General features: G+C 39.8%; 39 protein-coding genes, 5 tRNA genes and 1 pseudogene (1 of these 45 running past the window's edge). 39 read left to right on the top strand and 6 right to left on the bottom strand.

Annotated features, from left to right (window positions below):
• Nucleotides 1–306: the 3' end of a S8/S53 family peptidase gene (locus tag F3059_RS12155; RefSeq protein ID WP_151169652.1), read on the top strand. 2,469 nt of this gene lie to the left of the window's left edge; 306 of the gene's 2,775 nt are visible here — the last part of the coding sequence; its start codon lies off the left edge, out of view; the stop codon is at nt 304–306.
• A gap of 50 nt (nt 307–356) precedes the next feature.
• A complete protein-coding gene (locus tag F3059_RS12160) occupies nt 357–794 on the top strand; it encodes a DUF5606 family protein (RefSeq protein ID WP_151169654.1) in 438 nt (145 codons plus the stop codon).
• Between the two features lie 12 nt (nt 795–806).
• On the opposite strand, the gene F3059_RS12165 is transcribed toward F3059_RS12160, so the two are convergent.
• On the bottom strand, nt 807–1,229 hold the full coding sequence (locus F3059_RS12165; protein ID WP_151169656.1) for a thiol-disulfide oxidoreductase DCC family protein: 423 nt from the start codon (nt 1,227–1,229) through the stop codon (nt 807–809).
• 130 nt (nt 1,230–1,359) lie between these two features.
• Here F3059_RS12165 and secDF point away from each other — a divergent pair, with 130 nt between their 5' ends.
• The 33 genes from secDF (at nt 1,360) to F3059_RS12330 (ending at nt 35,889) form a co-directional block, all read left to right on the top strand.
• The gene (secDF, locus tag F3059_RS12170; RefSeq protein WP_151169658.1) at nt 1,360–4,491 is read left to right on the top strand and encodes a protein translocase subunit SecDF; all 3,132 of its coding nucleotides are present in this window, start codon (nt 1,360–1,362) and stop codon (nt 4,489–4,491) included.
• 92 nt (nt 4,492–4,583) lie between these two features.
• The gene (locus F3059_RS12175) at nt 4,584–4,928 is read left to right on the top strand and encodes a Sec-independent protein translocase subunit TatA/TatB (protein ID WP_151169660.1); all 345 of its coding nucleotides are present in this window, start codon (nt 4,584–4,586) and stop codon (nt 4,926–4,928) included.
• Entirely contained in the window at nt 4,928–5,884 is a 957-nt protein-coding gene (locus F3059_RS12180) for a calcium/sodium antiporter (protein ID WP_151169662.1), read from the top strand. The genes F3059_RS12175 and F3059_RS12180 overlap by 1 nt, the downstream gene beginning before the upstream one ends.
• 99 nt (nt 5,885–5,983) lie before the next feature.
• Complete coding sequence (locus F3059_RS12185; protein WP_151169664.1) at nt 5,984–8,170, top strand: glutamine synthetase III family protein; 2,187 nt, start codon at nt 5,984–5,986, stop codon at nt 8,168–8,170.
• Between the two features lie 125 nt (nt 8,171–8,295).
• Nucleotides 8,296–10,365 (top strand): OmpA family protein, encoded by a 2,070-nt coding sequence (locus tag F3059_RS12190; RefSeq protein ID WP_151169666.1) that lies wholly within the window; start codon nt 8,296–8,298, stop codon nt 10,363–10,365.
• Nucleotides 10,366–10,432: 67 nt separating this feature from the next.
• Entirely contained in the window at nt 10,433–11,593 is a 1,161-nt protein-coding gene (locus tag F3059_RS12195) for an AIR synthase related protein (protein WP_223274613.1), read from the top strand.
• Nucleotides 11,594–11,598: 5 nt separating this feature from the next.
• Nucleotides 11,599–12,678 carry a peptide chain release factor 1 gene (prfA, locus tag F3059_RS12200; RefSeq protein ID WP_151169670.1) on the top strand — a complete coding sequence of 360 codons (1,080 nt, stop codon included), beginning with the start codon at nt 11,599–11,601 and terminating at the stop codon, nt 12,676–12,678.
• 11 nt (nt 12,679–12,689) lie between these two features.
• Nucleotides 12,690–13,508 carry an orotidine-5'-phosphate decarboxylase gene (gene pyrF / locus F3059_RS12205; protein ID WP_151169672.1) on the top strand — a complete coding sequence of 273 codons (819 nt, stop codon included), beginning with the start codon at nt 12,690–12,692 and terminating at the stop codon, nt 13,506–13,508.
• Between the two features lie 28 nt (nt 13,509–13,536).
• Nucleotides 13,537–14,799 carry a DUF2851 family protein gene (locus tag F3059_RS12210; protein WP_151169675.1) on the top strand — a complete coding sequence of 421 codons (1,263 nt, stop codon included), beginning with the start codon at nt 13,537–13,539 and terminating at the stop codon, nt 14,797–14,799.
• A 7-nt stretch (nt 14,800–14,806) separates the two neighbouring features.
• Nucleotides 14,807–15,028, top strand: a complete 222-nt coding sequence (locus F3059_RS12215; RefSeq protein ID WP_223274614.1) for a PspC domain-containing protein — start codon at nt 14,807–14,809, stop codon at nt 15,026–15,028.
• A gap of 3 nt (nt 15,029–15,031) precedes the next feature.
• Nucleotides 15,032–16,045, top strand: a complete 1,014-nt coding sequence (locus F3059_RS12220) for a potassium channel family protein (RefSeq protein ID WP_223274615.1) — start codon at nt 15,032–15,034, stop codon at nt 16,043–16,045.
• Entirely contained in the window at nt 16,046–16,927 is an 882-nt protein-coding gene (locus F3059_RS12225) for an SDR family oxidoreductase (RefSeq protein WP_151169677.1), read from the top strand.
• Between the two features lie 47 nt (nt 16,928–16,974).
• Nucleotides 16,975–18,594 (top strand): alanine/glycine:cation symporter family protein, encoded by a 1,620-nt coding sequence (locus F3059_RS12230; protein ID WP_151169679.1) that lies wholly within the window; start codon nt 16,975–16,977, stop codon nt 18,592–18,594.
• A gap of 24 nt (nt 18,595–18,618) precedes the next feature.
• Entirely contained in the window at nt 18,619–19,638 is a 1,020-nt protein-coding gene (locus tag F3059_RS12235; RefSeq protein ID WP_151169681.1) for a helix-hairpin-helix domain-containing protein, read from the top strand.
• 26 nt (nt 19,639–19,664) lie between these two features.
• Nucleotides 19,665–20,804: an acyl-CoA dehydrogenase gene (locus F3059_RS12240; RefSeq protein WP_151169683.1), complete on the top strand. Its 1,140-nt coding sequence runs from the start codon at nt 19,665–19,667 to the stop codon at nt 20,802–20,804.
• 63 nt (nt 20,805–20,867) lie between these two features.
• Entirely contained in the window at nt 20,868–21,059 is a 192-nt protein-coding gene (gene rpsU, locus F3059_RS12245; RefSeq protein WP_151169685.1) for a 30S ribosomal protein S21, read from the top strand.
• An 87-nt stretch (nt 21,060–21,146) separates the two neighbouring features.
• Nucleotides 21,147–22,037, top strand: a complete 891-nt coding sequence (locus tag F3059_RS12250; RefSeq protein ID WP_151169687.1) for a tyrosine-type recombinase/integrase — start codon at nt 21,147–21,149, stop codon at nt 22,035–22,037.
• 11 nt (nt 22,038–22,048) lie between these two features.
• Nucleotides 22,049–22,348 carry a ribosome hibernation-promoting factor, HPF/YfiA family gene (gene hpf, locus F3059_RS12255; protein WP_151169690.1) on the top strand — a complete coding sequence of 100 codons (300 nt, stop codon included), beginning with the start codon at nt 22,049–22,051 and terminating at the stop codon, nt 22,346–22,348.
• Nucleotides 22,349–22,439: 91 nt separating this feature from the next.
• A tRNA-Thr gene (locus tag F3059_RS12260) sits at nt 22,440–22,513 on the top strand.
• Between the two features lie 22 nt (nt 22,514–22,535).
• Nucleotides 22,536–22,617 (top strand) — tRNA-Tyr (locus tag F3059_RS12265).
• Nucleotides 22,618–22,628: 11 nt separating this feature from the next.
• A tRNA-Gly gene (locus F3059_RS12270) sits at nt 22,629–22,702 on the top strand.
• A gap of 86 nt (nt 22,703–22,788) precedes the next feature.
• Nucleotides 22,789–22,860: transfer RNA gene (locus tag F3059_RS12275), tRNA-Thr, on the top strand.
• A gap of 68 nt (nt 22,861–22,928) precedes the next feature.
• On the top strand, nt 22,929–24,113 hold the full coding sequence (gene tuf, locus F3059_RS12280; RefSeq protein WP_151169692.1) for an elongation factor Tu: 1,185 nt from the start codon (nt 22,929–22,931) through the stop codon (nt 24,111–24,113).
• 77 nt (nt 24,114–24,190) lie between these two features.
• Nucleotides 24,191–24,263 (top strand) — tRNA-Trp (locus tag F3059_RS12285).
• A 15-nt stretch (nt 24,264–24,278) separates the two neighbouring features.
• The gene (secE, locus tag F3059_RS12290; protein ID WP_151169694.1) at nt 24,279–24,473 is read left to right on the top strand and encodes a preprotein translocase subunit SecE; all 195 of its coding nucleotides are present in this window, start codon (nt 24,279–24,281) and stop codon (nt 24,471–24,473) included.
• Nucleotides 24,474–24,488: 15 nt separating this feature from the next.
• Entirely contained in the window at nt 24,489–25,052 is a 564-nt protein-coding gene (nusG, locus tag F3059_RS12295; protein WP_394349552.1) for a transcription termination/antitermination protein NusG, read from the top strand.
• Between the two features lie 63 nt (nt 25,053–25,115).
• A complete protein-coding gene (rplK, locus tag F3059_RS12300) occupies nt 25,116–25,538 on the top strand; it encodes a 50S ribosomal protein L11 (RefSeq protein WP_151169696.1) in 423 nt (140 codons plus the stop codon).
• Between the two features lie 26 nt (nt 25,539–25,564).
• Nucleotides 25,565–26,269, top strand: a complete 705-nt coding sequence (rplA, locus tag F3059_RS12305) for a 50S ribosomal protein L1 (RefSeq protein WP_151169698.1) — start codon at nt 25,565–25,567, stop codon at nt 26,267–26,269.
• Nucleotides 26,270–26,301: 32 nt separating this feature from the next.
• Nucleotides 26,302–26,826: a 50S ribosomal protein L10 gene (gene rplJ, locus F3059_RS12310; protein ID WP_151169700.1), complete on the top strand. Its 525-nt coding sequence runs from the start codon at nt 26,302–26,304 to the stop codon at nt 26,824–26,826.
• Nucleotides 26,827–26,861: 35 nt separating this feature from the next.
• On the top strand, nt 26,862–27,239 hold the full coding sequence (gene rplL, locus F3059_RS12315) for a 50S ribosomal protein L7/L12 (RefSeq protein ID WP_151169702.1): 378 nt from the start codon (nt 26,862–26,864) through the stop codon (nt 27,237–27,239).
• A gap of 111 nt (nt 27,240–27,350) precedes the next feature.
• The gene (gene rpoB / locus F3059_RS12320) at nt 27,351–31,163 is read left to right on the top strand and encodes a DNA-directed RNA polymerase subunit beta (protein ID WP_151169704.1); all 3,813 of its coding nucleotides are present in this window, start codon (nt 27,351–27,353) and stop codon (nt 31,161–31,163) included.
• A gap of 34 nt (nt 31,164–31,197) precedes the next feature.
• Complete coding sequence (gene rpoC, locus F3059_RS12325; protein WP_151169706.1) at nt 31,198–35,508, top strand: DNA-directed RNA polymerase subunit beta'; 4,311 nt, start codon at nt 31,198–31,200, stop codon at nt 35,506–35,508.
• Between the two features lie 48 nt (nt 35,509–35,556).
• A complete protein-coding gene (locus F3059_RS12330; protein WP_151169708.1) occupies nt 35,557–35,889 on the top strand; it encodes a DUF3467 domain-containing protein in 333 nt (110 codons plus the stop codon).
• Here the strand turns inward: F3059_RS12330 and F3059_RS12335 are convergent.
• The 4 genes and pseudogenes from F3059_RS12335 to F3059_RS12350 all read right to left on the bottom strand — a co-directional run bounded on the left by F3059_RS12335 (nt 35,886) and on the right by F3059_RS12350 (nt 41,310).
• Nucleotides 35,886–38,201, bottom strand: a complete 2,316-nt coding sequence (locus F3059_RS12335; protein WP_151169710.1) for a patatin-like phospholipase family protein — start codon at nt 38,199–38,201, stop codon at nt 35,886–35,888. The genes F3059_RS12330 and F3059_RS12335 overlap by 4 nt on opposite strands.
• A gap of 10 nt (nt 38,202–38,211) precedes the next feature.
• Nucleotides 38,212–39,009, bottom strand: a complete 798-nt coding sequence (locus F3059_RS12340) for an ABC transporter substrate-binding protein (protein ID WP_151169712.1) — start codon at nt 39,007–39,009, stop codon at nt 38,212–38,214.
• A gap of 5 nt (nt 39,010–39,014) precedes the next feature.
• Nucleotides 39,015–40,001 (bottom strand): annotated as a pseudogene (locus F3059_RS12345) (PLP-dependent cysteine synthase family protein); the annotation flags it as partial.
• A gap of 85 nt (nt 40,002–40,086) precedes the next feature.
• Nucleotides 40,087–41,310 (bottom strand): ABC transporter permease, encoded by a 1,224-nt coding sequence (locus F3059_RS12350; protein ID WP_151169716.1) that lies wholly within the window; start codon nt 41,308–41,310, stop codon nt 40,087–40,089.
• 36 nt (nt 41,311–41,346) lie between these two features.
• Here F3059_RS12350 and F3059_RS12355 point away from each other — a divergent pair, with 36 nt between their 5' ends.
• From F3059_RS12355 to F3059_RS12370, 4 genes are all read left to right on the top strand, one after another.
• Entirely contained in the window at nt 41,347–42,579 is a 1,233-nt protein-coding gene (locus F3059_RS12355) for an exo-beta-N-acetylmuramidase NamZ family protein (RefSeq protein WP_151169718.1), read from the top strand.
• A gap of 49 nt (nt 42,580–42,628) precedes the next feature.
• The gene (gene bcp / locus F3059_RS12360) at nt 42,629–43,090 is read left to right on the top strand and encodes a thioredoxin-dependent thiol peroxidase (protein WP_151169720.1); all 462 of its coding nucleotides are present in this window, start codon (nt 42,629–42,631) and stop codon (nt 43,088–43,090) included.
• A gap of 66 nt (nt 43,091–43,156) precedes the next feature.
• Entirely contained in the window at nt 43,157–44,191 is a 1,035-nt protein-coding gene (gene recA, locus F3059_RS12365) for a recombinase RecA (RefSeq protein WP_151169722.1), read from the top strand.
• A 189-nt stretch (nt 44,192–44,380) separates the two neighbouring features.
• Entirely contained in the window at nt 44,381–45,415 is a 1,035-nt protein-coding gene (locus F3059_RS12370; protein ID WP_151169723.1) for a tetratricopeptide repeat protein, read from the top strand.
• A gap of 669 nt (nt 45,416–46,084) precedes the next feature.
• On the opposite strand, the gene F3059_RS12375 is transcribed toward F3059_RS12370, so the two are convergent.
• Nucleotides 46,085–46,951 (bottom strand): T9SS type A sorting domain-containing protein (locus F3059_RS12375; RefSeq protein ID WP_151169725.1); only part of this gene is annotated, 867 nt, incomplete at its 5' end.

Raw genomic sequence — 46,951 nt, forward strand, 5'->3', positions numbered from 1 at the left:
CGAATTGCTGACTCAGCTTATTTTCGATATAACGGTGTCTTTTTGAATGGAAGAGAAAAGATTTCTCAAAAAGATGAAATTCAGTTCTATCCAAATCCGGTTAAAAGCACAGTAAAGTTAGTTTGTGAAAGTTGCAAATCTGGCGGAACACTGAATGTGAAATCGATCACTGGTGAAACGGTTCTGACCAAAAAAGTAGTTGGAAATACACAGGAAATTGATTTGAGTGAATTGCCAACTGGAATCTACCTACTTGAAATTCAAAGTGGACAAAACCGATATGTAAAAAAATTACTCAAGCTTTAATTAGTGAATGAGTTGAACTTATATATTTGGCGACTTCGAAAAACAGAAATATGGAGTTAAAAGGAATTATCTCAATCTCGGGAAAATCGGGCCTTTTTAAAATGGTAGGCCAAACGAAAAGTGGAATTATTGTAGAATCACTTGAAGATGGCAAGCGTTTTCCTGCTTATGCTGCTCACAAAGTAAGCGCTTTGGAGGATATTAGCATTTACGGCTACAATGAAGATCGTCCACTTGCTGATATTTATGAAGCTATTTACAAACTTGAAGATGGCGGTAAATCAGTATCGGCAAATGCTTCAGCGCAGGACCAGCGCGATAAATTGCTCGAGGTATTTCCAGAGTACGATGAGGATCGTGTTTATTCATCTGACCTCAAAAAGTTATTCAAATGGTACAACGTGCTTGTTGACAATGGCTTTTTGAAAGAAGCAATTGAAAATGCTGATGATGATTCTAAAAAAGGTAAAAGTGACGAAGAAGAATAGATAACTTCTTCATCAAATATCGATAAACCTGTCTCGTGTTTCTTTTGAAGGCATTGGGCAGGTTTCTTTTTTACCAAAAATCTGATATCGATACCTGGCTATTAAATCGTAGCCTGCGTTTGTAACAGATTTTGGAAGAATGCTAAAGATGTTTACAAATGACCACGGTGCTTTCAGGTGTTGAGCAATCCTGAATGCAGCTTTTGATTTGACATCAACATTTTCATTATCGTAAAAAACGATGCTGTCAACAGATGAAGGGATTTTATTTTGCTTGATCAAATTCTTTGCAAATTCACTTTGAAGAGAAGCGAACTGCAAAACCGAACTTTTTTCATGCTTTAAAATAAACTGAACAGCTCCGTTACACAGGTTGCAAACGCCATCGTAGAACACAATTGGCTTATCAAATGAATTGCTTGAATGATTGCCCATTATTCGCAAAATAACAACAAGATTTGAAAATGATGAGCAGTATGTTAAAACTGCGTTGGGAATAAATCATTGAAATTCTATATTTGCGCACTTAATTGTAACGGAATACACCCTATAAGAATTTAATCACATGCAAAACAAAGGTGCACTTTGGACATTCACCATTTTACTGGTACTCGCCTGTATCTTTCAAATCTCATTCACATTTGTAACAAGTAGTGTTGAGTCTGATGCAAACGAGAGAGCAAAAGCAAAGGTAGACTCACTATTGGAGGTGAATCCAGAACTGTCGCTTTATCAGCAGGATTCGGCTCTTCAAAGTTATGAGTCAAAGATTTTGCTCGAAATGGGTAGTGAAGAAGTTTATCCGGTATTTGGATATACTTACAACTATTGCAAAAAGCGCGAAATTAATTTAGGTCTTGACCTCCAGGGCGGGATGCACGTAACACTCCAGGTATCAGTTCCTGATATGTTGAACTCGTTAGCTGGTGTTAATCGTCAGAACCCAACTTACCAGGAAGTATTGAGTAAAGCTCGCGATCTTCAAAAATCAAGTGATGCTGATTTTGTGACGTTGTTTAGAACAGCTCAACAAGATATTGCTCCTGATTTTAAACTCGCTTCTGTTTTTCACAACCTTGAAAACAAAGAGAAGATTCCGGCTGATGCTACAAACGAAGAAGTTTACACAATTATTCGTCAGGAATCTGAAGAAGCGATCAGGAGAACAGAGCAGGTTCTAAGAAAAAGGGTTGACAACCTCGGAGTTGTTCAACCAAACATTCAGCGTCTTTCAGGTACAGGGAGAATCATCGTTGAGCTTCCCGGTGTAAAGGATAAAGATCGCGTTCGTGATATTCTTCAGGGAACTGCGAAACTCGAGTTTTTCCATACTTACCAGAACTATGAAATCTATCCTTCTCTAGAGAGAGCTAATGCTATCTTGAAGGAGACTGAAAAGACATCATCTGATTCTGATAGCGAAGAGGCAACTGAAGCAACTCAATCTGATGACAGCGGTGAACAAATTGCTGATCTACTCGATGATTCAGGATCTGACCAGGAAGAAACTGCAGATGACTCTGCTGCTGTAGCGAATGATACAACTGCTGCTGATACCGGTTCTGAAGATATTGATGACTTACTCGCTGGTGAGGGAGATTCTGCTCTTGCAGATTCTACTCAAATGTCTGCTGAAGAATTTAGAAGAGAGAATCCATTCTTTGCTAAATTACAGCCGCTCCAGGAAGGTAGTCAGCCAACAGTTGGTTTAGCTGAAGCATCAGATACGGCTATCATCAATGACTGGTTGAACAGAAAGGATATTCGCAATCAAATGCCTCCAAGAGCTAAGTTCTTTTGGAGTGCAAAGCCATTGCAGGATAACGAAAACATTTACCGCCTCTATGCTGTAAAGGTTCCAAAAAGTGGTGAAGCTCCGCTTGAGGGAGATGATATTACAGATGCGAGAGTTGGAACTGACCCAATGGGTAACGCTACTGTTAACATGACAATGAACAGTACGGGTACTCAAACATGGAGAGAAATGACGCGTGAAGCATCATCAGATCCTAATGATCTCAAATCCATTGCTGTTGTACTCGATGGTCTTGTTTACAGTGCTCCACGTGTTCAGGGCGAAATTCCAAGTGGTCAAACAGAAATTACAGGTCGCTTCACTCAGCAAGAGGCAAGTGATTTAGCGGGTGTATTAAAAGCCGGTAAACTCCCTGCTCCGTCTGACATTATCGAAGAAGCAGTAGTTGGGCCAGAACTCGGTGAAGAATCAATCGAAAGTGGTTTGTCATCATTCCTAATCGCACTTGGTGTAGTGTTGATCTACATGATCTTCTATTATGCTCAGGCAGGAGTTGTTGCAAACGGAGCGCTTATTGCGAACCTCTTCTTTGTATTAGGTGTGCTCGCTTCATTGAGAGCGACATTGACACTACCTGGTATTGCCGGTATTGTATTGACTATCGGTATGTCAGTTGATGCTAACGTACTTATTTACGAACGAATCAGAGAAGAAATTAGAGCCGGAAAAGGACTCAAGCTCGCTGTAGCCGATGGTTACAAAAATGCTTACAGTTCAATCCTCGATGCCAACATTACAACTCTATTGACTGGTATTATCCTTGCTACATTCGGAACCGGACCAATTCAAGGTTTCGCAACAACATTGATTATTGGTATTTTGACTTCATTGTTCTCTGCAATCTTCATCACAAGATTGTTGTTTGAATGGAGACTTGGTCAAAAAGCGAAAATCTCATTTGGTACAAATGCTACCAATAACATCCTTCAAAATCCAAAATTTGAATTTGTTAAAGGGCGTAAGAAGTTCTACATCATTAGCGGTATTATCTTGCTTGTAGGTTTAGGATCTTTATTTACAAGAGGCCTTAACTCTGGTGTAGATTTCACCGGTGGTAGATCTTACATCGTTCGTTTTGACAAACCTGTTGAGGTTACTGAAATCTCTGAAGCGCTAGGTAAAAAGTTTGTTTCAGAAAATGGTACAGAACAACCACCTCAGGTTAAAACTTTTGGTTCTTCAAACCAGGTTAAGATTGTTACCAAGTACAAAATCGACAGTAAAGAAGATGGTGTTGATGGAAGAATAGAAGCAAAACTCTACGAAGGATTATTGCCTTTCTATCAAAATGAAATTTCTGAATCTGAGTTCATCACTGAGTTGACATCACAAAAAGTTGAGCCAACAATTGCTGATGATATCAAGCAGGCAGCTGTTTGGGCAATTTTGTTCTCGCTAGTTGTGATCTTCCTTTATATCCTCATCAGATTTAGAAAATGGCAGTACTCAGTTGGAGCATTGCTCGCCATGACACACGATGTGTTAATCGTACTTTCATTGTTCTCAATATTCTATGGGATATTGCCGTTCTCACTTGAAATCGATCAATCCTTTATAGCAGCTGTACTAACAGTTGTAGGTTACTCGATCAACGATACCGTGGTTGTATTTGACCGTATTCGTGAGTACATTGGTTTACACCCAAAACACGATCAGGAAAGAACAATCAATAGTGCATTGAATAGTACATTGAGTAGAACGATCAATACATCATTAACAACATTTGTTGTGTTGCTCGTGATATTCATCTTTGGTGGTGAAATGATTCGCGGATTCGTATTTGCGCTCATGGTTGGTGTTGTAGTAGGTACTTACTCTTCACTTGGAATTGCAACTCCACTTATGATGGATTTGAGCAAGAAGGTAAAAGGAAAAGTTTAATAAACGACTTTACTTCATTATAGAAGCCTCCTCATTTTTGAGGGGGCTTTTTCTTTATATTTGCGTCCTGAATTAAGAGGAGATCGGTTGATATGACATTGTTGTTTTTCGATTTAGGTGGAGGAGAAGTTTTCATGATCCTCTTTATCGTTTTACTCCTTTTTGGAGCTAAAAAAATTCCCGAGTTTGCTCGCGGTCTCGGGAAAGGAATCCGTTACATCAAAAACGCAACCGATGATATCCAGCGAGACATTCAAAACAACATGGGAGATGTCAAGAACGATTTGGATGTAAACCGAAAGCTCTACGCTGAAAAAAGAGACCAGGATCCACAAAATCAATCTCAAAGTCAGCCCCGTTCAAAGGAAAATGACGATTCTGCTGGATCTGACCGAAAGGAAGACGATCAAAAAACCGATCAAACGAAATCTGATTGATGGCTTACTTGTTCCTTATTTTGGGTATCGCCCTGTTGATTGCCGGAGGTGAAATCCTCGTAAAAGGTGCGGTCAATATAGCGATCAGAGCCAGAATTTCCACCCTCGTTGTAGGTATGACAATCGTGTCTTTTGGGACATCTGCTCCAGAACTTGTTGTGAGCCTTAAAGCTGCTTTGCAGGGGCATCCAGATATTTCAATTGGAAATGTTCTCGGTTCTAATGTGGCAAACCTCGCATTAGTGCTCGGGCTTACTGCACTTACTTCACCAATTAGAGTTGATCGAAACTCCATCAGGTTTGATTGGCCTATGATGCTTTTCGTAACTATTTTGCTCTATTTATTTATGCTCGATCTCGAGCTGGAACGCTGGGAGGGCATTGTAATGTTTGTAGCGCTTATTTTGTTTAGCTTATTCCTGGTTTTTGAATCGAGACGATACAATAGGAGATCAAGAGTAGAAGATGAAGTTGAGGATACAGCTACAAAAGGATCAGTTTGGCGCGATGTCTTATATATTGCACTTGGAGCCTTTGGCTTATCACTCGGTTCTGAATGGTTAGTCGATGGTGCTACTGAAGTGGCGAAAAATTTAGGAGTAAGTGATTTATTGATAAGCTCAACAATTGTAGCCTTTGGAACATCTACTCCAGAGTTGATAACTTCCATTACTGCAGCAGTTAGAAAGGAAACTGATATATCAATTGGGAATCTAATCGGTTCCAATATATTCAATATTGCTGCTATTCTTGGTATAACGGCTATTTCGATTCCAGTTTCAATTAATCAGGCTGTGCTTTCAATCGACTTTTGGTGGGTGGCAGCTATAACATTGCTGGTATTTCCATTTATGCTCAATAACCTTAAAATATCCAGGGTTGAAGGTGGAATTCTATTTATTTTCTATTTGGCTTATATTATTTCAGGGGTGTTGTTCGAAAAAGGTGTTTTTTAACAGTGCCGCCTAACAAAATAAAGGGGTGTTGATAAATATAATTGATTTTTCTATGATACACCCTCTTGGAAAGTCTACATTTGTATAAAAATTCATCAAATGTTACGACTTACAGCTCTAAAAGAAACTTTCAGAAGGCGTCCGGTAGAAGTTAACGCCCCTTCAACTAAAATTTCAGATTATTTTGGAGAGTTGGTTTTCAACAACGAAACCATGCGCCAGTACATGAGCAAAGAAGCTTTTGAAAGTGTAATGGATTCAGTAAACCGTGGTGTAAAGCTCAACCGAAAAATGGCAAACCAGGTAGCCTCAGCCATGAAAGCCTGGGCAATGTCAAAAGATGCTACCCACTATACGCACTGGTTTCAGCCATTAACTGGTAGAACTGCTGAGAAGCACGATGCTTTTTACACGCCTACTGAAGATGGACGTTCTTTCGAAACTTTTAATGGTGAGCAGCTTGTTCAACAAGAACCCGATGCATCTTCTTTTCCGAGCGGAGGAATTCGTAATACATTTGAAGCGAGAGGGTACACAGCCTGGGATCCGAGTTCTCCGGCCTTTATTATTGGTCAGACCCTCTGCATCCCCACAATTTTCGTTTCCTACACAGGTGAGTCACTCGACTACAAAGCACCTTTGATTAAATCGCTACAGGCAATTGATAAAGCTGCTACTGATGTGTGTCAGTATTTCGATAAAAACATTTCAAAAGTCACTGCTACACTGGGTTGGGAACAAGAGTATTTCCTTGTAGACTCAGCTTTGTTTACGGCACGACCAGATTTGGTTCTGACCGGTAGAACACTTTTCGGACATTCATCATCAAAAGGTCAGCAATTAGACGATCATTATTTTGGTAGTATTCCAGATCGTGTGACTGCTTTCATGCATGATTTTGAACAAGAGTCTTTGAGACTGGGAATTCCCGTTACAACACGTCACAATGAAGTAGCACCAAATCAGTTTGAATGTGCACCGGTTTTTGAGGAGTGTAATTTGGCAGTTGATCACAACCAGTTACTTATGGATGTGATGGAGAAAGTCGCACATCGACATAATTTTAGAGTGTTACTCCATGAAAAGCCATTTGCAGGAATGAATGGATCAGGTAAACACAACAACTGGTCATTAGGTACAAACTCATCAAAGCATAAGAATCTTTTAGCGCCTGGGAAAACACCAAAAGAGAACATTCGGTTTCTTACTTTTCTAGTAAATACCATTAAAGCTGTTCATGAAAATGCTGATTTGCTCAGAGCGACAATTGCATCTGCCGGCAATGACCACAGATTGGGCGCCAATGAAGCTCCACCGGCAATATTGTCGATTTTCATTGGTTCGCAGTTGACTAAGGTTCTAAATGATTTAGAGAAAAGCGTAACGGGTGAAGCACTCACACCTGATGAAAAAACAGAGTTGAAACTCAATATTGGCAAAATTCCGCAAATACTTTTAGATAATACTGATCGAAACAGAACTTCTCCATTTGCTTTTACTGGAAATAAGTTCGAGTTCAGAGCCGTTGGTTCAACAGCTAATTGCGCCAATCCGATGATTGCTTTAAATGCTGCCGTGGCAAAACAGCTTCAGGACTTTAAAGGTGAAGTAGATGGATTGATAGCTAAAGGTGTTAAAAAGGATGAAGCAATTCTGAATATTTTAAGAGATTATATCAAGGTTTCAAAACCTATTCTTTTTGAAGGTAATGGTTACAGTGATGAGTGGGTTGAAGAAGCTAAGAAAAGAGGGCTGAATAATGTAATTGGAACAGCTCATGCTCTCGATTTCCTTATCGAGGATAAGTATAAAGATCTTTATGAACGATTGAATATCATGAATCACCGCGAGGTTGATTCGAGATATGAGATCAACCTTGAGGAGTACAAGCTGAAAATTCAAATCGAATCGAGGGTAATGGCAGATATGGCACTCAATCACATGGTTCCTGTAGCTTTAAAGTATCAAAAAGGAATGGTTGATAGCGTAAAAGGCTTAAAAGATATTTTTGAGGCAGACTTCAAGAAACATGCGAGTGACCAAATTGCAATTATTGAAGAAATATCATCGAGGGTAAAAACTATAAGAAGTTTGGTTTATGAAATGATCGATGAGCGGAAAGTGGCTAACAAACTCAATACGCCAAAAGAACAGGCTGTAGCTTATGGTGATAAGGTAAGGCCTTATTTTGACAAGATACGCTATGAGGTTGATAAGCTCGAATTAATTATTGATAATAACGATTGGCCATGGCCTAAATACAGAGAGTTATTATTCACACGATAAATAGGATTTTTTATATAAGAGCCCCACCAAACTGTGGGGCTTTTCTTTTGCAGTAGCTTTTTTTTACTTATTTTGGTGCCTTAATTTATAATGTAATAATATAGTTTAACAAAGTATTAACCTATATGAGTGGAATCAAATCAGCCTCAGGTCTAGTGTTATTATTCTTATTTGTTCAGTTAACTTCTTTTGCACAAAAGGATTACACTGGAGAGGCAGACGCAGCGTTTAAAAATTATTCATTTCATCAGGCTATTGAAATGTATAAAAAGGCTTACTCTAAAGAGAAAAAATTTGCAGAGAAAAAACGTATTCTCTTTAAAATTGGTCAGTCTTACTTTTATCTTCAGGATAATGAAATGGCAGAAAATTGGCTTTCAAAAGCTGATAAAGCAGGTTACTCAAACCCTGAAGTGAAATATTTCCTTGCAGAATCTCTACGGAAACAAGGAAAATTTGAAGAAGCTCTGGTTGAGTATAAAAACTATAAAGAGTTAGCACCAGATGATAAAAGAGGTCAAAGAGGAATCAAGTCCTGTGAACTTGCTCAGGAATGGAAAGATAATCCTACTCGCTACGAAGTGAGGCCAGAGCAGTTGCTCAACTCCAAACAAGCTGATTTTGCACCTGTTTATGCTGACAAAAGGTATGATGAAATCATTTTTACATCAACACGTGAAGGATCTACAGGTAATTCAATAGATCCTAACACTGGTCAAAACTATTCATCACTATTTTATAGTAAACAGGATAGAAAAGGAAAGTGGATGGTTCCAACTCTATTAGAAGGATTGAGCATGGAAGAATCTAACGAAGGTGGAGCCACTATGGACAAGCGTTACAGAACGCTTTTCTTCACACGTTGTATTGATAAAAAGAATTCTGACATGGGTTGTGATATCTACACAGCCAAGCAACGTGGTCGATCTTATGCTGAGCCTGAGATGGTTCCAATCGATAAGCCAGATTCAAACGTTGTTGGTCACCCTTCTATGGGACTTGATGACGAATACATGTTTTTTGCCTCAGACATGCCAGGTGGTAAAGGAGGTAAAGACATTTGGTTTGTGAAATACGACAGCCGTAAAAGAACATGGGGTGAGCCAGTGAATGTAGAAGGTGTAAATACTGATGGTGATGAAATGTACCCTTTTATAAGAGAAGACGGTAATTTATATTTCGCTTCTAATGGTCATCCGGGAATGGGTGGATTGGATATTTTCAAATCTACACGTCAGGGAAAATCTGATTCATGGGGTGAAGTAGAAAACATGCAATATCCAATGAACTCTTCTTCTAATGACTTTGGAATCATTTTCGAAGGAAGTGAAGAAAAAGGTTTTTTCAGCTCAGATCGCTCAGGCGGTCGTGGAGGTGATGATATTTGGAGTTTCCGTATTCCACCACTCAAGTTTGTTATTGACGGTATGGTTAGCGATGTAGAAACTGGAGAACCAATTCCAAATGCTACTATTGAAATGAAAGGTACTGATGGAAGTACTGTTCAGGTTACTACTGATGAATTGGGGTATTATCAATTCGATAAAAAAGAAGGGTCAGATGAGCGCTACGTTAAAGCTAACACTTCTTACACTCTTCTCGTTTCAGCTGATGGTTATTTGAACGGAAAAGGTCAGGAAACAACTGTTGGTGTTCAACAATCTACTCGATTCAAGCACGATTTCAAACTACAGTCTATCAAACAGGACGAAATCGAATTCCCAGAAGTTCGTTATGACCTTGGTGAATGGGAACTACAGGTTAATGATTCAGTGAACTCTAAAGATTCACTCGATTACCTTTATCAGGTGCTTGTTGATAATCCCAACATTGTTGTTGAGTTGATGGCACATACTGATACTCGTGGTTCTGCAGCATCAAACCAAACGCTTTCACAAAAACGTGCTCAAAGTTGCGTTGATTACCTTATTTCAAAAGGAATTGCTGCTGAGAGAATGGAAGCAAAAGGTTACGGTGAAAACGAACCTAGAATTTCTGATGCTGAGATTGCTAAACTTCCAACTAAAGAAGAGAAAGAAGCAGCCCACCAGAAAAACAGGCGTACAACATTTAGGGTAATTCGGGATGATTACGTTCCTAAAGACAACGGTGATTCTGGAGATCAAGAGCCACAAATGAATGATGAGGGTGAACAACCCATGGAAGGAGAAGGCTCTGAAACAGATTCAGAATAGAAAATAAACACATAACTTTAAGCATCCTGTTGGCTACCCGGCAGGATGCTTTTGTATTAATAGAATGATGGAAAGATACAAAGCAAGAGGTGTTTCTGCCGATAAGGAAGATGTACACAATGCTATTAAAAATGTTGATAAGGGGCTATTTCCTAAAGCATTTTGTAAAGTGGTGCCGGATTATTTAACCGGATCTGACCAACACTGTATCGTTATGCATGCTGATGGGGCGGGCACAAAGTCTTCACTTGCTTACGCTTACTGGAAAGAAACAGGTGATTTATCTGTTTGGAAAGGAATTGCACAGGATGCGCTAATCATGAATCTCGATGATTTGTTGTGTGTTGGAATTACGGATAACATTTTGCTTTCGAGTACCATCGGGCGAAATAAGTCGCTTGTTCCGGGAGAAGTGATCTCGGCTCTGATCAACGGAACTGAGGAATTACTAGAAGATTTACGAAACTGGGGAATTGATATTAGATCAACAGGTGGTGAAACAGCTGATGTTGGTGATTTGGTCAGAACCATAATCGTAGATTCTACCGTTGTAGCGCGTTCTGAACGAGATAAAATCATTGATAATTCTAATATCAAGCCGGGCAATGTAATTGTTGGACTGGCATCATTTGGACAGGCAAGCTATGAAAACGAGTACAACGGAGGAATGGGAAGCAATGGATTGACCTCTGCTCGCCATGATGTGTTCGATAAAACAATAGCTGATAAATATCCTGAAACATTCGATAATAGTGTTGACGAGGAATTTGTATACTCCGGTTCTCGAAAATTAACCGACAGCGTTGAAGGAACTGATGTGAATGCGGGAAAACTCGTTTTATCACCAACACGTACTTATGCACCTATTATGAAAAAGGTGTTTGAAAAATGCCGCGATAAAATTGATGGAATGGTACATTGTAGTGGAGGAGCACAAACCAAGGTTTTGCATTTTATCGATCAGCATCATGTAATAAAAGATTCACTTTTTGAAACTCCACCACTTTTCAACCTGATTCAAAAAGAATCTGGGACAGAATGGAAAGAGATGTACAAAGTCTTCAATATGGGACACCGAATGGAAATCTATACAGATGAGAAAACTGCAGCTGAAATAATTTCCATTTCAAAAGAATTCGATGTTGATGCCAAAATCGTAGGTAGAGTAGAAGAAGGAGAAAAGCAATTGTCAATTCGTTCACAACACGGAGAATTTAACTACCAGTAAGATCAATGGATTTAGTAGAGAAACTAGAAGGAATAAAAGAGCGCTTTGTTGAAGTTGGTAAAATGATCACCGATCCCGAGATCATTGCCGATATGAAACGCTATGTCAAGCTCAACAAAGAATACAAAGATCTTGAGGAAATCGTTAAAGAATACGATGAGTACAAAGAACTCACCAGCAATCTAGAAACGAATAGAGAGATCCTCAAAAGCGATGAAGATCCTGAACTCAAGGAAATGGCTAAGGAAGAGCTCAGCGGGATGGAGGAGCAGAAGGAAGAGATGGAAGACAAGCTCAAGTACATGCTTATTCCAAAAGATCCTGAAGACGATAAAAATGCCATCATGGAACTCCGTGCCGGAACAGGCGGTGATGAAGCATGTATTTTTGTTGAAGATATGTTTCGCCTCTACACGATGTTCTTCAAGGAAAAAGGCTGGTCTTATGAAGTCATCAACTCAACTGAAGGAACTGTTGCCGGACTCAAAGAAATATCTCTGAATGTATCAGGCGAAGGAGCTTACGGAACTTTGAAATTTGAATCAGGGGTTCATCGTGTACAACGCGTTCCCGATACTGAGTCACAGGGAAGGGTTCACACATCTGCCATTACAGTTGCTGTTTTACCAGAAGCTGAAGAAGTAGATGTTGAACTGAACATGTCTGATGTCAAAAAAGATACTTACCGTTCATCCGGAGCTGGAGGACAGCACGTAAACAAGACAGAGTCAGCCGTTCGTCTCACTCACATTCCCACCGGAATGGTTGTTGAATGCCAGGATGGTCGTTCGCAACACAAGAACTACGAAAAAGCAGTTCAGGTCATGCGTTCAAGATTGTATCAAAATGAGCTTGAAAAGAAACAGGAGGAAAGGGCAGCACACCGTAAATCACTCGTGTCAACAGGTGACCGATCAGCAAAAGTGAGAACTTACAACTATCCTCAGGGAAGAATTACGGACCACAGAATCAATAAGACAATCTACAATCTCAGTTCTTTCATGAACGGAGATATTACTGAAATGCTTGAAGCATTGAAAATGGCAGAAAATGCCGAGAAACTCAAAGAAGGTGAAACCGCTTAATTGTTGAAATTGTGAATCGGTCAGAACTCGTTGATCAAATCAAAACTAAAAGATCTTTCCTCTGTGTGGGATTGGATACTGATTTAGAAAAAATTCCCAAACATCTTCTCGAGTACGATGATCCTATCTTTGAATTCAATAAAAGGATCATTGACGCCACAAAGGATTATGCAGTAGCTTACAAACCCAATATTGCTTTTTATGAATCCCAGGGGCCAAAAGGTTGGGAATCACTCAGGAAAACACTCGACTACATTCCCGAAAATATTTTCACAATAGCAGATGCCAAGAGAGGTGACATTGGGAATACCTCGGCCATGTACGCTAAAACTTTTTTTGATCACTACAACTTCGATTCAATCACAATCGCACCTTATATGGGCCATGATTCGGTTGAGCCGTTCAAGAAAGAAGGAAAGTGGACAATTGTTTTAGCTCTAACCAGCAATCCCGGAGCAAATGATTTTCAACTATTGAAAACGGAAAGTGGAAACCGGGTTTTTGAAGAAGTAATTGAAAAAAATCGTCAATGGTCAGATCCCGATCAACTCATGTTCGTTGTAGGTGCAACTCGTGGAGAATTGATCGGTGAAGTGCGAAAAGCAGCACCGGATAATTTCTTTCTCGTTCCCGGAGTTGGTAAGCAAGGTGGCAGCCTTGAAGATGTTGCTAAATTAGGGATGATTGAAGATTGCGGTTTACTGGTCAACTCATCGAGAGGAATCATCTATGCGTCTAATCAAAAAGACTTTGCAGAAAAGGCTAGTGAAAAGGCAGCAGCAATTCAGGCTGAGATGTCTACACTTCTTGAACGCTTTAATGTGTGTTAATTAGCGCTAGATTTATTACCTTAGTCAAATGACTGAGGATTTTCTTCATCATATTTGGCAAAATCAGGCTTTTAACCACAACAATCTCACCACCACGAATGGAGAAGAAGTGACTATCTTAAAGCCCGGAATTCACAACCACCTCAGTGGTCCTGATTTTCACGAAGCACTCATTCAAATAGGAGATACCAAATGGGCAGGGAGTGTAGAAATTCACCTTTCAAGTTCAGACTGGTATCATCATAACCACGAAGATGATTCAGCTTATCACAATGTGATTTTACACGTAGTATTCGAGCACGATATCGTAGCTGATGGTTTTAAACAAATTCCACTTTTGGAATTAAAGGGGCGAATTTCCAGGCAACAGCTAAATAGATACGAAGAGCTCTCCGGCTCTGACCAAAAAATACCATGTTCTTCATTGATTGAAAATGTCGATGAATTCATTTGGCAAAATTGGCTTGAGCGATGCGCAATGGAGCGTCTTGAATCAAAAAGTGAATTTATTCAGCAACTGGATAACAAGTTTAAAGGAGATCAAAAAAGGTTGTTACTGGTTTTGCTTTTTAGAGCCTTTGGATTTAAGTGGAATGCTGATCCAATGGAGGAACTGGCAAATCGCATCCCGATCAAAGAAATAGAGAAAAACAACTTAAATCAAATTCAACTAGAAGCTTTAATGCTCGGTCAGGCTGGGTTTTTAACAGCGAGTGAAAAATCACCTTATCGAGATGAACTGAAGAAAGAATACAGTTTTTTAAAAAGTAAATTCGGATTATCTGAAATGAAACTGGGCGCCTGGAAAACTGGTGGAGTAAGACCCGCTAATTCCCCTCATTTACGACTGGCTCAACTCAGTTCGGTTCTGACCAATTGGAATGTATTCAATCAACTTTTTAATGAAGGGAAAGCCAAAGAATTGATTGAGCTATTACGGTCAGAACCTTTAGAATACTGGGGAGAACATTACCGTTTGGGTCGTAAATCAAAAGGAAAGGTTCATTATCAATTGAGTTACAACGGTGCTTGCAACATTATAACAAATTCTGTTGTACCATTTCTCTATTTTATTGGGAACAAGTGGGCTAACCATGAAAGTGTTGAAAAGGCGATAAATCTACTGGAGCAATTACCGGCAGAAAAAAATGGTGTAATAAATAGCTGGAAATCATTATCTTTGAAAATTAAGAATGGATTGCAGTCACAGGGAGCATTGCATCTTTCAAAGAACTATTGTAATTTTAAGCGTTGCTTAGAGTGCGATATAGGAAAGAGTATTTTAAAATGAGTGCGTCATGATTGACAAAATACAGGGATTTTTTGAGAAGCAGGCATTTGGCGTTTGTGAATGGTGGGGCGAAAAGCTCAACATGGAAATTGGCCAAATAAGGCTTTCATTTATATATCTTTCCTTTTTAACATTTGGATCTCCAATTGTCATTTATCTCGTAATGGCATTTATACTCAAGCATAAATACTGGTTTAAAAGACGTCAACCCACAATTTGGGAATTGTAGCAAGTGTTTGAGAGTTTTAAATATTTCAAGAACCTTTACTACGCTTTAATCTTAATCGTATCAATTGTGCTGATTGGCACAATTGGCTACATGGCTGTGGAATCGTATTCACCCCTCGATTCCTTTTACATGACAGTGATTACTGTTTCTACAGTTGGTTTCAAAGAAGTTCATCCATTGAGCGAAGAAGGGAAAGTTTTCACAGCCTTTTTGATTATCATTAGTTTCGGTACATTCGCTTATGCAGTATCTTCACTGTCGAGATACTTGATTACAGGTGAAATAAAGTATTACTACAAAAACTTTAAAGTGCATCAGGAAATAAAAAAGTTAACAGGACACGTCATCGTTTGTGGATTTGGACGTAACGGACAAGAAGCTGTAAAGTCGCTTGAGGCTTACAATAAAAAAGTTGTGATCATCGAAAAGGATGAATCAGCAATGGAGACTTTACAAAATAATGGAAAACTCTACATCGAAGGTGATGCAACTAATGAAGATGTACTGCTCAAAGGCGGGCTGGATAAAGCATCTGCTCTTGTAACAACTCTTCCTAAAGACAGTGAAAACGTATTTGTTGTTCTCACAGCAAGAGAGATGAACCACGATTTGCGAATTATTAGTAGAGCTACGGCCTCAAGTTCAAATAGAAAACTAAAAATTGCCGGTGCTAATAATGTCATCATGCCTGATAAAGTAGGAGGAGCTCACATGGCAAGTTTGGTTGTGACGCCAGATATTTACGAATTCCTGGAGCGCATTTCCATGACAGGACAAGATGATATCAACCTTGAAGAGCTCGACTTTAAGAATATTCCAGATGACTATCATAATGACTCAATCAAAGAACTCAAGAAGCACTTTTCATCTAACTGTTTGATCATCGGCTACAAAGGATCTGACGGTCAGTTTGTGGTAAATCCATCAGATGACACGAAAATTGTGCCTCACAGCAAGCTTTTTGTTTTAGGAACTCCTGATCAACTTTCAGAACTGAAACAAGAACTCAAAATTTAGATGAAAGTTCTCATTACAGGAGTCAATGGATTGATCGGGAACGAAATTGCAAAAGAGTTTTTTGGAAAAGCATCTTTTACAGTCGGAACCGGAAGAGGTGCACAACGCTGTAAAAGTCTTGATCTCTACGTAGAGCTCGATCTCGAGGAAACATCGAAAATAAGATCTGTATTGGATCAGGTAAAACCAGATGTGATTATCCATTCCGGAGCTATTTCTCAGGTAGATGTTTGCGAAGAAAACAAGGAAAAGGCTTTTCGGATTAATGTTCAGGCTACGAAGGAAATAGTTTCCTGGTGCTCTGACCGTAATAAGAGATTAGTGTTTTTCAGTTCTGACTTTGTCTATGCTGGAAAATCTCTCAGTTATGATGAACAGGATTTTCAAAGTCCTGTGAATTATTACGGATACACAAAAATGATGGCTGAAAGGTGTATTTATGAGAACCTTAAAAATTTCTCAATCATAAGGCCAGTATTGGTTTATGGATTAAAAGATTCAGCCAAAAGAGAGAATATATTTTCCTGGCTTAGAAAAGATCTGAGCGATAATAAAATTGTGAAAATCGTTTATGATCAATGGCGTAAACCCACTTATGTAGATGATGTTGCATTGGCTACAGCTTCAATTGTATTTGGTAAATTCACAGGGTCTTTTAACATTTGTGGGCCGCAAGAGTATTCGGTATTCGGTTTTGCGCGGGAAATTGCAACTATACTCGATACACCACTGGCAAATATTTTACCGGTATCGGGCAAAGATTTGAATCAAGCGGGAGATAGACCTCCCATAACAGGTTTTAGTTGCAAACGAGCAAAACAGTATTTCAACTACAATCCGCGATCTTTGAGGGACGTGTTTCCTGAGATTTTGGATTGCTAGTTTTAAGCGTTCTTTATATTTGGCTGAATTATTAAAAATTAAAGTACATGACTGGATTTACAAGGAAGTTATTAGTAGTTCTTTTGATCAACGTATTTGCATTCAATGTAGGCGCCTTTGCCGAGGAAGGTAAGAATGGAGAAGGCACCAAAGAAGAATTGACATTGAGTCAAAAGATCGATAATAAATTTAGGCCAGTCGTGGATGCAATAGCAGCAGTGCTATTCGTTGATCCATTCGAAAAATTGGGACTTCACGATCCCACGGTACGCGATTCAGCCGGTAATCCAGTCATTAATGCTAAAGGCGAGATCGTAACACATCAAATTCCGCTTGTTGTTATTTGGTTGATATCAGGGGCTGTATTCTTTACTCTGAGGATGAAATTTCTCAATATTTGGGGTGTTAAACATGCCATAGCTCTGGTTAGAGGGGTTTATGACAACCCCGATGATGAAGGTGAAGTTAGTCACTTCCAGGCTTTGACAACTGCGCTTTCAGCAACTGTTGGACTCGGTAATATAGCCGGTGTTGCAGTAGCGGTTTCATTAGGTGGTCCGGGAGCTTCGCTTTGGATGGTTGTTGCCGGCTTATTTGGGATGACATCAAAATTTGTTGAATGTACTTTAGGTGTTAAATACAGAACAATTGGTTTTGATGGCCGCGTGAGTGGTGGACCTATGTACTACCTTAGTCGAGGGTTAGAGAAACGTAATCTCAAATGGTTAGGGAAAATACTCGCTGCTTTATTTGCAGTACTTTGTATAGGTGGTTCTTTTGGAGGCGGAAATATGTTCCAGGCAAATCAGGCATTTGCTCAGTTCTCCGGAGAATTCACTTTTATGCAGGATCACGGATTTTGGTTTGGTGTTGTAATGGCAGTTCTCGTAGGAATTGTAATTATTGGCGGAATCAGAAGTATTGCAAAAGTTACCGATAAAATTGTACCGGTAATGGTTGCTTCTTACGTGATTACTGCAATCATCATTATCGGGATGAACTGGGCAAATCTCGGTGAAGGTTTTGCCGCAATTTGGAACGGAGCTTTCGATGCAGACGCGCTCAAAGGAGGTTTCCTTGGAGTACTGGTGACCGGTTTCCAGCGTTCAGCATTCTCTAATGAAGCCGGTGTAGGTTCAGCATCAATTGCTCACTCGGCATCCAAAACAAATGAGCCGGTTAGTGAAGGGATTGTAGCATTGCTCGAGCCATTTATTGATACAGTTGTTGTTTGTACGATGACAGCTCTCGTATTGATCTTTACAGGATTTGCTGACGGTGGTCCTGAAAGTCTTGAAGGATCTGAGCTAACTGCAGCAGCTTTCTCAAGCGTATTCCCATGGTTTAAATACTTATTAATCATTGCAATTGTTCTATTTGCATTTTCTACGATGATCAGTTGGTCGTATTACGGACTCAAAAGTTGGACCTTCCTCTTTGGTCAAAGTAAAGCTGCAATTGTGTCCTATAAAGTGTTATTCCTTTTATTCATTATCGTGGGGGCATCATCGAGTTTGGGTGCTGTATTAGACTTCTCAGATATGATGATACTTGGAATGGCTTTCCCCAATATACTTGGTCTATACTTCCTTGTGGGAGAGGTTAAGAAAGATCTTGACGATTACTTTAAACGTATTAAAACGGGTGAGATTAAAAGATTTAAATAAATTAGAGCGGTAAACTCCCGCTCTATGAAGAACCCACTACAGGAAATTTTTCATTTCACAAGAAGCGAGCGCAACGGTATTGTTGTGCTCGTTTTCATTATAGCCCTTTTGATCATAGCACTGGCATTGCCCAATCGCTTTTACAGGTTCAATTCTGAAATTGGAGTCAACAAAGAAAAAAGAGATAGCTTACTCGCTGAGTATCGAGCTAATCTGGTTGAGGCAAAATCGAAGTACCGTGAGCAAAAGAATGATGAAGAAAGGTCATGGTCAGAACCCAATGATGTTCCCGTTGCTGACCGAAAACCGGTGAAGGAGGAACAAAAGCGATTCCAGTTTGATCCCAATTCACTTTCAGCTGATAGTTTTGAACTTCTTGGTTTCAAAGATTACGTAGCTGAGAACATCATCAAATACCGAAATCATGGAGGCCGCTTTTCTGAACCAAAAGACTTAAAGGATATTTACTACATCGATACTATTTTGGTAGATGAGCTTGCTGGTTTGATGGAAATAAAGAAAAGGAAAAAGCGTATTGATTCCTCCGGCTCTGACCGTGAAAATGACACACTCCTTGCAAAAGTTGAAACAGATAGTTTAAAACGAGATTCAACTCGTGAAAATAAATATAAAGACATTTCCTTTGAATTGAACACTTGCAATGCAGAGGAATTGCAGGAAATCTATGGAATTGGTCCGGCTTATTCAGGCAGAATAATAAATTACAGAGATCTACTTGGTGGGTATTTGAGTGTGGGCCAGTTAAAAGAAGTCTACGGAATTAACGATAGTTTGTACAGTCAAATAGCTCCATATTTTACAGTGACAAACAGAGATTCAATTAAAAAAATTAACATCAATGAAGCAGACGCGTATGAAATTGGAAAACACCCGTATATCACGAATTATCTTGCTATTCAAATAGAAACATACAGGAGAGAGAACGGGAAATTTGAAAACCTTGAAGACTTGCGCGAACATCGCTTGCTAAATGACGTTTTATACATTAAAATTGCACCCTATCTTAAAGTGACAAAAAACTAGAGAATCAATATTTTATATTTCTGATTATGAATTTTGAAATGACAGAAAATCAGCGAATGATCCAGGATATGGTTCAGGATTTCGCTGAAAAAGAAATAAAGCCAAATGTCCTCAAGTGGGACGAAGAACAAACGTTTCCCGTTGACCTGATGAAAAGAATGGGTGAGCTGGGATTACTAGGAGTACTTGTTCCTAATGAATACGGAGGATCAGGTTTTGGTTATTTTGAATATGTAACTGCTATATCTGAGATTTCAAGAGTTTGCGGAGCAGTTGGATTATCAATGGCAGCTCACAACTCTCTATGCACGGGACACATTTTACAGTTCGGAAATGAAGAGCAAAAGAAAAAGTATCTTCCAAAACTGGCATCAGGTGAACATATTGGTGCCTGGGGATTGACTGAAGCTAATACCGGTTCTGATGCAATGCGCATGAAGGTGACTGCTAAAAAAGACGGAAACGAATGGGTGATCAACGGTGCAAAAAACTGGATTACTCATGGTATTTCAGGAGATGTAGCAGTAGTTTTAGCCAGAACAGGAGATCTATTGGATAGTCACGGAATTACAGCTTTTATCGTTGAGCGCGGCACTCCTGGTTTTTCAGGCGGTAAAAAGGAAAACAAGCTCGGGATGCGTGCCAGTGAAACGGCTGAAATGATCTTTGAAGATTGCCGTGTACCTGAAGAAAATGTACTTGGTGAAGTAGGAGATGGCTTTGTTCAGGCCATGAAAGTTTTAGATGGTGGTCGTATTTCTATTGCAGCACTTTCTATTGGGATTGCTAAAGGAGCATTTGATGCTGCCAAGCAATATTCCAAAGAGCGCGAGCAATTTGGTCAGCCAATCTCCAAGTTCCAGGCAATAGCTTTCAAACTAGCAGACATGGCAAGCGAAATTGAAGCAGCAGAATTGTTGACAATGCAGGCTGCGGATATGAAGAATCGTGGAGAAAAAATGACTAAAGAGTCAGCAATGGCCAAGTACATGGCTTCTGAAGTTTCTTGCAGAGCTGCCAATGAAGCAGTTCAAATATTTGGCGGTTACGGATACACAAAAGAATACCCGGTTGAGAAATTCTACCGTGATTGTAAGCTGTGTACAATTGGAGAAGGAACATCTGAAATCCAAAAACTCGTAATTGCACGAGAAATATTAAAATAGGCTTGGCAATCTGAAAATTAGATTTACTTTTGCCGGACTTACGAAAGGAGGTGGATAAGAATTATGCTAGTTATACCAGTTAAAGAAGGCGAATCAATAGAAAGAGCCTTAAAAAAGTACAAGAAAAAATTTGAGCGTACAGGCGTTATGCGTGAACTAAGGGATCGTCAAAAATACACGAAACCTTCAATGGAACGCAGAGAACAAAAGCTCAAAGCAATATATAAGCAACAGCTTAGACAGGAAGAAGAATAAGCAACTCTTCCGTAAAATATTTTTGGACCTATAGAGGAAAAGTGTTTTTAAATCACTACCTTTATAGGTCCAATTTGTTTGTGAGAAATGTTGCCAATAGAGAAGTTCATCAGATACATAAAACTGGAAAAGCGCTACTCAGATCATACAGTTACAGCTTACCAAAATGATTTACTGGCTTTTCAGCAGTTTTTGGATGAAACTCTTGAAGAGGACTATCATCTCACAGATATTAACTATCAACTCATTCGTTCCTGGATTCTAAAACTCGTGAACGAAGGGATGGAAAACACTTCCGTGAATAGGAAGATCTCTACTCTGAAATCATTCTTTAAATTTCAATTGAGAAAGAGAACAATCCAAACCAATCCCACTCAAAAAATCATAGCACCCAAAAACAAGAAGCGACTTCCACAATTCGTATCTCAATCTGATATGGATAAACTTTTTAGCCGGTCAGAGTATTTTACTGATGATTGGGTAGGGTGCAGGAATCAACTCTTGATCGAGATGTTGTATCAAACCGGAATGCGTACATCTGAATTGATCAATCTCACCCACAATCAGCTCGATTTGAGTCGGGGTATAATCAAGATAATAGGGAAAGGGAATAAAGAACGCTATGTTCCCATAACGGCAGAACTGCGAAGTTTAATTGATAAATATTTGAGTCACAGTCAGAACCCAAATCCAGCTGATAGCGAAGTAATTTTTGTCACAGAAAAAGGAAATAAACTATATCCAAAACTCGTATATAACATCGTGCGAAGTTGCCTGGATCAAATAACGACTATTGAAAAGCGAAGTCCTCATGTCTTGAGGCATACTTTTGCTACTCATCTCCTCAACCGCGGAGCCGAGTTAAATACCATAAAAGAGCTTTTGGGGCATTCAAATTTATCAGCAACAGAAGTTTACACACACAATTCATTTGAGAAATTAAAAGACATTTATAAACACGCCCATCCAAGGGCCTAAAATCATTAGATATGAAATTAGACATTCAATCCGTACATTTTGATGCTGATCAAAAACTAGTTGATTTCATACAGCGCAAAGCTGATAAGCTTGAACAATATTTTGATGGAATTATTTCAGGAGAAGTGATATTGAGAGTGGAAAACACTGAAGATAGATCGAATAAAATCGTAGAGATGAAACTGGAAATACCTGGTAATAACCCATTTGCCAAAAAGCAGTGCAAAACTTTTGAAGAAGCTACTGACAATTGCGTGGAAGCCCTTCGCAGACAAATCAAAAAGACAAAAGAAAAATTGCGCACACATTAGGTGAAAAAAAAGAAATAAAGTTTGCACGAAATATTTTTGTTATTACATTTGCAGTCCTTTTGAAAGAAAGGGCTGTTTTTTTGCAGCAAAAGCCAATGTAGCTCAGCTGGCTAGAGCAGCTGATTTGTAATCAGCCGGTCGGGGGTTCGAGTCCCTCCATTGGCTCGCTTTTTTAAATGTTTTGATTGGGGAGATACCGAAGCGGTCAAACGGGGCAGACTGTAAATCTGTTGGCTACGCCTTCGTAGGTTCGAATCCTGCTCTCCCCACTTTGATTTAAGCGGGAGTAGCTCAGCTGGCTAGAGCATTAGCCTTCCAAGCTAAGGGTCGCGGGTTCGAATCCCGTTTCCCGCTCTAAATAAATAGATGAATTGATCATCTGTTTATTTTTAAGTGAGAAGCAAGATTGGTGATGTGAAGAGAAAGTTTCTCACACGATTGCCAATGTAGCTCAGAGGTAGAGCACTTCCTTGGTAAGGAAGAGGTCACGGGTTCAATTCCCGTCATTGGCTCTAAGGTGGCGTATTTAAACGATGAAAATTATATATTAAAGAGGAATTAATTAACTAATTCAAAAGCTATGGCTAAAGAAACTTTTGATCGTTCCAAACCGCACATTAACATAGGTACGATAGGTCACGTTGACCACGGAAAAACAACTTTGACAGCTGCTATTACAACTGTTCTTTCAGGACAAGGGTTGTCAGATAAGCGCGATTTCGATACTATCGATAACGCACCAGAAGAAAAAGAACGTGGTATTACAATTAATACGTCACACGTTGAATATACAACTGACAAGCGTCACTACGCTCACGTTGACTGTCCAGGTCACGCTGACTACGTAAAAAACATGATTACTGGTGCTGCCCAAATGGACGGTGCTATTTTAGTAGTTGCTGCAACTGATGGTCCAATGCCACAAACTCGTGAGCACATTCTACTTGCTCGTCAGGTAAATGTTCCTGCAATCGTAGTTTTCATGAATAAGGTTGACCTTGTTGACGATGAAGAACTACTAGAGCTAGTAGAGATGGAAATCCGTGAATTGCTTTCTTTCTATGACTTTGATGGTGATAACACTCCAGTTATCCAGGGATCTGCTCTTGGCGCACTTAACGGTGAAGAAAAGTGGGTTAACAAAGTAGTAGAATTGATGGATGCAGTTGATGAGCACATTCCATTGCCTCCACGTGATGTTGACAAAGAGTTCTTGATGCCAGTTGAAGATGTATTCTCAATTACAGGTCGTGGTACAGTTGCTACTGGACGTATCGAATCTGGTGTTGTTAATACAGGTGATGAAGTTGAAATCTCAGGAATGGGATCAAACATGAAGTCAACTATTACAGGTGTTGAGATGTTCCGCAAAATCCTCGATAGAGGTGAAGCTGGTGACAATGTTGGTCTTCTTTTGAGAGGTATCGACAAGAAAGACATTAAACGCGGTCAGGTAATATCTAGACCAGGAACAATAACTCCTCACACTAAGTTTAAAGCTGAGGTATATATCCTTAAAAAAGAAGAAGGTGGACGTCACACTCCATTCCACAATAAGTATCGTCCACAGTTCTACTTGAGAACAACTGACGTTACTGGTGAAATTCTTCTTGAAGAAGGTCGTGAAATGGTAATGCCAGGTGATAACCTTACAATTACTGTTGAATTGATCGCGCCTGTAGCTATCAACACAGGTCTTAAATTCGCTATTCGCGAAGGTGGACGTACAGTTGGTGCTGGTCAGGTTACTGAAATTATTGAGTAATTATTGCTCTCAATACTTGAAATTATATCGAAGGTGTCCCGTTTTTACGGGATACCTTTCGCTATGAATACAGGTTTACGGGTGTAGCTCAACTGGTAGAGCACTGGTCTCCAAAACCAGGGGCTGTGGGTTCGATTCCTACCACCCGTGCAAATATTAACAGCAATGAATAGTATCACGAATTACATAAAAGAATCATATAACGAGCTTCGTCATAAGGTTACTTGGCCAACACTTAAAGAATTACAGGGGAGTTCTGTTTTGGTTCTTGTTACTAGTTTGATCATTGCTCTTATCGTTTATGGAATGGATGCTGGTTTCGGTCAAATCTTAGGGTTCATTTATGAAACAATTTATTAACCCTCTACTGATAGTATGATGACTGAAGAGAAAAAAGAAATAGAAAAAAAGTGGTACGTAGTGCGTGCTGTTAGTGGTAAGGAGAAGAAGGTTAAAGAGCAGCTCGAAGTAGAAATTAGTAGGTTGAATCTAGAAGATTATGTTTCTCAGGTTTTGATTCCTACTGAAAAGGTTTATCAAATTAGAAATGGGAAGAAAATTTCGAAAGAAAGAAACTTTTTCCCTGGTTATGTACTGATCGAAGCTGCACTTACTGGTGAGATACCACATATTATTAAAAATGTAACCAATGTAATTGGTTTTCTCGGAGCTACTAAAGGAGGAGATCCTGTCCCAATGAGGCAGGCAGAAGTGAATAGGATTTTAGGAAAAGTAGACGAGTTAGCAGATAGTGATGAGGAAGTAAACATTCCTTACATAGTTGGCGAATCTGTTAAAGTTATTGATGGACCCTTTAACAATTTTACTGGTGTTATTGAGGAAATCAATGAAGAGAAGAAGAAACTCAAGGTTATGGTGAAAATTTTTGGTAGAAAGACACCACTTGAGTTGAATTATATGCAAGTAGAAAAAGAATAATTGAATTGCTCATCGTTTCAAATGCTTCCCTTTGAGCGATAGATTAAATAGAGAAATAGAAAAATGGCTAAAGAGGTAAGTAAAATAGTAAAACTTCAGGTAAGAGGAGGAGCAGCTAATCCATCTCCACCTGTAGGTCCAGCACTTGGTGCAGCTGGAGTTAACATCATGGAGTTCTGTAAGCAGTTTAATGCTAGAACCCAGGATAAGCAAGGGAAGGTATTGCCGGTTGTTATTACAGTTTATGGCGATAAATCCTTTGACTTTGTTGTTAAAACTCCACCGGTAGCTGTTCAATTAAAGGAAGCATCTAAGTTAAAAACAGCTTCGCCTGAACCTAACAGAAAAAAGGTAGCTACTTTAACGAAAGATCAGATTAAGGCTATTGCTGAAGATAAAATGCCTGATCTTAACTGCTTCACTGTAGAATCGGCAATGGAAATGGTAGCCGGTACTGCTAGAAGCATGGGAATCATCGTTAAGTAATTGTTGAATTAGGTTAAAATTGAATCATGTCAAAGTTGACTAAAAATAGAAAAGAGGCGGAGTCTAAGTTAGAGGCTGAAAAAGCTTATACACTTGGTGAAGCTTCTGGACTTGTTAAAGAAATATCAAATACTAAATTTGACTCATCAGTTGATTTAGCTATTCGTCTTGGTGTAGATCCAAGAAAAGCTAACCAAATGGTGAGAGGTTCAGTTTCATTGCCACACGGAACCGGTAAAGATGTTAAAGTTCTTGTTCTTTGCACTGCTGATAAAGAAGAAGAAGCTAAAGAAGCCGGTGCTGACTATGTTGGACTCGATGAATACATCGATAAGATTAAAGGTGGATGGACTGATGTAGATGTTATCATTACAATGCCTTCAGTTATGGGGAAAGTTGGTGCTCTCGGTCGTATTTTAGGACCAAGAGGTTTGATGCCAAACCCTAAAACAGGTACTGTAACGATGGATATTGCGAAAGCAGTAAAAGATACAAAAGCCGGTAAAATCGACTTTAAAGTTGATAAGTACGGTATTATCAACACTACAGTTGGTAAGGCTTCTTTTACAGCTGAGCAAATCAAAGAAAATGCAAGTGAGTTGTTACAAACTATATTAAAGTTGAAGCCAACTGCGGCTAAAGGTACTTATGTGAGAAGTATTTTTATGTCCAGTACAATGAGTCCCAGTATACAGATTGAACCCAAATCAGTTGGTGCTGTAGGGGCTTAACAATCCTTTAACCGAACGAATAAAAGTTAGAGATGACCAGAGAACAAAAGAATCAAGAAATTGCCAATTTGGCTGAAACTCTTTCTAGCAATGGTATTATATACCTTGCTGACATCTCTGAGCTCGATTCTTCGAACACTTCTAAGCTTAGAAGAATGTGCTTCAAAAAAGAAGTACAGATTAAAATGGTCAAAAACACACTTTTGGCTAAAGCGATAGAAAAAGTAGAAGATAAAGATTTTGGTGAAATTCCATCTGTTTTAAAGGGAAGTACTTCTCTGATGATTTCAGAGACTGGTAATGTTCCTGCAAAACTGATCAAAGAGTTCAGAAAAAAAGAGGAAAAGCCCTTATTGAAGGCAGCCTATATTGACGAGTCAGTTTATATTGGAGACGATCAGTTAGAAATGCTTGCAGCGCTCAAGTCGAAAGATGAGCTTATTGCAGAAGTGGTTTCTATACTTCAATCTCCAGCCAAAACTGTTGTCTCTCAATTACAGTCTGGTAAAGATAAATTGTCAGGAGTTGTAAAAGCTCTTGCAGATAGAGAAGAATAAAAATTGTTGAATCAACTTTCGAAAAATCCAATACAATGGCAGATTTAAAATCGTTTGCTGACCAATTAGTAAACTTAACTGTTAAAGAAGTTAACGAATTAGCAGATATTCTCAAAGAAGAATACGGAATTGAACCAGCAGCTGCGGCTGTTGCTGTAGCCGGACCAGGTGGTGGCGGTGAAGGCGGTGAAGCTGAAGAACAAACAGAATTTACTGTAGTTCTTAAAGCTGCAGGCTCTCAAAAACTTAAAGTAGTTAAAGCTGTAAAAGAACTTACCGGTCTCGGACTTAAAGAAGCGAAAGAAATCGTTGACGGTGCTCCTAAAGAAATTAAAGAAGGAGTTGCTAAAGACGAAGCTGAATCACTTAAGTCACAACTTGAAGAAGCCGGTGCTGAAGTTGAGCTCAAGTAATATAGCTCGCAGCTTATAATAAGCTTTTTTGCAAGGTTTAGGCCCCTCTGTGGGTCTAAACCCTCTTGTGTTTATAGACGTTTTTAGTTCTAACTTTTCCATTTAATGTCCATGGCTGATACGAAAAAGAACCAAAGGATTTCATTTGCAACTATCAAGAATCAACTTGATTATCCTGATTTCCTTGATATCCAGGTTCAATCATTTAAAGACTTTTTTCAACTCGAGACTACTCCAGATAAAAGAGAAAATGAAGGACTCTACAAAGTATTTGCTGAAAACTTCCCGATAACGGATGCTCGCAACAACTTTGTACTGGAATTTCTCGATTACTATGTGGATCCTCCTCGTTACTCAATGGATGAAACCATTGAAAGAGGTCTTACTTACAGTGTTCCACTAAAAGCTAAACTGAAACTTTATTGTACAGATCCCGAACACGAAGATTTTGAAACAATCGTTCAGGATGTGTACCTCGGTACTATTCCGTATCTCACTCCAATGGGGTCTTTTATAGTGAATGGTGCAGAGCGAGTTATTGTTTCTCAGTTACACAGATCTCCAGGTGTGTTCTTTGGACAAAGCTATCACGCCAATGGTACTAAGTTGTACAGTGCTCGTGTAATTCCATTTAAAGGATCCTGGATTGAATTCGCTACTGATATCAATAGCGTAATGTACGCTTACATTGATAGAAAGAAAAAGCTTCCGGTTACTACTCTCTTGAGAGCTATCGGATATGAAGGCGATAAGGAAATCCTTGAAATATTTGACCTCGCTGATGAAATTAAAGTTTCAAAAACAGGTCTCAAAAAAGTTACTGGTAGAAAACTAGCAGCACGTGTTTTGAAAACGTGGTTTGAAGACTTCGTTGATGAAGATACAGGTGAGGTTGTTTCTATCGAAAGAAACGAAGTAATCGTAGATCGTGAAACAATTATCGAAGATGAGCATGTTGAGCTTATTCTCGATGCTGGCGTAAAAACAATTCTTCTCCATAAAGAAGATGTGAACGCTGCAGATTATGCGATCATTTACAACACTCTTCAAAAAGACCCTTCAAACTCTGAAATTGAAGCGGTAGAACACATTTATCGTGTATTGCGTAACGCTGAGCCGCCAGACGAAGAAACTGCTCGCGGTGTAATCGAGAAGTTGTTCTTCTCTGACAAACGTTATGATCTCGGTGAAGTTGGACGATTCAGAATTAACAAGAAACTCGACCTTGACCTGGACATGGAAAACCGTGTTCTGACCAAGGTTGATATTATTTCTATAATCAAGTATTTGATTGAATTGATCAACTCTAAAACAGATGTTGATGATATCGATCACTTGAGTAACCGAAGAGTGCGTACAGTTGGTGAGCAACTTTACAACCAGTTTGGTGTAGGCCTTGCGCGTATGGCACGTACAATTCGTGAAAGAATGAACGTTCGCGATAATGAGGTCTTTACACCAATTGATCTCATCAATGCGAAAACGCTTTCTTCAGTAATTAACTCTTTCTTTGGTACGAACCAGCTATCTCAGTTCATGGATCAAACGAATCCACTTTCTGAGGTAACGCACAAAAGACGTTTGTCTGCCCTCGGGCCAGGCGGTCTTTCTCGTGAACGTGCCGGGTTTGAGGTTCGAGATGTTCACTACACGCACTACGGTCGCTTGTGTACCATTGAAACACCAGAAGGACCAAACATCGGTTTGATATCTTCCCTTTGTGTTTACGCGAAAGTGAATAAACTCGGATTTATCGAGACTCCTTACCGCAAAGTTAATGACGGTAAAATAGGAACTGAAAAAGGTGATATCATTTACCTTTCAGCCGAAGAGGAAGACGGCCGCACAATTGCACAGGCTAATGCTCCGGTGAAAGATAATGGTACATTTGAAAACGACAGAATTAAATCAAGATACGAAGGTGACTTCCCGGTTGTGGAACCAAATGATGTGAACTTGATGGACGTAGCTCCTAATCAGATCGCATCGATTGCCGCATCACTTATTCCATTCCTCGAGCACGATGATGCCAACCGTGCATTGATGGGATCTAACATGCAGCGTCAGGCAGTTCCGCTTCTCAAAGCTGAAGCACCTGTTGTGGGAACTGGTCTTGAAGGCCGAGTTGCTCGTGACTCGAGAGTTCTCATGAATGCTGAAGGTCATGGTACTGTTGAGTATGTGGATGCACGCGAAATCCACATCCGTTACGACCAGGATGAAAATGATGAGAAGGTGAGTTTTGACAACGATCCTGTTGTTTACAACCTCACTAAATTCTCCAAAACGAATCAGGGTACTGTTATCAACCTTAAACCAATTGTAAGAGTTGGTGATAGAGTTGAAGAAGGACAGGTACTCTGCGAGGGTTATGCAACTGAAAATGGTGAATTAGCTCTCGGTCGGAACCTTAAAGTGGCTTTCATGCCGTGGAAAGGTTACAACTTTGAGGATGCTATCGTTGTAAGTGAGAAAATCGTGAAAGACGATGTTTATACATCAATTCACGTTGAAGAATTTTCTCTCGAAGTTCGTGATACAAAACGCGGTCTTGAAGAACTTACAGCTGATATCCCTAACGTTTCTGAAGAAGCTACTCGCAACCTCGATGAACACGGGTTGATCCGCGTAGGTTCTGAAGTAAATGAAGGAGATATCCTTATCGGTAAAATTACTCCTAAAGGAGAGAGCGATCCAACACCTGAAGAGAAACTCCTTAGAGCGATCTTTGGTGATAAAGCTGGTGATGTGAAAGATGCATCACTCAAAGCCGGACCATCAATGCAGGGTGTGGTTATCGACAAAAAACTCTTCTCAAGGGTTCTGAAAGATAGAAGACAGAGGACGAAGGATAAAGATATCCTCGATAAAATGGATGTTGAGCACGAAAAGGTTGTTACTGAGTTAAAATCAGAAATGGTTGAAAAACTGTTTGGCATCGTATCTGGAAAAACTTCTCAGGGAGTGTTTAATAACTATCGTGAAGAAGTAATCAAGAAAGGTACTAAGTTCACGCAAAAGATTTTGTCAACGCTTGACTTTGATGAAATCAATCCTGCTGGATGGACGACTGATGATGAAAAGAACGAACTGATTGCTCGCTTGTTTGTGAATTACAAACGCAAACTGAATAAAGCAATTGGTGAGTGGAGAAGAAAGAAATTCCAGGTATCTGTTGGTGATGAATTGCCATCGGGAATTGTACAGCTAGCTAAGGTTTTCGTTGCGAAAAAACGCAAACTGAAAGTTGGTGATAAAATGGCTGGTCGTCACGGTAACAAAGGTATTGTTGCCAAAGTTGTTAGAGAGGAAGACATGCCATTCCTCGATGACGGAACACCAGTTGATATTGTACTCAACCCACTTGGTGTACCATCACGAATGAACCTCGGTCAGATTTACGAAACAGTTCTCGGCTGGGCCGGTGAGAAATTAGGTGTTCGCTTTGCAACTCCAATTTTTGACGGTGCACGAGTAGCTGATATCGATGAGTGGGCACAAAAGGCTGATATTCCAAAACTCGGTAGAACTTATCTTTACGATGGTGGAACCGGAGAGCGTTTTGATCAGCCATCAACAGTAGGTGTTGTTTACATGCTTAAACTACACCACCTCGTTGACGATAAAATGCACGCTCGTTCTATTGGACCTTACTCGCTCATTACGCAGCAACCATTGGGTGGTAAAGCTCAGTTTGGTGGTCAGCGTTTTGGTGAAATGGAGGTTTGGGCTCTCGAAGCATTTGGTGCTTCAAACATTCTCCAGGAAATTTTGACTGTTAAGTCTGATGATGTTATCGGAAGAGCTAAAGCTTACGAATACATCGTAAAAGGAGAAAACATGCCTAAACCGGGAATTCCTGAATCATTTAACGTGTTGTTACACGAGATGAGAGGTTTGGGACTTAACATTTCATTGGAGTAATTTGATTTACTGACTTTAAATTATTTTTAGCAATATGGCTATAAAGAAAGAGCAAAAACTGAACAGTAACTTCGATAAAATCGTCATTTCACTCGCTTCACCAGAAATGGTTTTAGAGCGTTCAAGTGGCGAAGTATTGAAGCCGGAAACTATAAACTATAGAACCTACAAGCCTGAGCGTGACGGTCTTTTCTGTGAGCGTATTTTTGGCCCTGTCAAAGATTACGAATGTCACTGTGGAAAGTACAAGCGTATTCGCTACAAAGGAATCGTTTGTGACAGATGCGGTGTTGAAGTAACCGAAAAGAAAGTACGTAGAGAGCGTATGGGACACATCGCTCTTGTAGTTCCTGTAGCACACATTTGGTATTTCAAATCACTTCCTAATAAAATTGGTTACCTTCTCGGGTTGCCAACTAAAAAACTGGATTCAATTATTTACTACGAACGTTATGTAGTAATTAATCCAGGACAGGCAGTTGATGCTGAAGGTGAAGCTTATCAAGCGTTAGAGTTCCTCACTGAAGAGGAATATCTCGATGCTCTTGAAAGACTTCCAAACCGCAATGAAAATCAACACCTCGATGATGATGATCCAAACAAGTTCATCGCTAAAATGGGTGCTGAGGCTCTGTACGGATTGTTGAAGAGACTTGATCTGGATCAACTTTCTTACGACCTCCGTCACAAGGCAAATACTGAAACATCTCAACAGCGTAAAAACGAGGCGCTAAAACGTCTTCAGGTTGTTGAAGCTTTCCGCGATGCAAATTCCAGAATGGAAAACCGTCCAGAGTGGATGATCGTGAAAGTTGTTCCGGTAATTCCGCCAGAGCTGAGACCTCTTGTTCCGCTCGATGGTGGTCGATTTGCGACATCGGATCTGAACGACCTCTACAGAAGAGTAATCATAAGAAATAACCGACTCAAGAGATTGTTAGAAATTAAAGCTCCTGAAGTGATCCTCAGAAATGAGAAACGTATGCTCCAGGAAGCTGTTGATTCGCTATTCGACAACTCTCGTAAGTCGAGTGCAGTAAAAACGGAATCTAACCGTGCGCTTAAATCACTTTCTGATTCATTGAAAGGTAAGCAAGGTCGTTTCCGTCAGAACCTTCTCGGTAAACGTGTTGACTATTCTGCACGTTCAGTTATCGTTGTTGGTCCTGAATTGAAAATGCACGAATGCGGATTGCCTAAAAACATGGCAGCTGAGCTTTACAAACCGTTCATCATTCGCAAATTGATCGAGAGAGGTATTGTGAAGACAGTTAAATCTGCAAAGAAAATTGTAGATAAGAAAGAACCGGTTGTTTGGGATATTCTTGAGAATGTACTCAAGGGTCACCCTGTACTCCTCAACCGTGCTCCAACGCTTCACCGTTTAGGGATTCAGGCGTTTCAACCAAAACTAGTTGAAGGGAAAGCAATTCAGCTTCACCCATTAGCCTGTACGGCATTTAACGCTGACTTTGATGGTGACCAAATGGCTGTTCACCTTCCATTGGGAAATGCAGCAATACTGGAAGCTCAATTGTTGATGCTCGGTTCACACAATATTTTGAACCCTGCTAACGGAGCTCCTATTACTGTACCTTCTCAGGATATGGTACTCGGTCTTTACTACATTACTAAAAGCCGTAAGTCAACAAAAGAACACCCAATTAAAGGTGAAGGTCTTACATTCTATTCTCCAGAGGAAGTTAGAATTGCTTTCAACGAGAAAAAGCTTGACTTACACGCTAATATCAAATGTAAAGTCAACGTTCTTGAAAACGGAGAGTTGGTCAATAAAGTAATTGAAACTACTTGTGGCCGTATCCTTTTCAATGAAGTTGTTCCAACTGAAGTTGGTTATATCAATGATCTTCTTACGAAAAAGTCATTGCGTAATATCATCAGCTCTATCTTGAAGCTCACAGGCGTTTCCAAAACAGCGAAATTCCTCGATGATATTAAGGGGCTAGGATACTTCTGGTCTTTCAAAGGTGGTCTTTCTTTCAATATTGAGGATGTAATTATCCCGGAAGAAAAAATGCCACTTATTGAAGATGCGCAATCTCAGGTTGATGAGGTTATAGCTAACTATAACATGGGTCTGATTACTAATAACGAACGTTATAACCAGATCATTGATGTTTGGACGCACACGAACTCGAAATTGACGAATATCCTGATGAATCGTCTCGAAAACGACAACCAGGGATTCAACTCAATTTATATGATGTTCCACTCTGGAGCACGTGGTTCTAAGGAGCAGATTCGTCAGCTCTCTGGTATGCGTGGTCTGATGGCGAAACCGAAAAAATCTGGTTCGCAGGGTGGTGAAATTATCGAAAACCCAATTCTTTCTAATTTTAAGGAAGGGTTGAGTATCCTCGAGTACTTTATCTCAACTCACGGTGCACGTAAAGGTCTTGCCGATACAGCTCTTAAAACTGCTGATGCGGGTTACCTTACTCGTAGGCTTGTTGACGTTGCTCAGGATGTCGTGATCACTGAAGAGGATTGCGGTACACTTCGCGGACTTGTAGCAACAGCTCTCAAGAAAAACGAAGATATCGTTGAGCCACTTCACGAACGTATTCTCGGTCGCGCATCAGTGTATGATATCTATCATCCAGAAACAGATGAACTCATCGTTTCAGCTGGTGAATTCATTCACGAAGACGAGGCGATGAAGATCGAAGAAGCAGGTATTGAAGAAGTTGAAATTCGTTCAGCTCTTACTTGTGAAACGATCCGCGGAGTTTGTTCTAAGTGTTACGGTCGGAACCTTGCAACCGGTGGTGAAGCCCAAAAAGGTGAATCAGTTGGTGTAATCGCAGCTCAGTCAATTGGTGAGCCGGGTACACAGCTTACACTTCGTACATTCCACGTTGGGGGTACTGCTTCTAACATCGCGGCAGAGTCTAAGGTAACGGCTAAAGCTGATGGTAAAGTAGAAATCGATGAACTTAGAACAGTTGAGAAAGAAGACGATCTAGGTGAAAAGATAGAAGTTGTTATTGGACGTTCAGCTGAAATGAGATTGATCGATCCAAAATCTAACAACGTTATTGCGACAAATAACATTCCTTACGGTTCACTATTGAAAGTGAAGAACGGAGCTAAGGTGAAAAAGGGTGAAGAGATTTGCTCATGGGATCCTTACAATGCCGTAATTCTTTCAGAGGTTACTGGTAAGGTAGAGTTTGAAGATATTGAAGAAGGTGTAACTTATCGTGAGGAGTCTGATGAACAAACAGGCTTTAAAGAAAAGGTTATTACTGAACGTAGAGACAGAACGAAAAACCCAACTATCAAAGTAACTGATAAGAAAGGTGAAGTTCTCAAGTCTTACAACATTCCGGTAGGAGCACACGTGATCGTTGATGAAAAAGATGAGATCAAGCAAGGAGCTATCCTTGTTAAGATTCCTCGTCAATCTTCTAAGACGGGTGATATTACCGGTGGTCTTCCACGTGTTACTGAGCTCTTTGAAGCAAGAAACCCATCAAACCCGGCTGTAGTTTCTGAGATTGATGGTATCGTTTCATTTGGAAGAATTAAGCGTGGTAACAGAGAAATCATTATTGAGTCTAGACTCGGTGATAAGAAGAAATATCTCGTATCGCTATCTAAACACATCCTTGTACAGGAGAATGACTTCGTGAAAGCTGGTCAACCACTTTCTGATGGAGCTATTACTCCGGCTGATATTCTCTCAATTATGGGACCAACAGCTGTACAGGAGTATCTTGTAAACGAAGTACAGGAAGTTTACCGTTTACAGGGTGTGAAGATTAACGATAAACACTTTGAGGTAATCGTTCGTCAAATGATGCGCAAAGTTGAAATCGTTGATCAGGGTGATACCAAGTTACTCGAAAAACAACTTGTAAACCGTCACGAGTTTACAGCTGAAAACGACAGCTTATTTGGAAAAATGGTTGTTGAAGATGCTGGAGACTCTGAAGAGTTAAAAGCAGGACAAATTGTTAGCTCGCGTAAATTGAGAGATGAAAACTCCAAATTAAAGCGTAAAGACATGAAACCTGTTGAGGCTAGAGAAGCTGTTCCGGCAACTTCTAAACCGGTACTTCAGGGTATTACAAGAGCTTCTTTGCAAACAGACAGTTTTATCTCTGCAGCATCCTTCCAGGAAACTACGAAGGTGCTCAACGAGGCAGCTGTAAATGCGAAAGAAGACCACTTGTTGGGTCTGAAAGAAAACGTGATTGTTGGTCACTTGATTCCGGCTGGTACGGGATTGAGAGAGTATCAAAATCTGGTAGTTGGCTCACAAGCCGATTACGACAAACTATCCAGCAAGAAGAACAAAAAGGAAGAAGTAAATTCTTAAATATAAAGCCCCGCTCAGCGGGGCTTTTTTATGCTTAAATATTGAATTATGAGTGATCAGGATAACAAATCAGGCAATCAGAATCAGTTAAATATTGAGCTTTCTGAAGAAGTTTCAGAAGGAGTTTATTCCAACCTGGCGATTATGACGCATTCTTCATCTGAGTTTGTCGTGGACTTTGTGCGTATTGTACCGGGAGCTCCAAAGGCTAAGGTGAAATCGAGAATTATCATGACACCTCAACACGCTAAGAGGTTGATGAAGGCTCTGAACGATAACATCTCTAAATACGAGCAAAACTTTGGCGAAATCACTGATCATGAAGGTGGTGGGAACCAAAATATCCCAATGAATTTTGGCGGACCAACTACTAAAGCTTAATCGGTGACTTTATCGTTGAAGATGAGGTAACCAAAATTGAATAGAATCCTGAATGGATTGTCATCTTCACGAGCTACTTCAGGAATGTTATCATAATAATTAAAACTGAGCCCAATAGGTCCTATTGGGCTTTTATATACACCAGTAACACTTCCTATCGTGTACTGAGATTCCCAGGCTTTTCCTAACTCTGCTTTTCTCGTTGTAGTGTTTTTGGTGATTTCTTTGTAAGGCTGAAAGAGGTAACCTTCTGCACGAATATGCCAGTTATCAGATATTTTGTACAAAATCTTGAGCCCACCAGCTCCGTACTGCAAGGCTCTGAAAGATTCCATGAATAATGTTTTGCTATCTACTGTTGGCTGAAATGCAGGAGCTCTTGCAATGGTTGCTGTATAGTTTTGTAATAAGTCCTGAGAGGAATACGCAATGTCTGTCATCCAGCCAATTCTAAACCTGCGTTTGGAGAAAAAATAATTTTCAAATTGGAACCTGGCTATAAACCATTTGTGTTCTTCCTTTAGTTTGTTATCAAAAAGAGCAGTTGTACCTGGTTCCTGATATTCGTTTCCCTGTAAGTACTGTACTGAAAGTCCAATCTTTTTTCCTTTTGTTGGATAATGAGGATCGTTCAGGTTGTTTTGAAGATAACCGATCTTTGAGTACCAGCCTTCCTGAATTGAGACATCAGCAGTATCTACGGCATTAAAGTCTTTCGTTTGGTAATAATCGTCAATCATTTTAAAGTATCCTCCGTCAGCATAAAGCTTGCCTCTGTTACCGATTGATACAGCGCCTTCTAACCCGGCATAAATTTCTCGAAGTACAATATATGAAGGTCGTTCATCTGACAGAATTGATGTGTAGCCGCTTTCAAAGTAATTGAATCGGTGAAGCGTTATGTGAGGTTTTAGGTAGAATGGGATTCTTCCGGGAGTGTAGAGGTTTATATCACCGTGTATTGCATCGTATAACCTTCCAAAATGAAAAGTGGCTTGTGGTTGGAATCCAATACGAGACATGTAATTGTACTTGGCCCCAATAAATCCATGAGAAACTGATCTCGATGCGAAGTTGCCACCAAACGAAACTTCAAATTCACTTTCCTTTTGAATATCAACTTCAAAGGTGTAGCTGGAATCATCGTAGTTGTAGCATAAATCGGGGAGGGCAGATTTAATAAAAGGATCAGTATTTAGTCGGTAATAATCGTTTTCTAATTCAGGTAGGGTAAGAGTTCCGTTTCTGGTCAAATCATGAAAGGAATTTTTGACGTACTCTTTTTCTTTGCTTTTCAGATCTCTAATATCGAGGTCGTCAATTAAGATATCCGGGTTTTTTTTATGAAACGTAGCTCTTTTTTGAGCCATTTGAGCGCTATCTATTCTAGTTGTAATTTTAGCCTTTAGCTCATCAATATTTCTGTAAGCTGCAACATACCCTGAATCAATAATTTCCTGAGCCTTTTCAAATTCAAAAACTCCGTTATTAACCTTGGGTTCAATAATTATTCCCGGAGCACATTTGATGTTGAAATCGGTTCGTCCCATCATCATGCTCTTTATTTGTGAAAGGACATCCTCTTCATCGGGCTCAGGGTTGTTATTGGCTACTTTACTTCCAATGATGAAATCAGTTTGAAATGATTCACACATTACATTAACAGGGAAGTTATTGTAGAGGCCACCATCAAAAAGTAATTTTTCGTTTACTCTTATCGGTTTCAAGTAAAACGGATAAGCCATTGAAGCGCGAACTGCTTTAAAAAGACTGCCATTTTCAAAGACAACCTGTTTTTTATCGGCTATGTCTGATGCTACACACCTGAAAGGAATCATCAAACTATCAAAGTTGTAGTGAGCTGCAGCAGCTGCCGGACCCAGGTATTTCATCACCTCAAAATCTATCGCGACTGGTGAAATGAGGTTTGTAGGTAAAACAGCTTTAAACAAACTATCTTTTGAAAACTTGACATTGATTAAGGAAGGGGTGGGTTCATTTTGAGGAAGAAAGAATTGAAATTCCTCAGCGACTATACCCTGTGACATCAATTGATATTCATTAGAGGTGAAAAGTGTTTCTAGTTGCTCAGGTGTGTATCCACTGGCATACATACTACCGATAAGTGCTCCCATTGAAGAACCGGTAATGTAGTCAACAGGGATGTTGTTTTCTTCCAGAGCTTTTAAGAGTCCGATATGTGCAAGTCCATCAGCACCACCGCCACTCAATACCAAACCAACCTTTTGGTTCTGACCAAAGCCCAAAACCGAAACCAGAAAAAGTGTGGCAAGTATGAAGCGAACTTTCATCGGGTCTAAATTAGGTATTTAATTGACGCTTTAGTTGTTTAAAGTATTGAAAAGATTTGATCATCCTGCTGCCGTACCATGAGAAATACTCACCGTTCACAACCAGCTTTTTACAATTTGGAATTTTTTCCTGGAAAATTTGTAACTCCCTGGAGCTGTAGGGGAAAGGTTCTGATGTGAACAGCAGTAAATCGGGCTCACTTTCCTCAATTTGATCCATTGTAACCTGCGGATAGCGCTCATCATCACGATGAATGGCGGTTTCATAGCCGAGCAACTTTAACACTTCATGCATGTAAGTATCTCGGCCTGCAACCATATAAGGATCTTTCCAAATGAAAACCAGTGCTTTCCTTTTTCGGTCAGAGCCAATCTCAGCCAACTCATCGAGCAATTGCTGAATTTTGTTGACTAGCTCTACCGCTTTGTCTTTAGTTTGGGTGATTTCTCCTATTTCCGTCATCATGTCAAGCGCGTCACCAGGCGATTTGATATCACTCAACCAAACGGGAAAATCAGTTTTTAATTTTTCTACCTGCTCTTTAATGTTCTCTTCCTTATTCCCGATAATTAGGTCAGGATTGATATCCCTGATCTTTTCGATATCGAGATTCTTTGTGCCGCCAATTTTGGGAATATCGGCTACTGCATTTTTAGGATGAACGCAAAAGCGGGTAACGCCTTTCACTTTTGACCCCAAACCAAGGTCAAAAAGGAGTTCAGTTTGTGAGGGAACAGTACTCACGATACTGTTCACCTCACTCTTTAAGTTTATTTGATAACCAACCTGATCAGTAAATTGGCTCATTATTAATCGAGGAATCCTTGTTCTTTCATCCACTCGTCATTGTAAACTTTTCCCACGTATCGGCTACCGTGATCGTGGAATAGTGCCACAACTTTATCAGTTGGTTTGAGCTCGTCTTTCAGTTGACGAAGTCCCTGGAATGTTGATCCACAGGAATAACCTAAAAATAGACCTTCTTTACGTGCCATTTCACGTGCTACTAAAGCACCATCTTTATCAGTAACTTTTTCAAAGTGATCGATGAGATCAAAGTTTACGTTTTTAGGAAGGATGTCTTCTCCAATACCTTCAGTGATGTAAGAATAGATTTCATTCTCATCAAATTCACCAGTTTCGTGGTATTTTTTGAAAACAGATCCGTAAGCATCAACACCCCAAATTTTAATATCAGGGTTTTTCTCTTTCAAGTATTTGGCAACACCTGAGATAGTTCCACCGGTTCCAACACCCACGATAAAGTGTGTGATTTCTCCGTTGGTTTGTTCCCAAATTTCAGGCCCTGTAGTTTCGTAATGAGCTTTAGTGTTCGACATGTTGTCGTACTGGTAAGGGTAAAAAGAGTTTTCGATTTCTTTACTCAATCTGGACGCTACTGAGTAGTAAGATTCTGGGTGATCAGGTGCAACTTCAGTTGGGCAAACTCTAACTTCAGCACCCATTGCCTTTAGGATATCAATTTTTTCTTTTGACTGCTTATCACTCAATGTGCAAATAAGCTTGTAACCTTTTACAGCAGCTACAATAGCTAATCCCATTCCGGTGTTTCCAGAAGTACACTCTATAATAGTTCCGCCCGGTTTAAGTTTGCCTTCTTTTTCGGCATCTTCAACCATTTTAAGCGCCATGCGGTCTTTAACGGAGTGACCGGGATTGAAATATTCAACTTTCGCCCACACTTCAGCGGGAATATCTTCAGCTATTTTGTTCAGCTTGATAAGTGGCGTATTGCCAATTGCTTCGATAATGTTGTTGTAAACGCGTTTATCTTTCATGTTGCTGTTTTGATTTTGCTCGTGCAAAGCTAACGAATAAAGGGCGGGATTAATTCCTCAGGATTAAAAATGTGTTATTTGATGATCAGTCAAATTTAATAGCTCTTACCGGAGAAATTCTGGTAATCACCATTGACGGTATAATCAACATGATTGTACACAGTGCTACAGTGCCAAAGTTGAGGAGGAGGATATGCGAAATATCCAGATTGATAGGGACATATGAAATGTAGTAAGTCTCTTCAGGAAGAGTGATAAACCTGAGTTTTTCCTGCAGCAATGCAATCCCAATCCCTATCAAATTACCCCAAAAGACACCCACAGAAATGAGGTACATAGCATTGTAAAGGAATATTTTCCTGATGCTCCAGTTCCTGCTTCCCATCGCTTTTAATATTCCGATCATTCCGGTTCTTTCCAAAATCATAATGAGCAGGGCTGAGGTCATGTTGATGGAGGATACTAAAATGATAAGGATGACGATAATCACAACATTCATATCCTGTAGCTCCAGCCATCCGAAAATATCAGGATATTTTTCCTGAATGTTGGTTGCGTTGAGCGAGTACGGAATTGCATTGTACACTTCATCATTGGTTTGTTGAAGCGATTCGTAATCTTTCAGATTAATCTCAAAACCGCCTACCTGAGTAGAGTCCCAGCCGTTGATGCTTTGAACGTGTTTGATATCGCCCAGGAGAATGAGCTCGTCAAACTTACCCATTCCGGTTTTGTAAATTCCCGAGACGAAGAATCTCCTTGGCCTGGGCTTTTCATTCCTGATGAAGTACACATAGATTTTATCGCCAACATCGAGCTTCATCTTGTCGGCAATGTGTTGTGACACCAGTATGCTGTCCTTTCGGTTCTGACCAAAACGCGGAATTTTTCCTTTTTCAATGTTGCGCTCAAAGAATTTCCAGTTGAAATCCTCACCAACACCTTTGAAAACGATACCCAAAATTTCATCATCGGTCTTTAAAATGCCTGGCTTGGTAGCGTAAACCTGAATATTTTCAACCTGCCTAAAACTATCGGCAGCGGGGTAGAAGTCCTGATTTTTGGAAATTGGGTGAATATCAACTCCCTGGGCATTATCGAAACTCGAAATTTGAATGTGAGAGCCAAAACCAACCACTTTTTGCCTAATCTCGCTTTGAAAACCAGTGAGTATGGCAAAAGACAAAATCATGACAGCAACGCCAACGGCAATACCGCCAATCGCAATTTTGATAATCGGTCGTGTGTTGCTGGAAGCACTTTTGCGCTCCCCAATCATTTTTGCCGCTATGAATCGTTCAAATTTCAATTTAACCCGTTATTTGATTTAAGTTTGGCCGCTATTATGAATTCGAGTTTTAAGCGCATAAAAGTAAAACGATTCGTTGAAGGAGCAGGATTTCTTTTGCTTTTCCTGGTATCGTTTTTTTGTAACGGTCAGAGCCACACCTTGAAAACGGATGACGATATTTCGATGGGGGCTGAACGCTTGCCAAAATACGTTTCAAAACTGGCAGGTAAACGAATTGCAGTTGTTGCAAATCACACTGCTGTTGTAGATGGCGAGCACCTTGTTGATTATCTCTTACAGAGCGGACTAAATGTAACTAAGGTGTTTTCACCTGAGCACGGTTTTCGCGGAACTGCCGATGCAGGAGAAACAGTGAAAAGCAATACAGATTCTAAAACAGGGTTGCCGATTATTTCACTTTACGGTTCCAAAAAAAAACCTTCAAATGCTGATTTGAAAGATGTGGATGTCGTGATTTTTGATATTCAGGATGTGGGAGTTCGTTTTTACACGTATATCTCCACACTTCACTATTTAATGGAAGCCTGTGCTGAAAATGATAAAAAACTCTGGGTACTCGACAGACCAAACCCCAATGGCTTTTACGTTGATGGCCCCGTTCTTGAACCGGAACAAAAATCATTCATAGGACTTGACCCTATACCGGTTGTGCATGGATGCACAGTTGGCGAACTGGCAAAAATGATCAACGGAGAAGGTTGGCTTGAGGATGAGCTTGTCTGTGATCTGACCGTAATAGAAATGATGAATTATTCGCATTCAGATCTCTACCAGTTACCGATTGATCCTTCGCCAAATTTGCGCACCATGAACGCAATCTATTTTTATCCGAGTCTGGCGCTTTTTGAAGGCACGGTGATGAGTGTTGGACGGGGAACAGAATTTCCGTTTGAAGTTTTCGGACATCCTGATTTAAAAGTCGGGGATTTTTATTTTACACCTGAACCTTCTCACGGAGCAAAGAACCCTAAACTCAACGGTGAAAAGTGCAGAGGCTTCGATTTGAGAAAACTCGATCCCAAATTCATGATGGATACGCAAAGACTTTATCTCAACTGGCTCAAAATCGCCTATGAAAACTATCCCGATAAAGATGACTTTTTCCTTGATAACAACTTCTTCAACTTACTTGCGGGGAATAGTTCATTGATGAAGGCAATCGAGAATAATAAATCTATTGAAGCGATAAGAAAATCGTGGCAACCACAACTCGATGAGTACAGGGAAATGCGAAAAAAGTACATCTTGTATCCCGATATTGAATAAGTACGAACCATTTCATTAACTTCGTGGTTACCTCTAAAAACAAACTAAAATGACACATTTAGAAGAAGGCGATAAAGCTCCTGATTTTAAAGGAGTAGATCAGGATGGGAATACAATTCAGCTGAGCGATTACAAAGGTAAAAAGTTAGTGCTTTATTTTTACCCAAAGGATAATACACCCGGATGTACAAATGAAGCCTGTAACCTGAGAGACAATTATGAGGAGTTACAAAAACAGGGCTTTAAAATTCTGGGTGTTTCGGCAGATTCACAGAAAAAGCATCAGAACTTCATCAACAAATACGACCTTCCTTTTCCACTTCTTGCCGACACAGAAAAAGAAGTCATTGAGAAGTACGGAATTTGGGGACCAAAGAAGTTCATGGGTAAAGTAAATGACGGTATTCACCGCACCACTTTTGTAATAGATGAAGATGGGAAGATTGAAAAAGTCTTCAAAAAAGTAAAGACGAAAGACCACACGAATCAAATTTTAGAAGCTTATAAGTAAACCGTAAATAGATTACGTTTTGCTGGGGTATGTTTGCTCACAAATTGATAGAAACACAGAATAATTATGGCTAAAGATATTTCAAAAGAGAAGCTCAAAGCGCTTCAAATGACCATGGACCGCCTCGATAAAACCTACGGTAAGGGAGCAATTATGCGTCTCGGTGATAAGGTGGTTGAAGATGTAGATGTAATTCCAACCGGTTCACTTTCACTTGATATTGCACTTGGAGTAGGGGGATTACCCAGAGGTAGAATAGTTGAGATTTACGGTCCGGAAGCATCCGGTAAAACAACTCTTGCAATTCATGCAATTGCTGAGGTTCAAAAACAAGGAGGTATTGCTGCAATTGTGGATGCTGAACACGCCTTTGACCGTATGTATGCTGAAGCGCTTGGAGTAGACACTGAGAACCTTCTCATTTCACAACCCGATAATGGTGAACAAGCTCTCGAAATTGCTGATAACCTGATCAGATCCGGAGCAATTGACCTCCTCATTGTCGATTCGGTTGCGGCACTTACACCAAAAGCTGAGATTGAAGGAGAAATGGGGGATTCCAAAATGGGCCTTCAGGCTCGTCTCATGTCACAGGCTTTGCGTAAGCTCACAGCTTCTATTTCAAAAACGCATTGTACGGCTATTTTCATCAACCAGTTGCGTGAAAAAATTGGTGTGATGTTCGGGAATCCTGAAACAACAACAGGTGGTAATGCGCTCAAGTTTTATTCATCTGTTCGTTTGGATATCCGCAGAACAGGTCAGCTCAAAAGTGGTGATGAAGTAATGGGGAACTCGACTCGTGTGAAGGTCGTGAAAAACAAAGTTGCTTCGCCATTCAGAAAAGCTGAGTTCGATATCATGTACGGAAAGGGAATTTCTAAAACGGGTGAACTTATCGACCTGGGAGTGGATCACGGAATCGTGAAAAAGAGCGGCTCATGGTTCAGCTACGGAGATACAAAGCTTGGTCAGGGCCGTGATGCAGTCAAACAACTGCTCGAAGATAATCCTGAATTGAGCGAAGAGATTGAAAACAAGATCAAAGATGCTATCAATCCACCAGTAGAGGAACAGGTTGAAGAAAAAGGAAAAGAGTAACGGAAATTCTTAAAAAACCGTAATATTTGGGGAGTGTATCAAAAGGCTTCCATTTGAGTAAAAAACTGATTATTGTAGGGTGTTTATTCATTCCTTTATAGCATTTCCAACTTCTCAAATAGCCTTTTAAAACCGAAAATTAATTTTCGGTTTTGATACACTCCCTTTTTTATTGATTAAAATCGCATCATGAAAACTTTACTGACAATACTCACCGCTTCAATTTTGCTATTTAGTTGTTCGTCAGAACCGAAAACGGATGCTTCCGGCTCTGACCAAAAAGAGCAGAGCACACAGGCAAATCAAAAAGACACGATCAAGATCCTCAATGAACAGATCAAAAATGATCCCAATAATCCTGATTTGTACATCGCCAAGAGCTCGGTTTACCAAAAGAGAAAGCAATTTGGTGAAGCGCTTGATGAGGCGAAAAGAGCAGTGAAGGCAGATTCTACGGCTCCGCGCACATGGATTCATTTATCGAAGCTGTATTACGACTCAAAGCGCATCAAAGAATCAATGCAAACCGTTAAAACTGCGCTTGATCTCGATCCCGATAATGCTGATGCACACACACGTATGGCCTGGATTTACTTTATCCTGCAGGATTACGAAAAAGTGTATGAGCACGCTAATGCTGCATTGAAAAAGAATGAGTTTTTAGCTGAGCCGTATTACATCAAAGGACTGGCTTATAAGGAGCAGGGAAATTTCAAGCTAGCTATTTCATCTTTCAGGACAGCAACCGAGCAAGATAACAATCACTATGATTCATGGGTACAGTTGGGTTTATTGCACGCAAAAGTTCAGCATCCCCTTACAATTTCGTATTACGACAATGCCATCAGGGTAGATAGCACGAATTACGAAGCGCATTACAACAAAGGGTATTATCTTCAGAACCAGGGCAAGTACCGCGAAGCGATGAAGGAATACGATGCTATTTTGCGTCACAACGAGTCGTTCTATAACGCGCATTTCAACAAAGGATTCATCTACCTCGAGCATCTTCAAAAATACGACAGTGCAGCTATGATGTACACAAACGTGATCAACATCAACCCGATGAACTACAAAGCGTATTTAAACCGCGCTTTGGCAAAAGAGCGGGATGGACAGCTCACCGCTGCCTTAGCTGATGTCAACGAAGCACTCAACTTAAAACCCGACTACGAATTAGCTGCCCGCGCTAAGAGTAGAATAGAGGGGAAGATGGAGAAGTGATGAAAGTCAAATCTTCATTTGACTACTCATTAAAGCTATGTTAATACGTGTTTAATATAAACTATGAATGCATATAGTTTATGTATTTTGATATTTAGCTCAGGTATTAATTACCTGATAATCAGTGTTTAATTCTTGTCCTTTCGTGAGAGTATATACTGAGTACTTTTATAGTTCATTCAGAGAATAAACTTTTTTTTAGTTCTCACTATAAGACTCACTATGAAAGTCGATAAGAAATCAAAAAAAGATATCTATTACAGAAGAAATAAAGTAGAAATAAAAGGGGATGTAGAAGATGTGAAGAAGATTATAGACAAAGATCAGAATATTGTAATCCTTTGAATTATATTTACATCCTTGGGACTGTTGTTTTTACATTTATTGTACTGCTTTTTTTAAAAAGCAAGTGCTAGAGATTGACAGAGTATGCCAATTAGTAAACAAATCATTCCTAGCTTGATTAGTTGATTTAGTCGTTTTGCTTTTCTAGCATTATGTTCATCCTCACTTTGGAAGTATAAAACCGTTTCAAAACTAATCTTCGGAGAGTAAAGAAGTAATAGAATTGTTCCTATTGCACTAAGGCCTAATCCTGTGAAATTTAGTATATTACTAATGATGTTGTGATTCATAGAAGTTGTGTAATAAAATCAAAAGAATTCGTTTTCACCATTTCACAACCTTTTTCGTGGTGATGTTTCCGTCAACATCTTCAATCTGTAGCAGGTAAACTCCTGCTTTTTCAAGCTGTATTTGGCTTCTTTTTGACTCAATGCGTTTTTGCATGATCACTGAGCCACGCAAATCGTAAACGCTCACCTGTTTTATCCTTTTGCCGGATTCGAGGTTGTAATGGTTGTTGCTCGGGTTGGGGTAAACGGTTACTTGAGGTTGATTTGCTTTACCGGGAATATCCTGCTCGTCACTTACAAACTCTGTTTGAAATGGAATGCTGGGTAAGTTGATTTTCCAAACTTTAATGCCTGTATTGCTAGAGCCGGTATAACCAACTGAAACTATTTTTCTACTATTTTTATTTTGGCTCATTAAATGCAAAGAGGCATCGTTAGGAACTAAAGTGTCCCAAACTGTTTCTCCATTGTCCGGATTTATTTGACTAAATAAATTAAATGATGTCCATGTCCCCGAGTTATAGTAACCTGTTATTGATCCAATTAGAATTCCAAAATCATTGCTGATTTCAGTTTTTTTGATAGTAGTTGAGACAGTATTATGATTATTACTTAACGGAGTTTTCACTTTTTTATCTATAACCTTCTGCCAACCCATATCATACCACGATATATAAGGAGTATTAATGCCATCACTTATAGTAGAGTTCCAATTGTAGCGGTTTAAATATGTAAGAAATGAAGAAGTTGATACTCCGAATAATATACCCACACTATCATAGGGCAATTCTGTAATATCCGGAGTTCCGTGAACACTCATATCTACTGCTGAAGTGTCATTCGTGAAAACCCAGCGATCTCCTAAAAACGGAGGAGGTGTTTCCATCCACACAAAGCGGTC

It is taken from the genome of Salibacter halophilus (genome assembly GCF_008806325.1).
Lineage (GTDB): Bacteria > Bacteroidota > Bacteroidia > Flavobacteriales_G > Salibacteraceae > Salibacter > Salibacter halophilus.

What these genes read in the sequence shown, in the direction of transcription:
- F3059_RS12370 (WP_151169723.1), top strand. Translation starts at nt 44,381, where the DNA reads ATGAAAACTTTACTGACAATACTCACCGCTTCAATTTTGCTATTTAGT.
- prfA (WP_151169670.1), top strand. Translation starts at nt 11,599, where the DNA reads ATGGATTTAGTAGAGAAACTAGAAGGAATAAAAGAGCGCTTTGTTGAA.
- secE (WP_151169694.1), top strand. Translation starts at nt 24,279, where the DNA reads ATGAATAGTATCACGAATTACATAAAAGAATCATATAACGAGCTTCGT.
- recA (WP_151169722.1), top strand. Translation starts at nt 43,157, where the DNA reads ATGGCTAAAGATATTTCAAAAGAGAAGCTCAAAGCGCTTCAAATGACC.
- F3059_RS12195 (WP_223274613.1), top strand. Translation starts at nt 10,433, where the DNA reads ATGGAAAGATACAAAGCAAGAGGTGTTTCTGCCGATAAGGAAGATGTA.
- rpsU (WP_151169685.1), top strand. Translation starts at nt 20,868, where the DNA reads ATGCTAGTTATACCAGTTAAAGAAGGCGAATCAATAGAAAGAGCCTTA.
- F3059_RS12215 (WP_223274614.1), top strand. Translation starts at nt 14,807, where the DNA reads ATGATTGACAAAATACAGGGATTTTTTGAGAAGCAGGCATTTGGCGTT.
- tuf (WP_151169692.1), top strand. Translation starts at nt 22,929, where the DNA reads ATGGCTAAAGAAACTTTTGATCGTTCCAAACCGCACATTAACATAGGT.
- rplA (WP_151169698.1), top strand. Translation starts at nt 25,565, where the DNA reads ATGTCAAAGTTGACTAAAAATAGAAAAGAGGCGGAGTCTAAGTTAGAG.
- rpoB (WP_151169704.1), top strand. Translation starts at nt 27,351, where the DNA reads ATGGCTGATACGAAAAAGAACCAAAGGATTTCATTTGCAACTATCAAG.
- bcp (WP_151169720.1), top strand. Translation starts at nt 42,629, where the DNA reads ATGACACATTTAGAAGAAGGCGATAAAGCTCCTGATTTTAAAGGAGTA.
- nusG (WP_394349552.1), top strand. Translation starts at nt 24,489, where the DNA reads ATGATGACTGAAGAGAAAAAAGAAATAGAAAAAAAGTGGTACGTAGTG.
- F3059_RS12160 (WP_151169654.1), top strand. Translation starts at nt 357, where the DNA reads ATGGAGTTAAAAGGAATTATCTCAATCTCGGGAAAATCGGGCCTTTTT.
- rplJ (WP_151169700.1), top strand. Translation starts at nt 26,302, where the DNA reads ATGACCAGAGAACAAAAGAATCAAGAAATTGCCAATTTGGCTGAAACT.
- rplL (WP_151169702.1), top strand. Translation starts at nt 26,862, where the DNA reads ATGGCAGATTTAAAATCGTTTGCTGACCAATTAGTAAACTTAACTGTT.
- F3059_RS12330 (WP_151169708.1), top strand. Translation starts at nt 35,557, where the DNA reads ATGAGTGATCAGGATAACAAATCAGGCAATCAGAATCAGTTAAATATT.
- F3059_RS12235 (WP_151169681.1), top strand. Translation starts at nt 18,619, where the DNA reads ATGAAGAACCCACTACAGGAAATTTTTCATTTCACAAGAAGCGAGCGC.
- F3059_RS12175 (WP_151169660.1), top strand. Translation starts at nt 4,584, where the DNA reads ATGACATTGTTGTTTTTCGATTTAGGTGGAGGAGAAGTTTTCATGATC.
- rplK (WP_151169696.1), top strand. Translation starts at nt 25,116, where the DNA reads ATGGCTAAAGAGGTAAGTAAAATAGTAAAACTTCAGGTAAGAGGAGGA.
- F3059_RS12190 (WP_151169666.1), top strand. Translation starts at nt 8,296, where the DNA reads ATGAGTGGAATCAAATCAGCCTCAGGTCTAGTGTTATTATTCTTATTT.
- F3059_RS12355 (WP_151169718.1), top strand. Translation starts at nt 41,347, where the DNA reads ATGAATTCGAGTTTTAAGCGCATAAAAGTAAAACGATTCGTTGAAGGA.
- F3059_RS12180 (WP_151169662.1), top strand. Translation starts at nt 4,928, where the DNA reads ATGGCTTACTTGTTCCTTATTTTGGGTATCGCCCTGTTGATTGCCGGA.
- F3059_RS12335 (WP_151169710.1), bottom strand. Translation starts at nt 38,201, where the DNA reads ATGAAAGTTCGCTTCATACTTGCCACACTTTTTCTGGTTTCGGTTTTG.
- F3059_RS12250 (WP_151169687.1), top strand. Translation starts at nt 21,147, where the DNA reads ATGTTGCCAATAGAGAAGTTCATCAGATACATAAAACTGGAAAAGCGC.
- secDF (WP_151169658.1), top strand. Translation starts at nt 1,360, where the DNA reads ATGCAAAACAAAGGTGCACTTTGGACATTCACCATTTTACTGGTACTC.
- F3059_RS12185 (WP_151169664.1), top strand. Translation starts at nt 5,984, where the DNA reads ATGTTACGACTTACAGCTCTAAAAGAAACTTTCAGAAGGCGTCCGGTA.
- F3059_RS12240 (WP_151169683.1), top strand. Translation starts at nt 19,665, where the DNA reads ATGAATTTTGAAATGACAGAAAATCAGCGAATGATCCAGGATATGGTT.
- F3059_RS12225 (WP_151169677.1), top strand. Translation starts at nt 16,046, where the DNA reads ATGAAAGTTCTCATTACAGGAGTCAATGGATTGATCGGGAACGAAATT.
- F3059_RS12210 (WP_151169675.1), top strand. Translation starts at nt 13,537, where the DNA reads ATGACTGAGGATTTTCTTCATCATATTTGGCAAAATCAGGCTTTTAAC.
- F3059_RS12230 (WP_151169679.1), top strand. Translation starts at nt 16,975, where the DNA reads ATGACTGGATTTACAAGGAAGTTATTAGTAGTTCTTTTGATCAACGTA.
- hpf (WP_151169690.1), top strand. Translation starts at nt 22,049, where the DNA reads ATGAAATTAGACATTCAATCCGTACATTTTGATGCTGATCAAAAACTA.
- F3059_RS12165 (WP_151169656.1), bottom strand. Translation starts at nt 1,229, where the DNA reads ATGGGCAATCATTCAAGCAATTCATTTGATAAGCCAATTGTGTTCTAC.
- F3059_RS12340 (WP_151169712.1), bottom strand. Translation starts at nt 39,009, where the DNA reads ATGAGCCAATTTACTGATCAGGTTGGTTATCAAATAAACTTAAAGAGT.
- rpoC (WP_151169706.1), top strand. Translation starts at nt 31,198, where the DNA reads ATGGCTATAAAGAAAGAGCAAAAACTGAACAGTAACTTCGATAAAATC.